Here is a 57,671-nt window from a genome sequence, read left to right on the forward strand (position 1 = left end):
GATCAGGTAGATAGGTTGGAAGTGGAAGGCCAGTGATGGTTGGAGCGGACCAATACTAATCGGTCGAGGACTTAACCAAAGAATTGGAAGAGTAAGAAAATGTTTTTCGGAATGACTGTGTTGAAGAGTTTTAATCTATCCAGTTTTGAGTGAGCAAATCACTCAACTAAATACCAAACAACACCAGTGTGGTGGCGATAGCGAGAAGGATACACCTGTTCCCATGCCGAACACAGAAGTTAAGCTTTTTAGCGCCGATTGTAGTGAAGGGTTTCCCTTTGTGAGAGTAGGACGCCGCCGCGCGATTGTTGTATTATGGAGGTTTAGCTCAGCTGGGAGAGCACCTGCCTTACAAGCAGGGGGTCAGCGGTTCGATCCCGTTAACCTCCATATGAGTCGTTAGCTCAGTTGGTAGAGCATCTGACTTTTAATCAGAGGGTCACAGGTTCGAGCCCTGTACGACTCATAACATGCGGGTGTGGCGGAATTGGCAGACGCACTAGATTTAGGATCTAGCGCCGCGAGGCGTGGGGGTTCAAGTCCCTTCACCCGCATTAAAAAAGCCGGCTTAGCTCAGTTGGTAGAGCATCTGATTTGTAATCAGAGGGTCGAGGGTTCAAGTCCTTTAGCCGGCATCCAGAAACGCGGAAATAGCTCAGTGGTAGAGCACCACCTTGCCAAGGTGGGGGTCGCGGGTTCGAACCCCGTTTTCCGCTTTCAAATACCGCGCCGGGGTGGCGGAACTGGCAGACGCACAGGACTTAAAATCCTGCGGTGAGTGATCACCGTACCGGTTCGATTCCGGTCCTCGGCATTTAGAAATATGTAGCACCCATAGCTCAACTGGATAGAGTGTTTGACTACGAATCAAAAGGTTAGGGGTTCGACTCCCTTTGGGTGCATTGTTATAAACGGGAAGTAGCTCAGCTTGGTAGAGCACTTGGTTTGGGACCAAGGGGTCGCAGGTTCGAATCCTGTCTTCCCGATAATTATGAATTTGGGGCCTTAGCTCAGCTGGGAGAGCGCCTGCTTTGCACGCAGGAGGTCAGCGGTTCGATCCCGCTAGGCTCCATTTTTATATGTATACGCGGTGTAGCTCAGCTGGCTAGAGCGTCCGGTTCATACCCGGGAGGTCGGGGGTTCGATCCCCTTCGCCGCGATTATTTTTTTAAGAGCCTGGACCTTTAGCTCAGTTGGTTAGAGCAGACGGCTCATAACCGTCCGGTCGTAGGTTCGAGTCCTACAAGGTCCATTGTGACATTGTTGCTTAAAAATAATATGGAGGATTACCCAAGTCCGGCTGAAGGGAACGGTCTTGAAAACCGTCAGGTGTGTAAAAGCACGCAAGGGTTCGAATCCCTTATCCTCCTTTACTGAGAAACACTGTGATTATTTTATCAGAGCAGATGTTGAACAGTGCTTGGCAACTATAAGGACGAAATTTCCTTAACGAGAGTTGCAGAAAACCTTTCCGTATACAATAAGTATACTATTATCGCGGGGTGGAGCAGTCAGGTAGCTCGTCGGGCTCATAACCCGAAGGTCGTAGGTTCAAATCCTGCCCCCGCAATTGCTTTTGACAATAGTTAAAAGCCAGTAGTAAAGATTTTTGGTCTGGTAGTTCAGTTGGTTAGAATGCCTGCCTGTCACGCAGGAGGTCGCGGGTTCGAGTCCCGTCCAGACCGTTTTGGCTCGGTAGCTCAGTTGGTAGAGCAATGGATTGAAGCTCCATGTGTCGGCAGTTCGATTCTGTCCCGCGCCATTATACCATTAAATTTGCGGGTGTAGTTTAGTGGTAAAACCACAGCCTTCCAAGCTGTTGTCGCGAGTTCGATTCTCGTCACCCGCTTTAATGGGCCTATAGCTCAGCTGGTTAGAGCGCACGCCTGATAAGCGTGAGGTCGATGGTTCGAGTCCATTTAGGCCCATTGGGGAAGTACTCAAGTGGCTGAAGAGGCGCCCCTGCTAAGGGTGTAGGTCGGGAAACCGGCGCGAGGGTTCAAATCCCTCCTTCTCCGTTCTTTCTGGCCCGTTGGTCAAGTGGTTAAGACACCGCCCTTTCACGGCGGTAACACGGGTTCGAGTCCCGTACGGGTCATTGCAATATTTTGGAGGATTACCCAAGTCCGGCTGAAGGGAACGGTCTTGAAAACCGTCAGGTGTGTAAAAGCACGCAAGGGTTCGAATCCCTTATCCTCCTTTACTGAGAAACACTGTGATTATTCTACCAGAGCAGATGTTGAACAGTACTTGGTGACTAAGAGAAGCAAAGTTTCTTTAATCAAAGTCGCAAGAAAACTTTCCGTATACAAATAGGTATACTATTATCGCGGGGTGGAGCAGTCAGGTAGCTCGTCGGGCTCATAACCCGAAGGTCGTAGGTTCAAATCCTGCCCCCGCAATAGCTTTTAACAATAGTTAAAAGCAAGTAACAAAGAATTTGGTTTGGTAGTTCAGTTGGTTAGAATGCCTGCCTGTCACGCAGGAGGTCGCGGGTTCGAGTCCCGTCCAGACCGTTATAAAGAGTTTTACGCGGGTGTAGTTTAGTGGTAAAACCACAGCCTTCCAAGCTGTTGTCGCGAGTTCGATTCTCGTCACCCGCTTTTTTTATGGGCCTATAGCTCAGCTGGTTAGAGCGCACGCCTGATAAGCGTGAGGTCGATGGTTCGAGTCCATTTAGGCCCATCAAAAATTCCCGGCCCGTTGGTCAAGTGGTTAAGACACCGCCCTTTCACGGCGGTAACACGGGTTCGAATCCCGTACGGGTCATCATTAGCGGTTGAGTACCGCTTTTTGTTTTAAATGCTTTGGAAGCGTTGACAAACGTTTTGTTATCATGTAATCTATGGTTATATGATATATAATTGAATATTATTTGTTGGATAGTGATTGTTTAAGTACAAGCTAAACCTAGTTATTTCAAAGGGGATGAAATTCTTTCACCTTTTTTGAAGTGGTTGGGTTTTTTTGTTTTTTTGAATAAGCGAATAAAATAATGTATTTGTTTTTATTCAGAATGGGGGAAAAAATGTTAATTCATAAGATACTTAACAACAATGTGATCATTACTGTCGATGAACACAATCGTGAATTGATAGTAATGGGCAAAGGATTGGGTTTTAAGAAAAAACCTGGTGATTTTATCTGTAAAGACAGGGTTGACAAAATCTATCAGCTGACAAATGAAAAAATTTCCCTACAATTCCAAGAGTTGCTGGAAGATTTACCCATGGAATATTTGAAAATATCGGATGAGATTATCGAGTATGCAAAGAAGGAAATCAACGAAAATCTAAATGAAATGATTTATATTTCGTTGACAGACCACTTGCATACAGCAATTGAACGGGTGAAAAAGAATGTTGAAGTCAAAAATGTTTTGTTATGGGATATCAAACGGTTTTTCCCAGATGAGTTTAAAGTTGGTATGATGGCCATTCAAAAAGTGAAAGAAAAGTATGATGTGGAGTTATCAGAGGATGAAGCTGGTTTTATAGCATTACACATTGTTAATGCCCAACAGGATGCAGATGGATCCGGTAATACTTATGAGATAACAAAGATTATGCAGGAAATTATGAATATTATTAAATATTATTTTAAAATATCATTCGATGAAAACTCTGTCTATTTTTATCGATTTACTACACATCTCAAGTTTTTTGCCTATCGTTTACTTTCAAAAGGACAATACATGGATGAAACAGATCAGGAATTATTAGAAATTATTAAAAGTAAATATCAAAATGCCTATCACTGCATCGAAAAAATCGAAAAGTATTTAATCGCTGCCTATGACTATAAAATTTCAAATGACGAGAAGCTTTATTTGACTATTCATATTGCACGTTTAGTCATTAAAAATAGTTAAACTATTATTATTATCAACCTAAGGAGGGACGAGGTACACCAAGAGAATACCCCTGCGATACCAAAATGGTATGGCTTTGGATCGTGACATTCAGTTGGCGAAACCTCTAAATAAAAATACACATAAATTTGGAGGAAAAAAACATGGGTAAATATGATGAATTAGCAAAAAATATTGTAAGAGAAGTTGGCGGTAAGGATAATATAAACTCTCTGACGAACTGTATCACACGTCTTCGTTTTAAACTGAAAGATGACAATAAAGCGAATACAGAAGTTTTAAAGAACATGGATGGTGTTGTTACGGTTATGCAGGCTGGGGGGCAGTACCAAGTAGTTATTGGTAATCACGTTCCTGATGTGCGTAAAGCTGTGGATGAAGTTATTGGTGTGCTGCAGCCCGTAGTTGATGATGGGCCTAAAGGTAATTTGTTCGATCGATTTGTAGATATGATTTCTGGTATTTTTCAACCAATTCTGGCTCCATTGTCTGCTGCTGGTATGCTGAAAGGTGTAAATGCCATTTTAGCATTTGCATTGGGCGTTTCCTATTCAGAAGGACCGACATATGCTGTATTTAACGCAATGGGGGATGGATTATTCCTATTCCTGCCAATTTTCATTGGCTACACAGCAATGAAAAAATTTGGCGGTTCACCATTCTTGGGAATGATGATTGCTTCCAGTTTAGTTTATACAGGCTTTATTGATGGCTCCGCAACTGCTGCTTTTGCTGAAAGCGGGGGACTGAACATCTTTGGGATTCCGTTCTCAATTCCAGCTGCTGGTTATGGTTCAACGGTAATGCCAATTATCGCAGCCACAGCGTTTGCAGCTTTGCTTGAAAAACAATTAAGAAAAATTATTCCAGATGTAGTAAAATTATTCTTAGTTCCATTCTTTACAGCACTAATTGCAGTGCCGCTAACCTTCTTAGTAATTGGACCAATTATGAACGTTGTTTCTGATGCGTTAGGAAACGGTTTGATTGCATTACAAGGGTTCAGCCCAATTTTATTTGGAGCTATTCTTGGATTTGCTTGGCAGATTCTTGTTATGTTCGGTATGCACTGGGCAATTATTCCATTTGCAATTATTGCTTTGTCTCAGGGTCAGCCTACACAGCTTTTGATTGCTTCAGGAGGCGTTTCATTTGCTCAAACAGGTGCGGTACTAGCAGTAATGTTAAAAACAAAGAATGCAAAACTGAAAGAGTTATCTATTCCAGCCTTCATTTCAGGAATCTTTGGTGTGACTGAGCCGGCAATCTACGGTATTACTTTACCGAAAAAGAAACCTTTCTGGGCTTCTTGTGTGGTTGGTGGAGTAACAGGTGCAATTTCCATGGGATTAGGTATTCAAGCTTACCAAATGGGGGGACTTGGAGTATTTAGATACACAGGGCAAATTTCTCCAGATGGAGATGTCAAATATGCAATTTGGAGCATGGCACTCGATGCAGCTGCTCTTATTGCCGGCTTTGCACTAGCCTACGCTATTGGATTTAAGGATGATGAAGACCTTTCTGCACCGCTGTCTAAGGAAGAAGCGAAACTTGCGGCAACAGGTCAACAAAATAAGCTTGGCAAAGATGAAGTTGTTGCTCCTGTCAAAGGAACGGTATTGCCTTTAAGTCAATGTAAGGATCAGGCATTTGCGCAAGGAGCATTAGGTAAGGGTGTGTTGATTGAACCTACAGAAGGAATTGTCCGCGCACCATTCGATGGAACTGTAATGACGTTATTCCCTACAAAACATGCGATTGGTTTGATTTCTGATCAGGGGATGGAACTGTTAATTCATATAGGTATGGACACGGTTCAGTTGGATGGACAATACTTTGAAGCGAAAGCGGCACAAGGAGATAAAGTGAAAAAAGGTGATGTTTTAGTCACTTTTGATATTGAAGCGATTAAGAAAGCCGGTTATAGTACGCAAACACCGGTGATTGTTACAAATACAGGAGACTATCTGGATATTGTAGAAACACAGAATGCAGAAGTAACTTCAACCGATACGCTGATTACTGCTTTAGCTTAATGAAGCATTATCAAAATAAATAAAATCTGAGATGGTTCTTGTTGAAAAGAGTATAGGAAAGCTGATAGTTAAAATTATCATTTCTTAGAAACTATTCACGCGAATCATCTCTGTAGTAAGAGAGGACTTTGTAAATGGCATTTAGAAAAGATTTTTTATGGGGCGGAGCAACTGCTGCGAATCAATGTGAAGGCGGCTATAATGAAGGCGGACGCGGTTTAGCTAATGTGGATGTTGTACCTATTGGTGAAGACAGATTTCCTATTTTAGCAGGAAAAATGAAAATGTTTGATTTTGATGATGAGCATTTTTATCCAGCGAAAGAAGCAATTGACATGTATCACCGCTATAAAGAAGATATTGCTTTATTCGGTGAAATGGGCTTCAAAACATACCGTTTATCGATTGCCTGGACAAGAATTTTTCCAAATGGTGATGAGACAGAACCCAACGAAGAAGGTCTGAAGTTCTATGAAGATTTATTCAAAGAGTGCCGCAAGTATGGAATTGAGCCGCTAGTAACAATTACGCATTTTGATTGCCCAATGCATTTGATTAAAAAATATGGTGCATGGCGTAGTCGTGAATTAGTTGGTTTTTATGAAAATCTTTGTAATGTTATTTTCAACAGATATAAAGGGCTAGTGAAGTATTGGCTGACATTTAATGAAATTAATATGATTCTTCATGCACCATTTATGGGCGCAGGTCTTTATTTTGAAGAAGGAGACAATGAAGAACAGGTGAAATTCCAGGCGGCTCACCATGAGCTAGTTGCTAGTGCCGTTGCTACAAGAATTGCCCATGAGGTAGATCCAGAGAATAAGGTTGGTTGTATGCTAGCAGCGGGAAATTACTATCCTTATACACCAAAACCTGAAGATGTCTGGGCTGGAAAGCAGAACGACCGGGAAAACTATTTCTTCATTGATGTTCAGTCCCGTGGTGAATATCCTGCATATGCATTGAAAGAGATGGAGCGTAAAGGGATTGAAATTAAGATGGAGGAAGGCGATGAAGAGTTATTGAAAGCTCATACCGTAGACTTTATCTCATTCTCTTATTATTCTTCCCGTGTCGCTACAACAGACTCTGCTCTGCTGGAAAAAACTGCTGGAAATATCTTTTCTTCAGTAAAAAATCCTTACTTAGAAGCGAGCGAATGGGGCTGGCAGATTGATCCCCTTGGGTTGAGAATAACTATGAATGATTTGTATGACCGTTATCAAAAACCATTGTTTATTGTTGAAAATGGTTTAGGAGCAGTAGATACACCAGATGAAAACGGCTATGTTAATGATGACTATCGGATTGAGTATCTAGCGGCGCATCTTCAGGCAATGAAAGATGCTGTTGAGCAAGACGGAGTAGACCTGCTAGGCTACACAACCTGGGGCTGTATTGATTTAGTTAGTGCTGGAACTGGTGAAATGAAGAAACGTTACGGATTTATCTATGTTGACCGTGATAATGAAGGAAACGGTACCTTAAAACGTACGAAGAAAAAATCATTTGACTGGTATAAGAAAGTGATTGCGTCTAACGGTGAAGATTTAACAAATTAGTAATGCATAGGGGCTGAAGCGAATATTCGTTTTTGTTTCAGTCCTTTTAAATGGATTTATTTGAAAACGAGTTATTTTGTTAGATTCTCGTAGTAATAAATATATTTCTATATGATTTGAATAATTATCTATTTCAGGAGGGAACTACATTATGACATTTCCAAAAAATTTTTTATGGGGCGGAGCAACTGCTGCCAATCAATATGAAGGCGGTTATTTATCTGGTGGTAAAGGATTAAGTACACTGGATGCTATTACCGGCGGTAGTCATACAGAGCCGCGAATGATCACTTATAAAACAAAAGATGGAAAAATTGAATCAGTCACGCGAGAAAAGGAGCTGCCGGAAGGAGCAGTGGGGTATGTAGATCCTGACCGTTATTACCCGAGCCATGTAGCAACTGACTTTTATCATCATTATAAAGAAGACATTGCGCTGTTTGCGGAGATGGGCTACAAATGCTTTAGACTTTCGATTGCTTGGTCAAGAATCTGTCCAAAGGGGACAGAAGAGATTAATGAAGAAGGGCTGCAGTTTTATGACAAGGTTTTTGATGAGTGTTTGAAATACGGCATTGAACCAGTAGTCACAATTAATCATTTTGATATTCCGATGTATCTTGCAGATGAGCTGGATGGCTGGTCCAATAGAAAGGTTATTGATTACTTCCTGTTTTTCTGTGAAACCATATTTAAACGGTATAAGGATAAAGTCAAATACTGGATGACGTTTAACGAAATTAACTTTTTAAGAAGCTGGACACAAATTGGTATTCATAAGAATGACGGACAATCGAAATATCAGGCAGCTCATCACTTATTTGTAGCAAGTGGAAAAGCAGTACAGCTGGGACACGATATTAATCCTGATTTTCAGATTGGTATGATGGTTGCCTATATTCCAAGCTATCCAATGTCTTGTAAGCCAGAGGATGTGATGGAAGCATTACAGTTTAATCGAGAGCAGGAGTTTTATATCGATGTTCAGGTGAAGGGATATTATCCAGCACATAAGCTAAAAGAATTTGAAAGAAATGGGATTGTCATCAAGAAGGAACCTGGAGATGATGAAATTATCAAAGCTGGGACAGTTGATTATATTGGTTTTAGTTATTATATGTCTACAGTATCCTCTGCTGATCCTAAGGATGTGAAATATGTCGGGGGTAATCAAATGCCGGCTGTTAAAAATCCTTACCTGGAAGAATCAGACTGGGGCTGGGCTGTCGATCCTTTGGGTCTGAGAATTTCATTGAGCAAGCTTTATGACCGCTACAATGTACCTTTGTTTGTTGTTGAAAACGGCTTTGGGGCTGTTGACCAGCTCGAAGCAGACGGCTCCGTTCAAGATGACTACCGGATCGATTATTTCCAGAAACACATCCAAGCGATGAAGGATGCTATTGAGCTGGATGGAGTAGACTTACTAGGCTATACACCATGGGGTTGTATTGATTTAGTCAGCGCTGGAACTGGTGAAATGAAGAAACGCTATGGCTTTATTTATGTAGATATGGATGACGAAGGCAATGGGACATTAAAACGGACTAAGAAAAAATCTTTTGATTGGTACAAGCAAGTCATTCAAAGTAACGGGGAAAATCTAGAGAAATAATAGACAAGATTAGGAGTGAAAAAAGTGAAGAAATTTATAAAAGCAATTGGTGTTTTAAGTTTGAGTGTACTGATTATGGCAGGCTGCGGCAGTAAAGCAGCTGAAGAAAAGACAGAAGCAAAGGCTGAGAAGCCGGAAGAACTGACAATCTATGTTGTTCGTCATGGAAAGACAATGCTGAATACAACAGATAGAGTTCAGGGCTGGTCTGATGCTGTTCTGACGCCGGCTGGTGAAGAAGTCGTAACGGCAGCAGGAATCGGTTTAAAAGATGTTGATTTTCAGAGTGCTTACAGCAGCGACAGCGGCCGGGCAATGCAGACAGCAAAGCTGATTCTTGCAGAAAATAAAACAGCGTCTGAGCTTCAGCTTGCTACGGATGAACGCTTCAGAGAGTTTAACTTCGGTACGTACGAAGGCGATTTAAACCACACGATGTGGCAGGATATTGCTGATGACCAAGGTGTTACATTAGAAGAATTCATGAAAAACATGACACCGGAATCCTTTGCTAATAGCGTAGCTAAGCTGGATGAAGGTCGGGATGAAGAAGGTGTGAATTGGCCGGCAGAGGATTATGAGACAATTACCAACCGTTTAACTGCTGGTTTGGATGATTTAGTTGCAGCAGAGATGAAAAAAGAAGGCAGCGGCGATGTTCTTGTGGTTTCTCACGGACTAAGTATTTCAGCTTTACTGGATACATTGTTTGATGACTTCAAGATTCCTGAAGGCGGACTAAAAAACGCGAGTGTCTGCACAATCAAGTATAAAGACGGCAAATACACACTGGATAAAGTCAACGATCTTAGCTATGTAGAAAAAGGACAAGAATAAAATACTTCTAAAATCCTCTGACAGAAAAACAGCTGTCAGAGGATTTTTTAAAGAGAAAATTAATGATTAAAAATTCTGAATTTTCTAAAAAAAGATTGACTTATAATGTTATTAAAGCAATAATAAATACTATCTCACAAAAATGTTAGAAAAGGGGAGAAAGCCATGATAATAAAGCCAACCTTACCACAGGAAATGACTATTTTTTTTGATCAGGAGAATCAGCCAAATAAAAAAGTTCAGATGGGTGTTATTACGTTATTACCGGGTGAAAAACGTCCATTAGAGGGTTTTTCCCGTCATGATCAGGATGAGTATTCATATGTTATTTCAGGAGAAGCACATACTATTTTAGAGGACGGGCAGGATCTTGTGGGCAAACCAGGTGATGCTCAGTTGATTGAAGCTGGTGAAGGGCATATTAACTACAACGATGGGACAGATCCGGCAGTTGTTGTTTGGATGCTTGTGGAACGGGACTAAGCAAAAAAATAAAGAAGGTAAAGGGAGAATGGGATGAAAAAAGTAATTAAACTAATGACAGGCTTGATAACAGCAGGAATTATATTGACTGCTTGTTCCGGCGGAGGGCAGAAAAAAAGTGAAGAGCAGCCGATGCAGTTAATGTCTGCATCTGAGCTGACAACACTAAATACTTCAGTGATGCTGGATTTTCCTGATGCAATTGTACAGACTGCAGCTTTTGAAGGACTGTATGCATTGGATGAAGAGGATGAGATTATTCCAGCAGTCGCAAAAGAGCTGCCGGAAATATCAGAGGATGGCAAAACATATACGATTAAACTAAGAGAAGATGCTGTTTGGAGCAATGATGACCCAGTGACCGCTCATGATTTTGAGTTTGCCTGGAAAAAAATGATTGATCCTGCTAATGGCTTGGTTTACAGCTTCTTAATTGTTGAAACGATTCAAAATGGCGGGGAAATTTCCAACGGCGAGAAAAAACCGGAAGAGCTGGGTGTAAAAGCACTGGATGACTATACCTTGGAAATTAAACTAACGGATGCTAAACCATATTTCACTTCGCTGTTGGCGTTTCCTACCTTCTTCCCGCAAAATCAAAAGGTTGTAGAGGAGCAGGGCGACGACTATGGAACGGCTAGTGATACTGTTGTATACAATGGTCCGTTCCTTGTGGAAAACTGGAAGCAAACAGATTTAAGCTGGGATTTGGTTAAAAATGATAAGTACTGGGATAAGGAAAATGTCAAATCTGATAAGATTCACTATGAAGTGGTGAAGGAAGCATCCACTGCACTTAATTTGTTTGAAGATGGACAACTGGATGTTGCCACAATCACAGGCGAGATTGCGAAACAGAATCAAAATAATGAGGATTTTCATTCATATCCAACAGCTACGATGAATTACATTCGTTTAAATCAAACACGTGACGGTAAAGATACCCCATTAAAAAATGAAAATCTGAGAAAAGCTATCGCCTTGGGAATTGATAAAGAAACGCTTGTTAATAACATCATTGCGGACGGTTCCAAACCATTATACGGTGCAGTAACAGAAGGCTTTGTATCAAATCCGGCAACTGGTCAGGATTTCCGGGAAGAAGCTGGTGATTTAATGACCTATGATAAAGAAGCTGCTGTTGAGTATTGGAAAAAGGCACAGGCTGAGTTAGGTGAGAAGGTTAAAATAGAGCTTATGGTGACTGATGACGGCTCTTACAAGAAGATGGGAGAAAGTATTCAGGGAACGCTACAGGAGCTGTTTCCAGGGCTGACAATCGATGTGAAGGCGCTGCCGACAGAAACGGCCTTGAACTTTGGGAGAGAAAGCGACTATGACATGTTTCTGATTTATTGGACTCCTGATTATAAAGATCCAATTTCTACTCTAAAAATGTTATATAGCGGAAATGACCGCAACTATTCAAATCCAACCTATGATCAGCTTTTAGATGATGCTTCAGAGAAATATGCATTGGAGCCGGAAAAACGCTGGGAGACACTGATTGCTGCTGAAAAATTGGTAATTGAAGAAACAGCCGGGATGATTATTATCAGTCAAAACCAGCAGTCTGTCTTACAAAATCCAAAAATTAAAGGGTTGAATTACCATACGTTTGGTGCACCATTAACATTGAAAAATGTAGCTTTAGAAGATTAAAAACTAGAATAATAGGGCGGCTTAGGGAAGCAGCAATGATTGCTGCATGTCCAATCCATTGTAGCCAATATTAGAGCTGTAAAGAAATTAAGCTGCAGTGAGAAGCTTTGAAGAAATAAGAAGGATTTACAAAAATTGTTCTCTAGATTTTTGTGAATTCTTTCTTATTTTTTAGATATAGGCTGATTTAAACTTTAAAAGACAGTGTCTTTATAATCTGTTACTGTTGCTTGCCTAGCACGAAGCCTTTGCTATAATCAAGAGGACGGATGAATAGAGGAGTGGTATATTGAGAAGAGGCATTTTTGAAACAGAACGGATTTATTTTTCTCATTGGCAGGAAAAAGATAGTGAACTGGCTGTCTCTCTTTGGGGAAATCAAAGAGTGGTTCAGTATATTACGAGGGAAGGAATGTCTGAAGCTCAGATTAAGGAACGGTTAGCAAAGGAAATGGAAAATCAGAAAGCTTACGGCTATCAGTACTGGCCGATATTTCTTAAACGGAATGAAGCATTTATTGGCTGTGCGGGACTTCGTCCGTATGCAAAAGAAGATAACGCTGCAGAAATAGGGGTTCATTTAAAAGAAGAATTTTGGGGACAAGGGTTCGCAGAAGAAGCCTTGCGGGAAGTGATTCAGCAGGCTGCCTCTTTTTTTATGCTGAATCAAGTATTTGCTGGTCATCATCCAGCAAATACTGGTTCGAAAAAACTGTTAAACAAACTAGGTTTTGTATTTGAGAAAACTGAATTTTATGAGCCGACGGGATTATGCCACCCGTTATATTTTTTGAATTTATAAAGATTTAAAGCTGATTTTTCAGGATAACGGTTGATAGATATTTAAAGTGAAAGCAGATTAGTATCTATTAAAAAGGATATTAGTTGACAAAAAAGCAGGATTTAAGTATTATAATAACTACCAACAACAACCTTTTTATTTTTCATTTTACTCTTAATTGAGTAATACTCCTTTTAGGCTATCTCTTCGGAGATAGTCTTTTTTTGTCTAATAAATAGTTAGAGGAAGTCTAGCATGACTAGAAATGAGCAAGAAAATTTACAATTATTCATTATGTCTTTAAACCTAACAGCAATGATACTTGGAAAATAGGAGCACAGCAATTTTTTTTGGGAGGCCTTAAGAGCCCACTTTGATGATAAGCTGGAATGATTTGAGCTGTTGCGTTTTTAGCATATTTTACTGATTTTTTCTATAAACGTTCTGGTGCTGTATAGCAACCAAAACAAAAGGTAGATAGAGGAAAAATAGATTAGCCCGCTGCCACAAGCCTCGATAAGGGATAGGCAGCTGAAGCAGGAAGGGAATTTTAGGTGCAGCAAACAACAGCATAAAAACGGATGAAATAAGAAAAGTGATGAATAGAACTACAACCATAAAGCGATTCATCTCTAGAGAATACAGCCGGATTAGAATAAAGGTACCGATTAGTAAGGCAAGAAAACCTGCGCCAGAAGCGTAGTCATGAATCATCTCTTCAATTTCGCCGCCAATAGTTGTTGCCGCCGACCGGTCGAAAATCCCGGTAAGTATGCAGTCTCCAGTACTGAAAACAGCCAACATAATTCCCAACCACTTTGCAAGGGAACGGTTGGTAACCTTAAACCGTTCATAGAATGCAGGAATAGTCAGTAACAGCAGTAAACCATCTATGATTGCCCAAATCTTAAAGGCCATTTTTGTAGGACTGCCATTTTCGCCGAATGCACTGATTAGCATAGTAAACGAATCATAGTTCGTATAAAAGGCTGCTAAAATAATTGGAAAGATTAGTTCGCTGGCAACAGCTATGAGTAATAAATAAAAACCATATTTTTTTAAATGTTTCATGATTAAGCCTCCTGTATCCGATGATTATTCTCATTGTAATACGTTTGAGGTTATTTCTCATTTATTAACTTCTCAAAGGCAATTCATTTAGATATGCTTAAGCAAAGCTCATCATTTTTTATTTTTTAAATCAATGAAAAAACGAATCTATCATGAATAAAAATAAATATTTAAAATATATTTTTGTTATATATAAGATAATGTTATGATTGTATTTGTAGTTAACTTTTCTTAAGTATAGGGGGGGACAGGATGACATTAACTAAATTGAATGAGTTAGAAGCTGCATATGAAGCAGCTGATCAGAAGTTAAAAGCTTTTCTTCAGAAGAGGATTCAGTCATTAATTTTCTTTGGGCGTACGATCAAACTATATGAAGCTAAAGCGACCTGTTTTAGGGAAGTTGTTGCTGAATGTGAACGTTTGGAAAAACAGGCGAAAAAGCAGTCATCCTCTTCGTGACAGTCAATTAACACAAAATAAAATTTATTCATATTTTTTCGATAAAGAGTGAGTAATAGTACGTAACTCAAGTAACGAGAGTGGGGCAATAGTCAGAAGAAAATCTGATTATTGTCCTACTTTTTTAATTTTAGGGTACACAAAAAGCACACAGCCTTGTATGATTAAAGTGCCTAAACCCAATCAAAAGGAGCGTGCTTTTATGTTTAAAAATTATACCATTAATCAAACGATTTTACCATTAGAGTTGGAACAGTTTATTCCTGAAACTGACGTCGCTTTTGCGGTTAATGCCTTAGTCGAAGCAATGCCGCAAACACTCTTTAATAAACTAGAAGAGCAATTAGGCCGACCGGCCTACCACCCGAAGATGCTATTAAAAATTATTCTGTATGCGTATACTCAGCGTGTCTTTTCTGGTCAGAAAATGGAATTTCTGTTGGATGACAGCTACCTATGCGCTGGTTAGCGAACCACGAACAAGTCAGTAGACGACCATGGAAATATGTTTGAAACAGCAACAGACATTGGCGATTCATCAGTTCTTAGAGGTGAAAACAATCGTGACAGCAAATCTGATGTCGACATGTTTAAGATTCGTCCGGCTTATGATGGTGCATATAAAATAATAGTTACTGGCGGTATTCAGGTTTTTGATGAAAATGGTGTTCAAAAGAAATCACATCCAGCGACATTTGTAAATGGCCCAGCTTATGATTTGGAAGCTGGTAAAGCTTATTTTATAAGGGTTGAAAGTAGTACCATGGTTAATAATTATGTTGCGGATAAAATATATGAAATCAAAATACAGGATCCGTTTGATGCAACGAAGGAATATGGAGTTGAAACATTAAGTCTAAGTCATAGTTCAATACCTTCCACAGGGTACCTTTCCGGATTTGGCGCAACATTTAATGAGCGTCATCCAATTGCTTATTATAAAGCGTATAGAACACCTTCAACCGTTTCAATCAAGGCGTTAAAAGTAAGTCTTTCTTCAAGCGGCTCAGCTACATCAATCGAAATTTACAACGAAGCAAAAGTGCTAATTGGGCAATCTGCATTGGGAGAAGACGGAAAACAAACCGTTTGGGTAAATGTTGGTAAAGACCAAGTTGTTTACACGAAAGTAGTGAATGAAACCCCTGGAGTCTTAGGGTACTTTTTCCATTTAGGTTTTCTAAACTCACTGATTGAGTAGTTTTTCAACAGTATAAGACCACCTTCAAAAGTTAGTCTAAAAGGCTAAATTTTTGGAAGTGGTCTTTTTATTTATGCTGGGAACATCAAGTGTAGTCAAATATATTCTAAGTTTTGGAATGTGTCTGAAAAAAATTATAATTGTTAATGGCTAAAACTTTCGTAAATGAAGAATAAGAATAGGGAAGCTCACTATAAAACGGAATTGCATTTTTTTGCGATAATATAATTACTTTTAAAATGTTTTTGCTTTATATTGCAAAAAAATGCAATCAGTGTTATCGTTAATTAACGAGGAGAGAAAAACATGCTGATTGAAGAACGATTAGAAAGAATTAAAAGTGTATTAGAGGAACATAAAAGTGCCACGATTGAAAAGCTTGTAGAGGAACTTAAAGTATCTAAAGATACTGTCCGGCGGGATTTAATTAAATTAGAGAAGCAAAATGTCGTGAAAAGAACGCACGGTGGTGCGGTTCTAAACAACCGGGAGGCAATGATTTTTAATTATGATCAACGCTCAGAAAAGTTTCACTTAATTAAAGAAAAAATAGCGCAAAAAGCTGCAGAGCTTATTAAGGATAATTCCAGCGTTATCTTTGATTCCTCGACAACTGTGGAAGCGGCTATTCCTCAATTGCAAGACAAAAATATTTATGCAATTACTAACTCACTAACTCACGCCAAGCTTTTGGCGAAAAATAAGAAAGGTGAAGTGACTCTTTTGCCTGGAAAGCTCCATAAGGAACAACTATTCTTATATGGGAGTGAAACAATTCAAAAGCTAGAACAGTATAATGCAGACTATACACTTTTAGGTGTGTTTGCAATATCTGGTAAGGGTCTATTTATTCACACGGAAGAAGAAGGACTTGTAAAACGTCAGATGGCTCTGCAGGCAGCCAAAGTAATTGCTGTAGCTGACCATACAAAAATTGACACGACAGGCTTTTTTAAGGTCTGTGAATTATCTGATATTGATTACTTAATTACAGATATGGAGCCTGATCAAGAGTTTATACAAGCTTTGAATGAAAAAAATGTTGTGCTTGTTTTAACAGAACATTAACGAAGGAGATTTGGAATGGTAAACAAAACAGTTAAATTAAAGGAAATAACAGCACCTAAAAAACATGAGGGTGTAGCTCCAACAATATTATCAAATACAACCATGGCAGAACGTAAAGAGAAAGTAATTAGCAGAATGAACGAAGAGGGCTACGATACTCTAGTTATTTATGCGGATAAAGAACATGGGGGGAATTTTGAATATTTAACGGGATTTATCCCGCGTTTTGAAGAAGGATTACTGGTTCTAGAGAATACAGGGAACGCTACCGTGATTTTAGGCAATGAGAATCTAAAAATGGCAAAATTTTCTCGAATTCCGGTGACCTTAAAACACAGTCCGTTCTTCTCCCTGCCAAATCAGCCTATGGATAATGAACAACCATTAGAAACGCTTTTTGACGAGCTTGGATTTAATAACATGAAGAAAATTGGGTTGATTGGCTGGAAGATGTTTACACCAAAGAATACCAATCCGGCTGTTTATTTTGATATTCCTTATTTTATTGTAGCAGCGATTAAAGAAAGCATCGATTCGACAGCTGTTTTGGAAAATGCGGCTCATCTTTTGATTGGCGGAGAGAACGGTACTCGAACGACAAATAATGCAAACGAGATTGCTCATTATGAATATGGTGCTAACTTAGCATCCAACTGTATTTTAACAGCTATGGATGCTGTAGAACCTGGCATAAAAGAAGCTGAGTTAGGCAATCTATTAGCTGCAGAAGGTCAATACAATACAGTTGTAACCATTGCGGCAACTGGACAGCGGTTCGAGAGTGGGGTAATCTATCCAACCTACAAGCAAGTTAAAAAGGGAGATCCTTTATCCTTAACAACAGCCTTCAAAGGCGGTTTATCTAGTAGAACAGGGTTTGTTATCTCTAGTGAAAGTGAACTGCCAGTGGAACAAAGCGACTATTTAGAACGGGTGGCTAAGCCATACTTTAATGCAGTTGCTACTTGGCTGGAAACTGTAAAATCGGGTATCAAGGGGAAACAGATTTATCAAGCCATTGAAGACGTATTTCCAAAAGAAATGTATCATTGGCACTTAAACCCAGGGCATTTAGTAGCTGATGAAGAATGGATGTCTTCGCCGATTTATAGTGAATCAAATGAGTTATTAAAAAGCGGAATGATTTTACAAATAGACATCATTCCTTCTATTACTGGGTATACCGGGGTGAGTGCCGAAGAGTGTGTGGCATTGGCGGATGATAAACTGCAGTTGGAAATTCAAGAACAGTATCCAGAGCTGTGGCAACGAATCCTCACAAGAAGAAAGTATATTAAAGAAGTCTTGAATATACAGCTGAGCGAGGAAATATTGCCGTTATCAAATACAGTTGCCTATTTAAGACCATTCTATTTGGCTAAGGATCAGGCGTTCTATTGTGAATAAATGAAAAAGCTTAGAGGGAAACCCTTAAGCTTTTTTTCGTATTTCCCCAAGTTCTACGCCTTATTTGTTAAAAATAGAATGAAATCAAGTATTACAAAAGCCAATAATGGAATAACTATAAAATTAATTTATGGCAAAGTGTAATTGGCAATGGTAGACTTAGGGTTTAGAAGTATTTATTTCTAAAAAAAGAGACTGAGACTATTTTCCAGTTAATAACTAGATTAATTAAAAAAGCTAGTCTTTATGATAAGTGCATGGTTAATCAGAAAAAGTATTTTTTATCAGCACCCGCTTGTAGACTAGGCTTTACTGAGTTGATTAAAAGCTAAATGGTTGCCTAGAGAGAAACAGTAAGCTATGCATAAATGGTGATAAGGAGTACATAAAATTTAAGACTAAAGCCGCATGTTTTTTTAGCGGTATCTCATTTATTATAGAGCCTAAGGGCATAATTGGAAGGACGATGATAGATGGCTAATGATGTTTCATACGGTTTGACGACGCAGGAAGTAAATCTGCGAATACAAAATGGGCAAGTAAATAAAGTGAAAAAAAATACATCTCGTTCTTATAAAACGATTTTCTTTTCAAATATATTTACTTTTTTTAATATAGTTAATACAATGCTTTTTTTCCTCGTTTTTCTTACAGGTTCTTATCAAAATGGCCTGTTTGTATTTGTGGTGCTGAGCAATGTTGTTATCAATCTGTTTCAGGAAATTCGGGCAAAACGGACATTGGATAAGCTGGCCCTTATAAAAGTGTCTACTGCCCAAGTCTATCGAGACAATAGATTACAGACAATCTCCATCAATCAACTAGTGATAGATGACTATCTTTTTCTTGAAAACGGAGATCAAATACCAACGGATGCCAGAATTTTTGAGGGAACGCTAGAAGTGAATGAATCGTTGCTGACTGGCGAGGCGGATAGTGTTTACAAAGAGAAAAATGCTGAGCTGTTTTCCGGCAGCTTTGTGACATCTGGTAGTGCTGTATGTCAGGTAATTCGTGTCGGTGAAGATAATTATATTCAAAAAATCACTAAAGAAGCAAAAACAATCAAAAAGAAAACCTATCTCATTCAAGGCGGATTAAACAAAATAATCAAATGGGTCAGCATGCTGCTGATTCCGTTATGTAGCTTGCTTTTTTTGAAACAGTATTTTTTTTCACATGCTACGGTAGACTATGCGATTTTGCATACTGTTGCGGCAGCTGTAGGTATGTTTCCAGAGGGGCTCTTCTTGTTAACGAGTGTCACCTTAACGATTAGTGCTGTTTATCTTGCCAGAAAAAAGGTGCTCGTACAAGAGCTTAACTGTATCGATGCATTGGCACGAGTGGATGTTCTTTGTTTAGATAAGACTGGTACGATTACCGAAGGTAAAATGACAGTGGAAGAAATGGTTTCGTTTGAGTCTGAAGAAGCAGTCCATGAAATTATGGGAAATATGATGACTTATTTACCTGATAAAAATCCAACAGCTGTAGCGTTACGAGAGTTTTTCTCAGCAAAGAACACTTTTGAATCAATGGCCGTCACTCCTTTTTCATCCGAGCGTAAATTTAGTACAGTTACCTTTAAAGAACAAGGAACCTATTATCTGGGGGCGGCTTCGTTTCTATTTTTACATGGTCATGAAGAGCTGCTGAGTCAGGAAAGAAGCTATGCGGAAGAAGGCTATCGTGTAATTGTTTTAGGACACAGCTCTACGGCATTTGAAAATAATCAGCTGCCTGAGGATATGACTGCTGTTGCTCTTTTTCTTCTATCAGATACAATTCGCGAAAATGCGAAAGAAATTCTTAGCTACTTTGATAACCAAGAGGTGCAGTGTAAAATTATCTCAGGTGATGACCCAGTTACCGTTTCTCAAATTGCTAAGAGAGTGGACTTACCTGGAGCGGATGCCTATGTAGATGTTTCGGCTATCTCCTCTAAAGAAGAATTGAAAACAGCTGTAGAGAAATATCAGATTTTCGGGCGAGTGTCCCCGCAGCAGAAAAAGGAAATGATTATCCTGTTAAAAGAATTAGGGCATACAGTAGCAATGACTGGCGACGGTGTGAATGATGTTTTGGCTTTAAAGGAAGCAGATTGTTCTATTGCAATGGCTTCAGGAGTGGATGCAGCAAGGCAGACCTCAAACCTAGTCTTATTGGAAAATCAATTTGAAGCAATGCCTGCAGTGATGGATGAAGGCCGGCGGGTGATTAACAATATCACACGTTCGGGCTCCTTAGTTTTAGTTCAAGTACTCTATTCTATTTTAATTACAATGGGTACCCTATTGATTGGGTCGGTTTATCCTTTTGAGCCGATTCAGTTAACAATCATAAATGCCTGCTTTGTGGGAATTCCAACCTTTTTTCTTAACCTTGAAGCAGATTTCAACAAAGTACGAGTTAAGTTTTTGGAAGAGATATTCACAAAAGCCTTTCCCCCAGCCTGTACGATTGCGTTGGGTACATTGTTAATTATTAATATTGGGCATTTCTTAGGAAGTAGTGGTCAGGCGTTGGCACTGATGTGCATGATTTTTACTGCATGGAACTACAGAGTTGTTCAGAAAAAAATTTATCCGCCGGTTAATAATTATCGAACGGCAATATTCCTGTGCACCCAGTTCGTTTTCTTTGCGGCATTGATTGCAGGCAAAGAGATATTTAATATAGGAGCTGCCACATTTATAAATCTTGTTTTACTGGTTGCTCTTTTAAATTATACAGCCTTTTTCCAGCGTATATTTGAGGGTCTCACTAGTAAAATACACAAGTATCTTTTACTGCGAGGAAAAGATTTGCAGAAATAGAAAAAAGTAGGATAGTCTTGTTAATGAGATGACTATTGTATCTTCAGAAGAAGGATTTGAACATCATTTTTTATTTATAAGTAATGAAAATAATTGCTCTTAATCTATCTAGAGCTGCAGCGATATGAAAAAACGCAGGAATAGAATGAATATTCTCTTGAAAACAAGAGGATATTGCTTCTCTTTCTGCGGTTTTTATTATGGAAGGAGTAGCTATTTTCTACTAATTTTTTTATGAAATCAATTAGTCTTTCAGGCCTGCTGTATAAAGCAGCGTACTATTTTCTAGCACGTAATGCGGATAAAATTGACACAGTATCGACGACCTCTTGAAGTATGGCTCCAATTAGAGCAGGAATTATGCCTGTACTTGCGACCAGCATCAAAATAATACAAATAATCAAGCCAATTAAAACAGACTGGCGGGCAATTTTCATCGTGTTTTGTGATAAGCGGACAGCCTCTGATACTCGGGTTAAGTCATCCTTTAGGATAACTGCATCTGCACTTTCGCTAGCGGCGGTTGAGCCATGGGCCCCCATAGCAATACCAATATCTGCTATTGCTAAAGCAGGCGCATCGTTTACTCCGTCGCCTACCATAATGATTGGGCGCTCAGTTTGGGATACATTCTTGAGCACTTGAATTTTTTCTTCCGGCAAACAGTTGGCATGGATCTCAGAAATGCCTACTTGATCAGCAATTTGCTTGGCAATGGACAACTGATCGCCAGTTAGCATAATTGTTTTTACAACACCTAATTTTGAAAGCTGTGCAACAGTCTGCTTAGATTCCGGACGGACAATATCTTTAAAGGCGATATACCCAACGTACTGCTCATTTAATGAAATATAGACTATGGTCTGTTCTGATGCTATTCCTGTTTCTCGACCGGCAAAATGATTTTTTCCAACTCGGATGGAAATACCAGCAACAACTGCTTGAATTCCCATACCAGTTACTTCTTCTAAATTCTTTACAGGCATTAGTGCTATATTTTTTTCCTTTGCATAGGCAATCAGAGAACGAGCCAAAATATGAGTAGATTCCTGCTCAGTACTGGCAGCATACTGCAGCAGCTCTTTTTGAGAATACTCGGGTTGTTCAACATGAACTTCAGCAACGGATAATCTGCCTTCGGTCAATGTTCCAGTTTTATCAAAAGCGATGCTCTTTGCTGATGCTAATTTTTCGATAGTCGTACCCGTTTTTACCACGATACCATTCTTGCTGGAACGGCTCATACCTGCAACTAGAGCAACTGGTGCTGCTAAAATCAATGGGCAAGGAGAGGCGACGACTAAGACTTCTGCAAAGCGAACGGGGTCTTTAGAGAGGAACCAGGCTACTCCACCGATGACATAAGAAATTAAAGTGAAAGGCACGGCGTAGCGGTCTGCCAGTCTGACAAAGTGAGCCGGCTTAGCTTCAGACTCTTTGACCAGCTTTACTAAGGTCTGATATTGACTATCGGTGGCTTCTCGTACGACTTTGACATGAATTGCGGCATCACCGTTAATCGAGCCGGACATAAGTAAATCGTGAACCTTCTTTTCAATAGGCTTTGATTCACCCGTTAACGAAGATTCATCCACCGTTGTTTCACCGGTAACTATTTTCCCATCAACGGGAACAATCTCACCAGGCTTAACTAAAAGTAAGTCATTGATACGTACGGCCTCAACTGGGACATCTTCGATAGCTTCATTGATTAGTCTATGAGCTGTTTGTGGGGAATTATCCAACAGTGATTTCAGTTCACGCCCTGCCTGTCGGCTAGCATAATCTTCTAGGCTGTCTCCACCTGTCAGCATGATTAAGACCATCAAACTTGCCCAATATTCTCCTACCAGCAGGGTAGCTACAATTGCAGTAATAGCCAAAATATCTATCCCGTATTTGCCGGACTTCAAGGTTTCAATCATGCCAATTAGCATTGAAACAGTAGTAATACCGCCGACAACAACAATCAGCCAGAAAGCAATTGCAGGCTGATGCAGAACGAATTCTGCAAAAAGAGAAATAATACCGACTAAAGCAACGAGAATCAGCTTTTTCAAATTACTCATATTTTCACCCCATCATTTTTATATGTATTAAAAACAGTTCTTCATTATTTGGAAAAGCAGCTAATCGGTTTGAAGTCGTAGATTACTACAAGAAATTAAGAAAAAGCTAAAGCTATCCAGACCAAATATTCCTACAGAAGAGCTATCTTCAAGCTCAGCATACCACTAAGTATCAATGAATAAAAATGGGAGTATTTAAATGATAAAGAGAATCATTAACACCTTTTTCTAATTAAGAATGTAGACTTGAAAACGGCGTTCTTCGATAAAAAAAAGCTTAGTTGTGTACTCTGCTTATAGTAAAAAAGTAATGATGTATATCTGAAATGGAGACGGGCTTGTACATAAAATATAAAAAAGCAATTTAAAATCTTTTTAACGAAAGCGGGATTGTCTATCGCTATTAAATTTATGTTATTATGTTAAAAATCTAAAAAATATTTTTATGATAATTAACTATTTTTAAAAATCTATATGTTAGAATAAAATTATACCATTAGTCTAGAATGTGACAATGATAATAGATGAACAGCTCTTCTTAAAAAGGAATGGATAAAGGAAAATCTGTCGAATTAGTAGATAACATTTACCGAGCGTGGGTTTGGTTGAAAGCAAAATAGAGGTGAAAAAATGAGAATTTATGTTGAAACAAATGGAAAGAGGACTTCTTTTGGATATAGAGAATTAGCTGAAAAAATGTGGTTTAAAGAAAAAAAGGTAAAGAGCTTGAAATATCCCATGCTGGAAATGATGAAAGTTTGCAGAATGAATTTAAATTGGCTGTATCTCTCGATAAATGGCTTAATGATGGAAAGTGGAGTGAAGTCAAAACTAAAATTTATTTTGAATACATTGAAATAAATCCTTTAAAAGATAGCAATATCATTGAATTTGTTTTCACACATATTAAACTTATGACTGTAGATAAGCGGGCGATGTATATTGTTGTCCTAGAGCTGGCTAAAGAATTAGGTGGCAGAATCAGTGAAGATGAGATGAGAACTTGGCGGTCAGTTGCTGAGTTTGAGAAAAAGCATAAATCGATACTTTCTCTAACCTTTGAGGAAGCGAATGAGCGTAGTTTAAAGGAAGCACCCCTTAAATAGAGTAAGGAGTGACGGAAATGGGAATAGCATTTTTTAAACAAGGTGAAGATGGCAAGATGTGATTTCAATCAGATTTTTCAGTTTTAGATGAAAATTTTGTGGAATTAGTCTATCAAAGCACGCATTTGTTTAGCAATGATATTGAGAAATTATTTGAATTAGATCCTTATGGTGATACTGTGTTAAGTGTACCAAAGCAAAAAATTCTCTTGCCAATTTTGATGGAAATCAAAGAAAAACAAGTTTTATTGAATTACAAAGATGAGGATGACCCTGGCTTAGATAAAACAATTCAGTTTTTAAATGACACGATTAAAAATGGCAATATTGTCGTCGCTAATGGAGATTAGGATGTATTTACGTTTATAGCAGAGAGGAGCTATTATTGATGAAACATGTTGTGATATGGGTTGCTGACTGGCAAATGCAATGTTGTGGTAATCCATTTTGCCTGAATGAGATTGTCAACTGGACAGTAGTAAATTGGACAAATGATAATTCTACAATTCTAGATAATTTTAATATTGACTATTATTTGGAGAATCATTTAGATGAGTTGGAGAAATATGAGGAGATAAGAGGAGAAATAGTTTCAATTGATAAGACTTATCTAACTTATCAAATAGATGAAAAAAGAAATGTATATGTACCAATAGATATTTTATTTGAAGGAACTTCAAATAAAGTGACGGGATACGAAAAAAATAAAAAAAATTATGATTTTGCTGGTTATTTGGTAAAACTCCAAGTGGAGTAATTTTGCTTTATGGTTATCCATTGAGATACAAAAGAAAAGAGCTCATAATTGTTTTTTAAATAAACAGAAACGGAAAAAATTAAAACGAGTCTGGACTCAGTATTTACGGTCCAGACTCGTCTTTTACTCTCAAAACAACAATCAAACTAAGAATCAAATGAGATCGTCATTTTTGAAGTGTATAACAATCAAGGGCATATCCGCAACACTGAAACACAAGACGTACCTAGCCTTACGGGAAACAACAAGAGCTGCTGGAAACTTCATTGACATTGGAAGAAAAGCAGTTAATAGCTATATTATTTGCAGAGTAGCTTTCTTCATTTAAAATTCCCAAATAATGAATATAGAATGATTCTGGAAAGTTTAGTTTAGTGTTATTTATCTTGAGTTTGGTAGTGTCTTAAAAATGAGTTTGTTAGGATAAAATAGAGGTGGGACCATAGTCAGAAGAAAATCTGATTATGGTCCCATCTCTTCAAGTCTTAATGCCACAGAAGTTTGGAAATCTGAAAAAGCCTAAATAACTCAAATATCTATATTTAAATTGTGTTTAAGGTATTGACCTAGGCTCATTTAATCATGATATACTAAATAAGTACCATTTATAGACAAATTTTTAGGAGGAATGAGAAATGAAAAAGAATTGTTGGCTAGGTTTATTTTGTGTTGTCATAGGGTTATTTCTGCAGCCAATTGTTGGACAAGCAGGAAGCAATCAGTCGTCAGATATTGTGTACAACGATGGACGGGTGGTCCCTACAGATTATCTGATGGAATATGAAAAGAAAATTCCTTTAGAAACCTTCCCGTCAGAAGGGAATTGGCCTGTTCAAAAGTCTCCACGTCAGATTTTTGGAGAGGATGATCGTGTAGTTGTTGAGGATGTAACACAGTCCTCGTACAGAAAAATTGTTTTTTTGGAAATTAAATTTCCTAAGGCATCTGCTGAAGGAACAGGATTTTTAGTATCCGCTGACACTGTTTTAACTGCGGGGCATTGCTTATATGCACCTGACCTTGGCGGCTGGGCGCAATCAGTTAATGTATATCTGATTGAGGAAGGAACAGAGAACAACCTCTATGATATGGGAAACTACAAAAAAGTGACATCAACTACTTTTATGGTTCCCAGAGGGCGGCTGGAATACTACACACCAAATTATGATATGGGAGCGATTAAGCTGTCAGAGCCAGCCGGAGAGAAAAATGGCTGGTTTGGTTTGACTCAGGAATTACCTGCCCCATATACATTAAGCGGATATCATTCAGATGGAAAAGGTAAAATGCTGACCCAAACGGTAGGTACCCTTGTGAAAGAATCCAAAGATACAATTGACTATATTTTAGATTCAAAACCAGTTTCTAGCGGTGGACCAATTTATAATCCAAATAATCAACAAGCAATGGCGATTAATGTGCAGGAATATACAACTAAAAATACTGGTGCTCGATTTAACACGTATCATTCAAACGGTATAATGAGCTACGCCTTTGCTCATTATAGTGCCTTTGGGACGCCAGTTTCGGTGGAAGAAATCAGCATAACTCCAGAAGTGCTGCAAGTAGGTGTTGGTGAAACCGAGAAAATGGCAGTTTCTATTACACCAACAAATGCAACGAATAAGTATGTTAAGCTAAGTAGCTCAGAACCAAGTGTAGCTAGTGTGAGTGATAACTCGTTAAATGTTGGACAGAATGAATCGAGAAATATACTTGTCTCAGGCCATCAACCGGGAACAACAGTTATTACTGCTGAATCGGAAGATGGACAACGAATCGGTCAAGCAACAGTGACTGTTGTTCCGGCTATTCCAGTTGAACAAATTAGCTTTGTCCCTGAAAAAATTCAGGTTTATGCAGGAGAACCAACTCCGCTGACTCCAGTTGTAACTCCGGAAAACGCTACTGATAAAGTATTTATTTGGTCAGTTTCAGACAGTTCTTACGGCACGATAGACCAGAATGGGGTGTATACTGGACACCGATTAGGAAGAAATATAATTACCGTTAAAGTAGGGCAAGGTGTAAATCAGAAGAGTGCGGTTTGTGAGGTTAATACAGTTGACCCAGCTGTAACAGGAGTGAAAATTACTCCTGAGAAAAAAGAATTATTTGAAGGAGAAAGTCAGCAGTTGACAGCAGTTGTAATCCCTGATTTTGCCAAAAATAAAACGGTAGCTTGGAGCAGCTCTAATCCTAAAATCGTCGAAGTCAGTGCGGATGGAACCGTAAAGGGAATCAAAGCTGGGACAGCAACTATTACAGCGACAACAGAAGATGGCGGGAAACAAGCGACCAGTACGATAACAGTGAATAAAGTAATTCCAGTAAAAAGTGTGAAACTTGAAATCTCAAATAAAACAATGATTGTTGGAACGGAACAGCGTGCATTTTCAACTGTATCACCTAGCAATGCTTCCAATCCTGAAATAACCTATACAAGTTCAGATTCAGCTGTCGCTGAAATTGATAAGTATGGGAGGATAACAGCGAAAAAATCAGGAAAAACGACAATTACTGTGCTTACAATGGATGGAAATAAAAAGGCAGCGGCTGTCATTACCGTAAAAGAAGAACGTCCAGTGACAGGTATTAAGCTGACTATAGCAAATAAGACGATGATTGTTGGGACAGAACAACAGCTTATCCCCACACTCACACCAGTAAATGCCTCGAATCAGCGAGTGAGCTGGATGAGCTCAAATTCAGAAGTTGCTACAATCTCAGAAACTGGTCTTGTACAAGCTAAAAATTCAGGAAAAACAACTATTACTGTTTTGACAGAAGATGGAGCGAAAAAAATATCGAGTGTAATTACTGTTCAAGAGGAAATACCAGTAAAAAGCGTGAAATTGAGCATTCCCTCAAAAACGATTATGGTTGGTGAACAGCAGCAAATCACATCTGTATTTACACCGCAAAATGCTTCTAATAAAAAAGGAACTTGGACAAGCTCTAATTCAGCAGTCGCCACTGTTTCTGAAAATGGAGAAGTAGCAGGAATCAAAGCTGGAAGAGCTACGATTACCTTTATTTCAAAAGATGGCGGAAAGAAAGTAACTGTTGCTTTAACTATTAAATAATGTAATTAGAAGAGCAAAACTACCTCTTACGGGTGGTTTTGCTTTTTGTACAGCAAATAAGATCTGTAAGTTCATTTTAAGCGTTTTTTATTTGACAGAGCTGTACTTCAACATTACAAAAGATAAGTAAGAAGCGGTGCAAAGAGTTCAGGAGAGCATGAAAGTTGAAGATATCTATCAAGCTTAAGGTCTAATTTAGAGACTAATTTTGATTTAGAAAACAATTATATGAATAAGATAATAGGCTTTACAAATGGACATCACACTATAGTCAAAATTAAGGAGTAAGCGTTAAGTGAAAATCGTATTAAAGGTTAGTTCAGTATTATTAATATTAAACGCAGCATTGATAGTAATACCCTGTGCATTAACTGTAGTACTAACAGGTGATTTTTTAGCATGGGGTTGGGTATTACCAATATTTGGTATAATGATATCTCCAGTAATATGTATTTTATTTTTTGTTTCATTGTATCTTTATAGTAGAAGCAAACGAATTGTGAAAAGGAAGAATGAGAGCTTCGGACTCGATTAATTAAATCTATTACGAAATAAATAGAAAAGAACCAGTTATAGGATAAGTGAATCTTCTTATAACTGGTTCTTCAATGTGATTCATACTACGTGTGTCTCATTCATTTTTTTATTAATAAATGTCAGCTGCAGCGAGAAAGTAACCAGCTAAACTACTAAAAAAACGAATAAGAGAAAGGATTTTGGAAATCAGATTCCTCCTTATTTCGAAGAGATGGCTTTCAAAATACTACTTATTTGGTTTTAGAGGATGGAGACATATGGATGCCACATTCTCTTTTTTGATTTTGCTATTAGATTAGAATAGTTTGAAATATAAATAAACTTAAGCTGTTTTTCTTCTAAACTTCACTCCATTTTTTAAAGGGAATAATCTCCACATGATGAATAGCCTCATAAGGAATACTTGTTGTATCTATATATAATCCCAGTTCATCAAAGCCGCTGATTATTCCAGTGATATCTTCAAAATAATTATTTTCTGTATCCCGCATGTCCAGTTGAACCGCAATAGTTTGCTGATATTTGTAAGCAGCAGCCAGAATTTCCTGAATTTCAGTTTCAGTCATAGTCGGCTTTCTTTTGATTATGTGCTGTTCTTTCTGCTGCTCTTTTGCAAGCTCAGCTGTATGTTCTGAAAGATACATTCCCTGCCATTTCAGCATTCCCCGATCTTTGTATTCTTGAAAATAAAAGGCGTTTAAATCAGTATTTTTTGGCATCGTATTCACTCCTTAAACCATCCATCCCACCAGCATGACCGCCAATCAGTGAAGCCCGACTAACAGCGGTTCCTCCTGACAGCAGTGAGTTTGCATGCAGAATAGCGGTAAATCCATATTTTTTTCGGATAGCATCAATCAAATTATCTAATTTGTGGTCATTGACCGGAGCTTGGGGATTATGGAACAGATCCAGTTGAATTGCATTAGTGTAAGTTAACTTTGAGAAAGAAACACCAATACGGCGTACTTCAATTCCAGTCCAATGCTCCCTGAAAATTTCTAAAATATATTCCTTCAAAAGCTTGGAACGGTTGGTTGCGGGAATTTTCATCTGATGGTGAAAGCCTTTGTTTCCTTGTTTTCTGTACCAGCTGGAGTAGCCTATGTAAAGCGCCACACATTGAGTCTGAGCGTCCTGCTGCCGCAGTCTTGCTGCAACCTGATCGGTCAGTTCCTGTAAAACCGTTTCTATTTCACGTTGAAAGCGGTAGTCTCTAGGCAGAATCTGATTATTATTAAGAGATTTTTCTTCAGGGATATAAGAATCGGCTAATCTAGTCCGGTCAATCCCCCAAGCATGAGCATAAAGCTGAAGTCCAATGACACCAAATTCATCCTTTAAGGCATACTCGTTTGTATGAGCCAGCTCATAAACTGAGTGGACATTCAGCTTTTCTAAGCGTTTTGCGGTTCGGCTGTTAATCCCCCACATTTCTGTCAGCGATTTGATTTTCCAAAGCGTTTCAGGGACTTGCTCATAGCGCCATTCAGCGATATAGGAATCATTATGTTTTGCCGCAACATCCATCGCCACTTTGGCCAGCAGCGGATTATCGCCGACACCAATAGTAACGGCTAAGCCAGTTTCTTTTTTTATGTGGGCCATAATTGTTTCAGCCAGTTCATAGGCGTTTTTTCCAAACAGCTTTTTACTGGCTGTAATATCAAGAAAGGATTCGTCGATGGAGTAGGCGTGAATGTCTTCAGTTGCGACATATTGTTTGTATATGTTGTTAATCTTCATATTTTCATCGATATAAAACTGCATTCTAGGAGGCACAATTCGTAGCTCTGGATGATCAGGTAAATCCCATTTTCGCATAACATTTGAGAGCCCCAGCTTTTCCTTTGCCATTGGTGAGGCAGAGAGAATCAAACCGCCGGCATTTTCAGCATTACTCATCACCACCAGCATCGCTTTTAATGGGTCTAAGCCCAGCTGAACGCATTCAACAGAAGCATAGAAGGACTTTACATCAATACATAAAATATCCCTGCGGGGCTCTTTACTATAGTCAAACCTCATGGTAATCCATCCTCTCCGTAAATAGTTCATCTCCATTATACGAACGTACGTTCCTTTTGTCTAGCATAAGATAATTAGCAGAAAGTGTGGATAGATTTTTTTAAAGTGACCGTAAGTCTGTTTATTATTAAATGATATAATGAAAAGAATATAGGATTACTTTTGTTAGTTTTAATAGAGCAGTTAAATTTTTTGTTTTGGAGGGAACAATGGCGACATATAGAACGATGCGTGGAGTATATGATTATAATTCAATTTTTATTAATTCAGATGCTGAGCCAGAAGAAGTCTTATCAATAATCGCACATGAAGTTGTACATGAATATCTGACGATATTCACAAATTTGGGACAGTTGTGCTGGTTGTTTAATAATCTAGCTTATAATTCTCGAAAGTACTTGGATATATATGATTACATCTTTTCAAGAGTAAATAAAAATGAAGAACAGCTTTGTCTTATTTTTGAAATATCTGTACAATTGGCAAGAAGCAAATTTAAGGACAACTGCAAAATGCTGGATTCATTTGATGAAGCGATGCACAACACATTTAAAAAGAATTACACATTTTATAAGGAATTTCTTCAATCTTTAAATGAAGAGAATTATATTGAAGTTATCGTGTTTTTAAGAACTATTGTATTTTCTTCCATGACAACTAAACTACCTGATATCACATTGAAACATGTGGAGGGGAAAAAACAGATAATTCAGTATTTCGAAGGAAATGATATTAACCCAAAAAGAAAATTGAAGAAGATAATAAAATTTTGTAATGATAACATGATGAATTACGGTATTATAGGTTTGACTAAGGCTATAGAGGAAAAATTTAATACTGATAATGCTTTACCCAATAGAATATTTAGTGTAAATCTTAAATCAGATACAATAAAAATTGATTATCAAGCTAGAAATAATCCGGTTACCCGAGAGTTTAAACTGAACCGAGATGAAGGGAAGCTGCGGGAGGATATAGGTTGGTCGATCGCTATTGGGAGATTATTGCTGGCATTGTCAGAGGAACAAAAATTGTTTGAGTCAGAGGATGTATGGAATCGAATGCTGACATTTTCTGATGAAATAGTAAGTAGTTTTAAAGAGGTGAAAAAGAAAGACGAATTAATAGATTTCTATAAAGAAAGCAAACAGTTATCTTTTGTTATTCCTTACAACACAGCAATTATGGAGATAGACAATAGTAGCTATGCAAAATATGTTAATGTACTGGGAATAAAATTTGATTTAAATGGAAAAAGAATTAAAGATATGTCTAAATACTTATTCCAAAAATTATCTTTAGAGGAGTATCAGTTGATTTCTGGAAATAATAACACTGAGTTTATGGCGAACCATACGAATTTGCTTTTCAGACTTACTCCGTTTAATAACAATTTCCTATATATTAAGAAGTTGGTCAACATTATGAAAAGTGAGGAGTCCCAATGGATAAATATATTTATATACAACAATGAAGTTCAAATAGAGTCATTTCTAAAATCTGTAAAAAGACACTTTTCAGATATTACTTATCGATATACGTATGAACAAGTTTCTGTTCTTGAAATAACTTCTTTAAAAGTTATGTTCTTTTTAAATACAAAAAAAATCGATGTCAAAAAGACTGATAATCCTGAACCTCCAAAAAAAGAAATAAATGTTCTTGTATCAATTTTTGAAGAAATTATCCAAAGCAGACATGTTCTATTCAAGTATTTAGATGGTAAAAAGCTTACTTTAGACTAAGGGGCTTTAAGTGTATCTAATAGTAAAAGATAGGATAAAAACTAAATAGTTAAAAATGGAGCTGTGTGTCAAGTATACAGAGAGCAACAGTGGAGCTGTTGACTAGAATGAGTAACTCATTTCATTGATAAACACTCCATTCGTTGAATCAGTCTTTTAGAGAACTTTTTCAAGCTACTTTCCAAAGGAGAACTATGCTATTATCTCTTAGAAAGCGAGTGTGAAAAGGTGATAAATAAATACGAAGAGTTATTGGAGCAGTTGAAAACTGGTGAAATCAGTGAATTAAAAATAGGAAATGCTGAATTTTTTCTTTTCCGGGAAGCCTGGCTGAATAGAGAAGATCGAATGAATTTCGTTGGGGAAGCTCATCATGGCGGTGCTGCTACTTACTGCTATAACACAGAAACTGTAGAGCTGGAACAAGCAGAGTGAATATACAAATATTAAAGAAAAGCCGTAAAAGAGTAGCAATAGTCACTCTTTTACGGCTTTTTCACTGTTGATATTTCTAAAAAGCAGTTCAATTAAGCAATACTTTTCAATGGCTTTGAGACGAATTCACGAATAAAAGAGTTGGGATTTCTGACAATGAATTTTTCAATCACAAGCTGCTGCCGGCTATTGTAATGACCAAATACTGAAAGCTCAAAGTGGTTATTTTCAAGAAATAACATCAGATTAGCTAAATCTCTTTTGGCCACTAAACAATTAATATCTTCTCCTTTAGTATGTAGGGTAAAGCGGACAAGCATATTTGGAAAAGCTGAAATTAGCCGAATCTTGTCTGCTGTTCCTACGTAGCTTCTTTCATTCATGACAGTCTCCTCGCTTTCTATAAATAGAAGTATTTATCTATAATCATTATACGAACGTTTGTTCTGTTTGTCTAGAATAAGATAATTTTCAGAAAGTAAAAAGTAGGTGATTGATATAGTTTAAAGTAGCAATAATAAACAGATAATTGAAATCGTGGCGGAAAGAATTATTAATGGTCTCTTTAGCTGATTAGACTTACATAAAATTAAAACTTACGGTATAATTAATAATGATAATCATTATCATTTGAGGAGAGGAGTGCAAAAAGATGTTTGTTCAAACCGTTGCATTTATCATAAAAAAAGAAGGTAAAGAAACCTTCGAGAATAAAACAAAGAAAGATGTTGCCTCAATGCAGGCATGGGAGAACTGTCTCTCCAGTGAGTGCTGGTATGCGGAAACAAAGGATACCTGTGAGTTCACATTAGTTTCAAAATGGCAGGATAAGAAGGATTTTCAAGCCTGGTTAAAGCGGCCTGAACATTTGGAAAAGCATCGGGCTGCTCATAAGAATAAAGAGAGCAGACCAGAGATTGTTTTAGATAAAATCAGAAAAAGCTACACGGTGTTTGCCTAATCCAGCAAAAGAGTTTCTCTATAGAAATATAATGCAGGAAAAAATCATGCTAAAACGAATAGACGCCTCAAAAGCTGTTTTTAGCAACAGTTTTTGAGACGTCTATTTTTAGTATGAGCAAAATTAGTTTTTACCTGTAAAGAAAGAAACGACAATAACAACAATTGCTGCACCCAGTATGGAAGGTACTAATGCCATTCCTGCTAAACTAGGACCCCAGTCTCCAAATAAGGCTTGACCAACTGAAGAACCAATCAAGCCGGCGATAATATTAAAAATACATCCGCTGGGTCTATCCTTGCTTGTTACTGATCCGGCAATCGAACCGATAATTGCTCCAACGATTAATGTCCATAACCAACTCATAATATCCCTCCTAACAATTAATTCTATTACATGATAACATAATATAATAGAAATCTAATCCGACGGAGGACTGATTTCAGTTCAATCGTTTTAGAAAAAATATAGCGGAGTGAAAAATATGCTGACAAAACAAGAAGAAAAAATTAGTAAGACAATTTCATATGCCTTGAGACACAAGCCGGAAGAGTTTGACCTGATTTTAGATGAAGAAGGTTATGTAGCAGTGAAGAGGTTTATTGAAAAGATGAATTGCAAGGAAAATCTTGGGTTGACAGAGGAGCTGTTACTGTCTCTTTTAGCAAGAAGTGACAAAAAGCGCTGGGAAATCAAGGATGAAAAAATAAGAGCAATTTACGGGCATAGCATTAAGAAGAAAATTGAAAAGACAGCAGCTGTTCCGCCGCAGTTTCTCTATCACGGAACAGCCCACCGTTTTACAGCCTCGATTTTGGAGCAAGGATTGATTCCAAAAGAACGTCAGTATGTCCATCTGTCTTCAGATATAGCAACAGCAGTTACAGTAGGCAAACGAAGAGACCGTTCTCCTGTATTATTCAAAGTGAATGCAGAAGCAGCTTTTCAAGGAGGCATCAGATTTTACCGCGAACCGGAAGATATTTGGCTGAGTGATAGGATTCCAGCTGACTATTTACAAATCATAACAGAACAGAAATAGATAGAAAAACGCAGCAATTGAACAGGATATGTAGTGACCACAATGAGTCTGGGACAGGTACTGCAGCATCCAGTGAACTACTGCGTTTTTCTTTTAATTGTCAATGGAGGTTTCCTGAGGCTGATTTGGTTGAACAGCTAATGAGCTGTTTGTCAGGATAATACTTACAATTCCTAGTGAAATCAGCAAGGCAGCCATCCCATATTTTCCGATTGCCGGAGAAATCATTAAGGAAAGGGAGGCTAGAATTTTACCAGCTTGGAAAATAATCCCATTAAAGGCTACATAGGCTCCCCGTTTGGAATTATCAATAATTTCAGCCAGAATTGTTTGCCGTGTTGGAACATAGAACAGCTCTCCCAAAGAAAAAACAATCGTAGCAATGAATAATACCAGCAGTTGATTGGAAAATGCCGTAACTGCATAACCAAAGCTGAATAGAATAAAGCCAGTATACATAATCGGCTTTTGTGAACGTCCGCTGACCCAACTGGCGACAGGAGCTGTGAACAGGACGATCATAATCGTGTTGACTGCTGTCAACAGACTAAGAATTTTTACGCCGTCTAAAGTGATGCTGCCTAGAGAACCAAAGTGCAGCACCATTTGTTGTAGTTCTTCTGCCAATCGAACAGAAACATAGTTATTGCGTTGAAATTCCACTGTCATAATAGCAATACCGGCTAATGTAAACAACAAGAAGCGACGGTCAATAACGACGGTTTGATAGTTTTTAAAGACAGCAGTTAAGCCGACATTTTTTTCTTGATGAGTGGTTTTAGTCATGGTCTCAGAAAGCATTTTAATGGTTAAGCCAGTTGTAAAAAGAGAAAGCAGAACTAGGGCGGCCAACAAGTAAAATAGATGTGTTTGGAAAAACCAGCCGCCAACCATGACGCCAATCAGCACCGATAAATTATTAGCCCAATAGCTGATAGAGTACATAAATGCCCGGTTTTCCGGTGTACTGACATCAATCAGCATAGCATCAGCAGCAGGATTAATCATTCCCTGAGCAACGCTGACTGTCAGCATCATTAAAAAGGTGAGCCAGACCGAATGAAGGAGAGCGGAGTTTGCCAGCAGCATACCTAGATAAGCAGCAGTTTTTAGCCATTCGCCAAGAACCATTAGCTGTTTTCGTCCGAAAATGTCTGTCAAATGACCGCCGTAAATCCCAGCAGCAAATTGAACGATGACATTAACCGTTACTAAAATGCCTGCAATGCCGCTATTTAGTTCCTTTGTCAGATAAACAGCCATGAACGGAAAAACCATCGAACCGACTACTTTGCTGAGAAATTGAATCATAATGCGCGCTCTAATATTAGGGTGTAGGGATTTTAACATGAAATTACTCCTTTCATTGAAATTATCAAATGGTTTGATATGATTATAAAAGAGGTTTGTAGTATTAAAAAGGGATTAATTTTTAAAAACGTGTCCCCTTTTAGAATGGGAGTTGACGAGATGGATTTCATTTATTATCAGCTGCGTGCATTTTTTTTGAAACGGGAGAAGCAAAATAAAGTGACCTTTAAACTAGTGGAACTGACAGATTTATGGCTGTGTACTGCGAAGCAATGCAAACGGCGGCTAAAGCAGTGTGAAGCGCTGGGAAAGCTGACTTATGTTCCGGGAAGAGGTAGAGGAAATGGCTCAGAGTTGATTTTTAGGGCGCCGTTTCAGCAGGAAGTACAGGAGATTGTGGAACAGGCACTTGAAACAAATTCATTGGATGATGTGATAGAGCTCTTGGGAATGGACATTCCCAAGGCATGGTTTGATGAGGTTTTTCAGGAAATACAAGGACTATTTGGCGTACAGCAGGGCTCAAATGATCAGGACATTCTGCGTTACATACTTAGAAGACCAATCACCTCACTTGATCCTTTGAAAGTTGCTGTTTCAAGAGAATCGTTTCTCATTCATCAGCTGGGAGATACACTTCTTCAATATGAAGACGGAGCCCACAGCTTGCAGCCGGGGCTGGCTCATCATTGGCGGGTTTCCAAGGATTATTGTCAATGGACATTTTTTCTCCGAAAGGGAGTCCGTTTCCATCACGGCAGAATGCTTACAAGTGAGGATGTGAAATACACGCTGCTGCGGGCACGAAATCCTGAATCGGTTGTTTCTTGGCAACTGCAGAATATTAAAGATATATCCTGTGATAATGAGTATGTTGTAACCATTCATCTGAATAAAGGTGAACCTTTTTTTGGTCATTACTTGGCAATGGGAAATTTAGCTATCCTGCCGTATGATATTTCTTTTGATGAAAAGAGATGGGTTTCGACAGGTCCGTTTAAAATTAGAAATTATTCTGATCAGTCGTTAACATTAGAAGTATTTGAAGACTATTATGGTCTGCGTCCCTTAATGGATCGAATTGAATTTTGGGTTATTGAAAATCAGGAGCTGCCGGTAACGGTATTGACTGATGCAGAGTTTTCAAAAAAGGATGAGTATGTAGAGTACAGTAAAGAGAATGTTGGGGTAGAATTTCTGATGTTTAACTTCCAAAGCCAATCTGTGATTCAGCACCCAAAGTTTCGGGAAGCAATCTACCATCTGCTGGATGGAGTAGAAATGAAAAAAGAATTGGCGATTGGTATGTCGGCCTCAAGATTTCATCCAGAAAAATCTAAACCAGTGCCAAAAGAATGCTCAAAAGTTGCTGAGTTGTTGGAAGAAGCAGGTTATCAAGGGGAAGTATTGACCTTAGGTACCTTTAGTTATTTGGAAGCAAGAAAGAAAGCAGAGTGGCTGCAAAAGCGGGCTGCAGCCTACGGAATTCAGCTGGAGCTACGAAAAATGCCGATTTCAGGAACCTTTTACACTAAAGAATATGAAGAAGAAACAGATATGATGATGGCAGCAGACGTACCGATTGCTAATCAAGAATTGGCATTTTTAGATTTTTGTTCTAATCCGAATTTATTTTGTCAGCGTCTTTTTTCAAAAGCTATTCTATCAGTGCTTAATAAGAAAATTGAAAAAATGAAATTTAACGAAGATTATTCTAAACGGCAGTTGGTTTATGAGCAGATTGATCAGTGGCTGACAACAAATTATTTTCTTGTCTACATCTCTCATCCAGTAAAAAGGGAGCTAATTCATTCAACGATCAAACGTCAGGGGAAAGAATTTTTTAGTAATTTAGATTTACGAACAGTTTGGGCTGAAAGAGGAGACACAGTATAGCGATGGAACAGGGATGAAGATAATGATTTAAAAAATAAAAAATCCGGAAAAGCGGTAATATACATTACACACTTTTCCGGATTTTCTTTGAATAATCATTTATCTTACTCGGGTAAATTCCATAGTAGTTGAAATATCTAATATATTTCCTGATCTTAGAACATAATTTTTTAAAGAATCGCCTTCGGCATCCTCCTCATCTGCCGGGAAGAGCCATTCAAATTTGTACTCATCAGCTTCCTGAGCAGTTTTATCTTTAAACAGCTTAAAGGAGTCACTTGTATCGCTGACGGGGATAATATCATACGCACCGGCATCTAAGTCTTCACCAATAATAATTTCTCCGGAAAATTGACCAGTTTCTCCGACAGCCAAAGCAATTACAGTTGTGTCAACGCTGTCGGATTCTATAGGGGTGCTTGTTGTAGAAGTAGTCGTTTCAGATTTTGTAGAATCGGTAGAGCTTTCTCCGGTAATTTTCTTAATGACTTCATCTTTTGATCCATCAAAATCTTCTTCTGAAACACCAATTCGAATAGTCGCTCCCTTTTCAGCATAATAACCAGCTTTTTCTTTTCCAACCTGTTCATCACTAAAATAAGTTAAGTTTTTTTGAGCTAGGAGGGTGTTACACTCGCCTTTTTTGAGAAAATGCTTTTCTTCCTCAGCTTTTTCTTTGAAAGAAGCAGATACAAATTCTACCTTTAGTCCAAGTTCTTTAAAGGCAGCTTCAACTTCTTCGTAAGGCTTGAATAAAGTATCCGGCACTTTGATTTTATTTTCTAAAGATATTTCGGAAGAAACAGTTGTTTCTATGCTGCTGCTTTCCTTAACTGAATTTTCCGAGTTAGTTGAGGTGCATGCTGAAATAAGAATTGCAGAGGCCAATAGCCCCAACACTAATTTTTTATTTTTCATTTTTTTCTCCTTTTGAATAAAGATTATACTAACATTCATTTTCCAAGCTATATGTTTTCAGATAAAGGTTCCACCCCTAAGGGAATAGCCACTCTCAGCCAAAATTATCCAAAGATAAGTCCGATAGATAGATTAAACAAAGCCTGTCACAAGAAAAGTGACAGGAAGAATGCTGTCTTCGGTCAGTTCTTTTCTGGTAAAATGACCTGCTATCTGGAAATAATAAAGAAATAGGCCAGAGAGAGCAGCAGCGGTATGACCATAATGATACTGATGATTAAGGGAATTAATGGTAATGCATACCAGCCGTTGCCGAATTTTTTCTTTCGTTTTACTGTGGCCATTGCGCCAATTGAAAACAAGCTCAGAACAAAGGTGATGAGACCTGTCAAACCAACAATTAAAATTCCCCCAATTAATACTAAGGCAGCTACCATTAGTATTAAAAAAAACAATGCACCTACTGCCATATTTTTCAACTCCTTTGATGATTCTCATTTTTTAACCAACTTCACAACAACTTCACAACGGGCGGTTTGAGGAAACATATCTACAGATTGAAGATATTCAACATGGAAGGCCTTGACCAGCTGAACTAGGTCTCTGGCCAGTGTAGAAACATTGCATGAGACATAGACCATTTTTTTAGGAGGATACTGCAGAATTGCTTGAAGCAGCTTTGAATCCAAACCAGTGCGGGGCGGGTCAACAATAATTCCATCAGGTCTAAAGCCTTCTCCCAGCCATTTTGGCAGCAGCTCTTCTGCGGTGCCAACCTCATAGCGTGTATTTGATGCCCCTAGCTCAGCAGCATTTTTTCTAGCATCGTCAATAGCAGCTGGAATGGTGTCCATTCCCCGTACCCCTTTGGCCTGATGAGCTAAACTTAATCCAATCGTACCAACACCGCAATAAGCATCAACTACTGATTCATCTGGCTTTAAATCCAAAGCTTTCCGGGCTTCATCGTAAAGCTTTTCAGTCTGTTCTGGATTCAGCTGGAAAAAGGCTCTTGGAGACAAATCAAAAGATAACTCACTGATGCGTTCTCTAATGCTTTCTTTCCCCCATAGATGGATGGTCTGGTCGCCCATAATTAAAGAAGTTTTCTTATTCTGAACGTTCTGCATAATGGAAACTACTTCCGGCAGTTTAGCTTGAATATCATTAATTATTTTTTGCTTTTGCGGGAATTTTTGAGATTGGGTGATAAAAACAACTTGAACCTCGCCAGTTTGAACACCTATACGGACCATTAATGTGCGGAAAATACCGCTGTTTTTCCGTTCATCATAAATTGGCAGATGATAGTTATTCAGCAGTTCTACCAGCGTATTCATAACGTTGGTGACAGTCGTATCCTGAACCAAACAATTATCGATTGGAACCAATGTATGTGAGTCCGGCTGATACAACCCGGCCTCAACAGTACCATTATTTTCGCGAAGCTGAAACTGGGCTTTATTTCGATAATTCCATGGATCTTTCATACCGATTGTTTTCCGAAGCTCATAGTTTTGATAATTTGCTGGTTTGAATTTTGTTAGCGCCTGTTTCAGCAAATCTTTTTTGTAAACCAATTGGGCTTGATAATTTAAGTGCTGTAGCTGACAGCCGCCGCATTTTTCATAAACCGGGCAAGGCGGTGTTATTCTGTCAGGAGAAGGCTTACTGATTTTTGTTAGCTCTCCTTCAATAAATTTAGGACTTACTTTTGTAACCTTTATTGAAACCTGTTCCTGAGGCAGTGCGTTGGGAACAAAGACAATGGTACGCTTATAATAGCCGATTCCTTCGCCGTTAATCCCTAGCCGTTTTATTTTTAAAGGAATTGTTTGACCGATTTTTACTTGCTGATTATTCATGATGACTTCCTTTTATATCAGATTTTATTTTTATAGACAGCTTAATTTTAGCATAGATTTTCCGGTTTGGCTTCTTGATAATATATGGTATAGTAGAATGTATGTTCTGATAAGAGAGGTGGAAAGAAATGGAGAAGATTATAAAAATCACTAGAGAGAAATCTCAGTTCTATCTTGTCTGGCTGTCTTCAGGGGAAAAGCTCCGTGTTTCAGAGGACACACTAGTTCGTTATCGTCTACTGAAAGATCAGGAAATCTCGCCTGAGCAGATTGAAGAAATTAAAAATGCTGGTTCATATGATGTAGGCTTACAGCTGTCACTCCATTATCTCAGCTACCAGCTGCGGACAAAAAAAGAAATCAGAGATTATCTAAAGGATAAAGAAATTCCTCAGAGAGATAGAGAAAAAATTATTCACCAGCTGCAGGAGATGCAGCTGCTTGATGATTATGTATACAGTGAAAGCTATGTTCGAACCATAATGAAGACTTCAGATAAAGGACCTAAACAGGTAGAACAGCAGCTGAAGAAAAAAGGCGTAGAGGAAGAGGCAATTCTGCATGGCTTGTCTGTCTATACAGAGGTAGAACAGCGGACAATTGCTTCAAAAGCTGCGGAAAAGAGTATGCGGCGTTATCGGGACAAAAGCTTTAAGGACGCTGTACAGAAGACGAAGCTTCACCTGATTCAAAAAGGTTTTTCAAAGGATATTATCGAACAGGTCATGACCGAGTTAGCTTTTGAAAAGGATGAAGAGCAGGAAGCAGAGCAGCTACAAAAACAAGGAGATAAGCTGTGGGAAAAGCATCGTAATTTAGAGCCGAGGAAGCGCAGCCTGAAGCTAAAGCAGGCGCTCTATCAAAGAGGCTTCGATTTCGATTTGATTGCCCAGTTTGTCAGCGAGAAGGAACTGGAAAATGATGAAGAATAATCAACTGCTGGATACACCTGAGAAAATCCGGAGTTTTCAAATTGAATTTATTGAGTGGTATGAGAAGGAAAAGAGAAATCTGCCTTGGCGTATAAATCTGGATCCCTACCGTATCTGGATTTCAGAAATTATGCTGCAGCAGACGCGGGTAGATACAGTAATCGATTATTATTATCGGTTCATGGAGTGGTTTCCAACCATTAAAGCACTGGCTGAGGCTTCTGACGAAAGGCTTCTCAAAGCATGGGAAGGCTTAGGCTATTATTCCCGAGCTAGAAATCTAAAGGCGGCAGCTCAGCAGATTATAAGCGATTTTGAAGGAGAGATGCCAAAGTCAATTGAAGAAATCCGCGAGCTGAAGGGAATTGGTCCCTATACAGCTGGAGCTATCGGCAGTATTGCTTTTGGACTTCCCGAGCCGGCTATCGACGGGAATGTCATGCGGGTTGTCAGTCGGCTGTTTGAAATTGAGGCAGATATTGCGAAGGCATCCAGCCGCAAGCTATTTGATGAAGCAATGCGGCTGATTATTGATGAGCAGCGTCCAGGCGATTTCAATCAGGCGATGATGGACTTGGGCTCAGCCATTTGCACCCCAACTTCACCTAAATGTGAAGCCTGTCCTATCCAATCTTATTGTGCTGGCTATGCAAATGGGACGATGACCAGCTATCCAGTAAAATCAAAAAAAATGAAGCCTAAAGATGTTTATTATATCGGTACAATTATTGAAAATAAAAAGCAGGAATATTTAGTAGAACAACGCAGTGATAAAGGTCTGCTGGCTAATATGTGGCTTTTTCCGATTAAAGAAGTGACGAAGAAAGAATTTGAAGCCATGCAAAGGGACTGGGCTGAAGTGAATCAGCAGCTTGCACTGGATATTGATCAGGAGTCTTTAGTCGCTGAAGAGAGCAGCAGTCAGCTTTTAAACAGCTATGATCAGGTAGTTTGGCAGAAACGGTCTTTAGGAGAGGTAACTCATATCTTTAGTCATTTGAAATGGCATATTTTGGTCTTTTACGGTAGAGGTACTGAGAATCACCCGCTTGAGCCCCAGCAGGAATGGCTGTCAGCTGAACGCTTTTCAGAGTATGTCTTTCCAAAGCCTCAGCAAAAAATGGTTGAGCTGCTGAAAAAAGAATTTTCTTCAAAAAAATAATTATGTTATTTTTTATTTATAAAAGACATACAAATAATAAAAAAGAATACGAAAGCCTAGAAAAAAACCTTGGATATCCAAGATTTTTTTCTAGGCTTTCTCTTTTTATAATATCATAAAATGAGACAAATTAATAGACTATACATACTCGCCTTTCTATGGTATTAAGTATGTGCCATAAGGGAGGAAGAGCTATGAAGTATGATTTTAGTTTGTTATTTAATGGAGAAATGGAACAAGATTTAAAGCAAATCAATCAAGGCATTAAAAGGAATGAAATGATACTAACCACGCAGCAGCTTAAGGTTATACTGGCAAGCCGGGGAAAAGCGTTGCAGGATAGTCACCTGTTGGAGCTAGCCTTGGAAACACAAAAGTATCTGGCCGCTCATTTATCGGAATCAGCCTTTGTGACGCCTAACAACTATTTTTCTGACTTACTTGATTTGCAGGAACTGTTTTATTTTATACGTAGTGATACGGCTTTTTCATGGTCGGATCAGGATATTTTGGATAAAATGCTGACGGTATTTGAAAAATATGAAGGCTCAATTCCTCATATTCAAGGGTATTTTGAGGAATGGCTTGTAGCAGAAAAATTGACAGGAGGAAGTCTGAATGAACCAGTTGATGAATAATTTTCACTTTTCAGAATCGGACGTCCTGCTTCTGCTGAAACAGCTTTTATTGGAAAAAGTCAGTGGAACTTCTGTTGTACCAGTAGATGAAGCAGAGAATGTTTTGCTTTCACTATTATATACAATGAATCATGCAGAAGCCGGCAATCAGCAGTTGTCAGCAGCTGCTGCTTTTGAACAAGGAAAGCTGCAGTTGAAGAAACACTTAGCTAGAGCAGAAGGGCTTTATCAAGAGGTGCTTCAAACAAGGACGCCGCTTCCGGTAGAATCCTATCAGAATTTGTTACAGGATTTCAGTGAATTTTTTGTTAGCTATGATATGGAATACGGCGCACATCAGACTGGAGCGTTATGGATTGATTATCAGCTGGCCTTTCCTTTAGATGACCAACAGCTAAAGGGTGTGGACTTTGTGGAGGCTTTTCTAGCTGCGCTGTTATGGGAAAATAATTTCTGTAAAGCCTTTTCTGCTAGCTGTTTATTGGAGTTATTTCAAGCCTATGAACGACAGGTGAAGGTTGATTATCAAACGGATATAAATAATATTTATGAACGTGTTTTTTTTCAAGCGTTTGGCAAGCAGTTAATTGGTAGAGACTTCACAAATACGCTATTATTTTCTAATGCCGAAATTGATGAGCTTTTGGAAAAAGCTCATCAAATAAATCATCATCATCAGGAAAAGTTTTTCAAAGAAATGCTTTGTAGACTAGAGCTTTCGGATAGTGTTTATTATCGAAAAAGTCTGGGGAATTTTCTCTATAAGCTGGACAATAACACTGCAAAGGATCAGAAATCCTTGTTTATTTTAAAAAAAGAACCAGCTAGTCTCTTTATAGCAAATGAAGGCCTGTTAATGGAAAGCTTCACTGAGGTTGTCACTCAGGCAGCAGTATTGAAGAGTACAGATAAAGTTGCTTTTTTAATTGAAAGCTTCGTATCCATTTACGATTATCTGGATTTTTTTGAGCTGGAGCTTTTGTCTGAAAAGGAATATGAACTGCTGTTTAAAAGTTTACAACTGGAGATGATTGCTGTTTTAATCAAGTTTAGCGCACAAAGAGATGAGTGGGAGGAGATTGTAAAGCTGGAAGATTTCATGAGGCTGGAGTTTAAGGAGCCTTGGAAAATAGACTTTTACAACTATCTAAATTCTTTAAAGGCAGATACAAGAAAACGTGTGGATGACCACTTGAAGCAGCTTGAACTACCCTCTTTAGATTTTCAATGAGAAGTAAGAACTCTCCTGTATGCAAATGTAAAAATTATGCTATAATTAAGTGGATATCGATGTAATGAGAACCTGAATGAAAATATATTGAAAATTTCATTTAAGGGAAAGTTGGGGTACTATGAAGATTCCTAAAGAGGGAGAGTTTGTAACGATTCAGAGTTATAAACATGACGGTCATTTACATCGAACATGGCGAGATACTATGGTATTAAAAACAAGTGAGTATTCTTTGATTGGCGTGAACGATCACACTCTGGTGACAGAGTCTGACGGACGTCGCTGGGTTACTCGAGAACCAGCAATTGTTTATTTCCACAAAAAATACTGGTTCAACGTAATAGCAATGATCAGAGAAAAGGGGGTTTCTTATTATTGCAATCTTGCTTCACCGTATCTGTTAGATGATGAAGCATTGAAGTATATCGATTATGATTTGGATATCAAGGTCTTCCCTGATGGAGAGAAGCGTCTTCTTGATGTGGATGAGTATGAATTTCACAGTAAAATAATGAACTATCCAAGTGATATCGATTTTATTTTAAAAGAGAATGTTAAAATTCTTGTAGATTGGATTAATAATGAGCGTGGACCGTTTTCTGATGCCTATATTGATATCTGGTATCGGCGTTACCAGCAGCTGGCTAAAAAATAGTCGATGTAAATGGACTGTATGAATATAAAAGCCCCTGTACTTTCGTGTACAGGGGCTTTTATATTTGGCGAAGGGATACTATTTATGGCTGTAAAGTCAGTAACATCAAGGGAGAGACTGAGAGAAGAATTTGGCTAAGGCCTAGCTTCACGAGCAAGTTCTTTTCCACAATTAGCGTGAGAGCTGAACAAAATCGTTCTACTTTTCTCAGCTTGTGACTGACTGGCGATTCCCTTTTTTACTCCAACGGTTGTACTACTTAACTTCATTCGAATGTCTGTTTATAAAACATCATGACATTCCAAGAATAGGGATGCAGAGACTAATCAGGAAGGGCTTGATAGATGTCCCGTAGTTTGGCAGCAGCGGAGGCAACATGTGGTTCAACTGTTGCTTCCAGACTGGCAAACATTAGGGGCTTATCATGTTTTAAAAAGCTGAGGATTTGGTCATAATTCATCCAGCCTGTTCCTACAGGTACAATTTTGACTTGATTGTTTTCAATAATGAAATCTTTAAGATGAAAGCTAGCAATGTCGTCGCGAAGCTGGTTCAGCGCATTGTAGACAACTGCTTCCTGTTGCTGATGATTTTCGACAGAAATCAAGTTGGCACAGTCCATAATAATTTTCAGGTTTGGCGATTGAACTTCCTTTATCAATCTTAGTGCCAGCTCTGAAGTGTGCAGAGGATGATTAATCCCTGCTTCAACACCAACTGTTACACCAAACTTTTCTGCAAAGGCGGTTAACTCAATGACCGAATCACGAGCTAGCTGATAAGCTTCTTCAGTGAAGTTTTTAGTTGTATAGCCATCACCGACAGAGCCGGTTTCTGTTCCGACAACAGCCGCATGATAATCGTTAGCTAAAGTGATGTGGTGCTTAAAAATATCCAGTTCGCGGCGACGAAACTGCGGATCTGGCGAAGCCATATTGATATAGCAGCCTAAAACAGAAATTTTAATTCCCATGCGCTGTAGATAATCACTAATAAAGCTGGCGGTACCGCTGGAAATACTCCGTAAGTCTGGAGCAAATTCTGGAAAAGACTTTTTGACAGCCAGCTGGATATGGGACAGGTCATGTTTTAGTACCTTATCAGCCAGTTCTTCACGGGAATCGGCTGATAAGTCGTGGGCACGAATACCAAGGTTCAAAGGAATCATTGCTTTTCTCCTTTTTCTAATTTTTGTTAATGATGGCTAAGTCTTATCGAAGGCTCAGGTTATAGTTCTATTACTTTTATCAGTATACGAGTCAAGCGGTGCATCTATAAATGTTGAAAGCAGCGTGTGGATAGAAATAGAAAATTTCTGTTAAAAATTAAAATAGTGTTCAGCATTGGTATAGCTAATCGCCTGAACAAGGGTTCCTAAAGTTTTTTCATCAGCAGGAGCTTCGCCTCGTTCCACGATTTCACCAACGAACTCACAAAGGACACGGCGGAAGTATTCGTGGCGGGTATAGGATAAAAAGCTGCGTGAATCTGTCAGCATACCAACAAAATTATGGAGAACACTGCCGTCAGCTAACTGTGTAAGCTGTTCCCGCATCCCAGCACGGGTATCATTAAACCACCAGCCGGAACCTAGCTGTAGCTTGCCGGCAACTTCTTTTTGGAAGCAGCCCAGTAGAGCAACCAAGGCTGGATAATCATTTGGATTCAGCGAGTAGAGAATGGTTTTTGGCAGCTGATTGCTGCTTTCGGCTCGATTTAAAAGCTGCTGCAGCGGAATTGTAATGGATAAATCATTGATGCCGTCGTAACCAGTGTCGGGTCCTAGCTGTGCCAGCATCCTCTGGTTGCAGTTTCGGTAAGCATGAATGTGAAGCTGCATAGTCCATCCGTATTGATGGTAAAAATGAATCAGTCGAATGAGAGTTTCTGTGCGGTAGCTGTGAAGCTCTGTCTCTGTCAGAGGTAAACCGCGCAGCCCTTTTTGAAAAATTGCTTCCAGTGTATCGCTGTCCGCTTCTTCATAGAGAAGAATATCAAGGGCATGGTCAGAGAGACGTCCGCCCAGTTTGTGAAAGAAATCAATACGGCTGCCAAGAGCGGCAATCAGTTCTTCATAGGTAGTTACCGGCATTTCACTGGATTCTGATAAGCGGTGAATCCACTGATTAAAGCCGGTATGATGAATATTCAATGCTTTATCCGGGCGAAACGAGGGCAGGACTTTGAAATGAGACTCTTCATCAGCCAAAAGCTTATGATAAGCTAAATCATCGCTGGGATCATCTGTTGTACAAACCACTTTTACGTTTGAACGACGAATGATTTCTCGGCGTTTAAATGCAGTTGTTTTTAGTTTTTCATTTACAAGAGTCCAGATTGTCTCAGCATTTTCCGGAGTAACAAGAAGGTCAATGTCAAAAAAACGCTTCAGTTCTAAATGAGTCCATGTGTATAAAGGATTTCCGATTAGCTTCGGTACAGTTTCACACCAAACCATAAACTTATCATAATCGGACGCTTCTCCAGTGATATGAGATTCCGGAACTCCACAGGCGCGCATCAGCCGCCATTTATAGTGATCGCCGGAAAGCCAAGCTTCAGTGATATTCGTGAAGTTTTGATTTTCATAGATTTCCTTAGGTTCCAAGTGACAGTGGTAGTCGATAATCGGCATGGCTGCAGCATGCTCATGAAAGAGTTTTTTTGCCCAGTCAGTAGACAGTAAAAAATCATCATTTAAAAACATAGTGGTCAATCCTTCTTTCTAATGAATAATTTCACAATAATGTGTTTGAAGCAGTGAGAAAAACGTTGGATAGAACAGAAAATAAGCATAGGTTCCGCTATTCTTTCTCTGCTAAATGGAGCCGACAGGAGCGGAAAAGCTGCACTCCGCTCTACTGGCAGCTCGTATATAAAAGATTCTATAAGCTACATGGAGTTATAGTGTAACGCCGTTTTTGAAGATTGCGACTTCCCGAACGTCATTTTCTTCGTTACGAGTAGGTTCACCGCTAGCTACAGCAATAATTTTTTGAATAAATTCTTCAAGAACCTCCTCCATAGGCTGTTCCAAAAGCGTTCCCGCATTAAAATCCATCCAATGACCCTTTCGGTCAAAAATGGTGTTGTTCGTAGCCACTTTGACTGTTGGTACATAGGCGCCAAAAGGTGTTCCGCGACCTGTAGTGAACAATACTAGATGACAGTCTGATGAAGCTAAAGCAGAGGCTGCCACTAAATCGTTCCCAGGCGCTTGAAGTAAACTCAAGCCTTTTTTGCTCAGCTTTTCGCCATATTTCAGCACGTCGACGACGGGAGCTGTTCCGGCTTTTTGAGTACATCCCAAAGATTTATCTTCTAAAGTAGTTATTCCGCCGGCTTTGTTTCCAGGCGAAGGGTTCTCATAGACAGGTTCACCGTAAGATAGAAAATACTGTTTGAAATCATTGATTAAATGAACAATCTGGTCAAAAACTTCTTCATTTTCAGCACGGGCCATCAGCATCTGCTCTGCACCAAACATTTCTGGTACTTCTGTGAGAATCGTACTTCCTCCTTGAGCGATGAGAAAGTCTGAAAAAGCTCCTAGTAAAGGATTGGCGGTGATACCTGAGAAGCCATCGGAGCCGCCGCATTTTAGACCAACATTCAATTCTGCAAGAGGAACCTCCTGCCGGTAATCATTTTTAGCTTCCTCATAGAGTTCCTCCAGCAGCTCTACACCTTTTTCCACTTCATCGTAGACTTCTTGAGCGACTAAAAATTTCACCCGTCTTTTGTCGTATTCACCTAGCTTTTCCTCAAACTCAGGAACTGTGTTGTTTTCACAGCCCAATCCAAAAACAAGAACACCACCTGCATTTGGATGCTTCACTGCATCAATCAGGACGTCGCGGGTATTTTGGTGATCGGTTCCCAGCTGAGAACAGCCGTAGGGATGCTTTAAAATAGTGATGTTGTCAAAAGCACCAAGATCAGGATGCTTTGCTTTGAATTCCTTAAGCATCAGCTCAGCCATACCGTTAACACAGCCGACAGTAGGAACGATGAACAAATCATTTCGAATCCCCACCTTACCGTCGGCACGTTTGTAGCCTTTAAATGTTAAATCAGTTTTTGGGTAATGAATCTGTTGAAGATTCGGCTGATAGGAATAATCCAGCTCGCCGGATAAATTGGTCTTTACATTATGAGTGTGTAGCCAATCGCCGATAATAGTGTCGCTTAAAACATGACCAATAGGGTAGCCGTATTTAATCACATGCTGATCTTTAGCCATATTAGTCAGAGCAATTTTGTGACCTTGAGGAATATCATGATTAGCAGTTATTTCCTGTTCATTTAGCTGCAGTATCTCGCCAGCTGTAATAGGGCGTAGGGCAACTGCCACAGTATCATTGGGATTTAGCGTTATTAAGGGGGCTTTTGTTAATGTTTCAGGCATGGACTTTTTCTCCTTTATTTATATTTTGAATAAGCTCTCTAGCTCCTTTTGTATCCAATACTAATAAATCTTGCTTAACCTGTTCTGTTAGTCCGGGAATAGTAGTCAAGTCTTTTCCCCATAGAGCAGTCTCAGCAAGCAATATCTGAACAGCCGTGTCCGGATTTTCCCAGGCTGCTTCAAATATGTTAAGAACAGCTTCATCATCCTGTGGTGTAATAGAATCGCCTTTATATGAACGAAGCAAGGCAGCCAAAGCGGCTGTCATGTATGGCGGCAAGGCGTTTCGCTGCTTTTGATAAGTCAGGAAAACAGGCAGCAGTCTGGCAGTATACTTGGAAACACTGTTTAAAGCAATCGCATTTAACTGATGATGGGCAAAAGGGTTTAAAAAGCGTTCCTTGATTTGTTCAGCATAAGCAGACAGTTCATCTTCCGGCAGAGTCAGCATAGGAATCAGTTCATCTGTAAACAAATGATCAATAAAATATCTGAAATCAGTATCCTTCATCATGTCTTCTACGGTCTCTACTCCTGCCAACAAACCTAGGGGAACCATTGCGGTATGAGGACCATTGAGCAAATGAACCTTTCTTTGACGATAAGGAGTCATATCCTCTGTAACAATCACGTTTAATCCAGCTTTTGCTAAAGGAAGTGCTTTTTTTAAGCTTTGTGGACCTTCAATCACCCATAGCATAAATGGCTCTGCTTTGACCATTAAACGGTCTTCGTAGCCATGCTGCTGATTAAGCTCCGCAGCTGTATCCCTTGGATAACCTGGTACAATCCGGTCAACTAGACTACAGCAGAAAATATTGTCCTGTTCAAGCCATTGCTTAAAAGCAGGTCCTAATTGCCAGTCATCTGCATAACGAAGCACGATTTCTTTTAGCTTCTCACCGTTACGATCAATTAACTCACAAGGAATAATAATCAGCCCCTTTTTTTCAAGCTGAAAACGTCGATAGAGAAAAGCAGTTAGTTTTCCAGGATAGCTCTGCTGAGGACTATCCGCAAGGCTGTCATTAGGAAGATATTGAATACCGGCTTCTGTTGTGTTGGAAACAATAAACTCAAGAGAGTCATTCTCTGCTAAAGATAGATATGCGTCCCAGTCTTTATAAGGATTGATGACTGAATCAATCACCGTGATGACCTCAGAAGAGTTGATTAACTCCTGATTTAACAAGCCTTCTAAAATGACTGTATAGAGGTTATCCTGTTCTTCCAGCATTTCACCTAAGCCTTGATTAATGGGTTGAACCACTGCCACTGAACCGTTGAAGAGGTTTTGTTTATTCATCTGCTGAATCTGCCAGTCTACGAAGGCCCTCATAAAATTCCCTTCACCAAATTGAAGTACTTTCACGGGGAGTGTTTCTCTTTTGATTTTTTCATTTGTTAGTCTGTTCATATTGGAAAACATCCTTTCGTATTAAATGCACACGTTAACAATTTTATTTAAAAAGCTATGGATGACAAGGAAATCCAAAACTTTTATGATTATTTGAAAAAGAATAACTATTCTTAAAAACGTTTTAACAGCTCCGCTTTTTCTAATTCACTGCTTGAGCAGGATTTTTAATTAGTTCTCGACTGGCGCAACAGATTGTCTAACCTGAAGATGGGTTTTCACCCGGTACTGTTTAGGTGAAATATCTTCACCATCAATCATGCGCAGGAGCAGTTCGGTTCCAGTTCGGCTAATTTTCTTCACGGGTTTATGAACAGTTGTCAAAGGGGGATTGAGATAAGCTACCAGCTTGCTGTCATCAAATCCGATAAGAGAAATATCTTTTGGCACCTGATACCCTTGTTCGGCCGCAGCGCGCATGGCACCGATAGCCATATCATCGTTGGCGCAAAAAACCAGTGAGGGTAAGGGTGAGAGCTGTAGAATGTTCTGCATCTCCTCAAAGCCGCTTTCGATACTGTAATCACCTTTGAAAAAATAATCTTCATTAATCGGCAGCTGATTTTTTTTCATACTAATAATCAGCCCTTGTTTTCTCTCATTGGAAGAACGGAAATCATCTTTCCCGCCGATGTAGGCGATTCTCTCGTGACCTAGCTGAATAGCATAATCAATGGCCTCTGTGACGCCTTCAGCATCATTGGCTAATACATTGATGATATCAGAATCCTCTAAAGGGCGATTCAAAACAACAAAAGGAATATTTTGCTGTTTCACAAAGTCAATAAAGGCTTCGTCATGATCACTTTGACTCATGATGATAATTCCATCATAGCGCTGAAAGTTAATTTGTTCCAACGCTCTAATTTCGTCGATTCCTTCCACGGATAAGCTGTAGCTTTCATCCAAAACAGCATGGATTCCCGTAATGACATCTACCAAAAAGCTGGAACTTGTTCCCTGATCAATACTTGAGAAAAATAGACCAACCATATAATTTTTTTGATTTACTAAACTCTTGGCATTGAAATTAGGAACATAGTTCATTTCTTCTGCAATTTTTTTGATTTTTTTTCGTGTTTCCAGCTTAATCAACGGGTTGTTATTCAGTGCTCTGGAAACAGTGGTATGAGAAACACCAGCTGTTTTTGCGATATCTTTTATGGTTACCATAGGCCACCTCATTTCAATAATTGTGAACGTTAACATCATAGTATGAAATAGATAGAATGTCAATGAGGAATGTTGATTTAAAAACAATGCACACGTGAAAATTTTTATTGGTTTTTTTAATGAATTATGATAGGCTATTGATGGACGGTACTAAATGTGAGCTGAGAAATAGATAAAATTACAGCTAAAAGATTGATTATTTAATTGCAAAAAGAAAAGGTCAGGAGGAAATGGAATGAGCGAGAAAAGATACTATATTACTGATTTTGGTGCGGCAGAAGGAACAGAAAGCAACACAATAGCTATTCAGAAAGCGATTGACGCTGCTTATAAAAATGGCGGCGGCGAAGTTGTGGTGCCGGCTGGTGTTTTTGTGACAGGGGCTCTATTTTTAAAAGACAATTTATCTCTTCATTTAGCGCCGGGCGCTGTGTTGAAATTTTCTGATGATCAGAAAGATTACCCAGTAGTTGTTTCCCGCTGGGAAGGTGTGCAGCAAAAAGTGTATGCTTCTTGTATCTATGCTGAAAATGCTGAGAATATTTCAGTAACCGGCTTCGGCATTCTTGACGGCAGCGGCAGCTTATGGTGGGATTTATTTAGAAATAACAGGAAAGATTTAGCGTATCCCAGACCTAAACTAATCAGCTTTCATCAATGTCGGCGGATTACGATTCGAGATATTCAGCTTGTCAATTCACCAAGCTGGACAGTTAATCCAATTCTTTGTGAGGATGTTACCATAGATAATCTCTCAATTTTAAATCCCGCTGATTCTCCTAATACCGATGGAATAGATCCTGATTCCTGTAAAAATGTTCATATCAGCAACTGTCATATCGATGTGGGGGATGATTGTATTGCTATTAAGGCAGGAACGGAGGAAACAGCTGAACGAATATCCTGTGAAAATATAACCATCATTAATTGTACGATGGTTCATGGACATGGCGGAGTGGTTTTAGGAAGTGAAATGAGTGGAGATATCCGCAATGTCACAATTAGCAACTGTGTTTTTCAAGGAACAGATCGAGGCATCCGCTTGAAATCACGGCGGGGCAGAGGCGGAATAGTAGAAGATATACGGATTAGCAATATTGTGATGAAGGATGTTGTCTGCCCGTTTATCATTAACCTTTATTATTATTGGGGACCTAAAGGAGAGCAGAAGCTGGTATGGACTAAGGAACCTCAGCCGGTTACTAAGGCAACGCCGTGTTTTAGGCGTATCCATTTTATGAATATCACTGCGGAAAATGTTCAGGCAGCCGCTGGCTTTATTTATGGATTGGCTGAACAGTATGCGGAGGGAATTACCTTTGATAATGTACGGATTTCAATGGCAGAAGAAGCCGTTGAGGGAGAACCGGCTATGATGATGGGAATGAAGAAAATGAAGAATCAAGGATTTTTGATTCAATTTGCCGAAAATGTGCTATTTGAACGGGTAACGATTGAAAATCATGAAGGTTCAGCTTTTCAAATTCTAGAGAGTAAGGAAATCGAGCTGTGTCACTGCCGTTCTAAGAAGCTGGGAGAAACGATTTTTCAAGCGGTTTAATGGAAATGAGTTGTTTTTGGAGAAGCAACCTGTGATAAAATAAGGATGATGAGATACTGGAAAGAGGGTTGACGGTATGACAGAAAAACAGAAAAAATCACGGTCATTGAACACAGTTTTGAATACGTTCTATATATTATTTGTAGCGGTGGTCATTCTTTTTTCACTTGTTTTTTCCAGTATTACAACAACCAGAGAGGTAACGGATACTGCTTATACAAGTGTAGAAAATACTTTGCAGGATAAATTCAGCGTCCTTAACCGAACCTTTAATCAGCTTTTCGAACAGGTTGTAAATCTCAACAATAATCCAAACCTTATTGAAGTAATAAATAATGATGATGATGCTTTACGTCAGGCTGTTAGTATGAACACCAATATTAAGGAACTTTATTATCGCTTTCAGGATGTTTTGGATTCCATCTACATCAATGTAAATAATGGTGAATTCTTCTTTAATGGGGGAGAGATTTCACAAGGACTAAATGAAATTGACTATCAGAATTTCTTTGACTTAGCGGATGGAGAAACAAAGTATTTTTGGCTGGACTCAAAAGAAAGCCCTTTCTCTACAGCGAAAGAAAAAACAATCTCAATTTGTAAGATTATTGGGGATGATTCTTCCGAAGCGAGTGGCGTGATTGTATTTAATTTGAAGCATGACTACATTGATAATCTTTTGCAGGAAAGCTTTGTTACTGAAAAAGGCCGCTTGTTTTTGGTCAGTGCCGACACAGCAGTTACGGATTCTGATCAGCAATTTCCAGCAGATGTGTTTCAGGAGCTGGATGGAACTCGGCAGATAAAGCGGGTGGCTGGGGAAAATTACCATATCCAGAGTAAGCAGTTCGGTTTGAATCAATGGTATTTAGCCGCCGTTTTTCCAGAACAGGATCTCCAGAAAAGTCAGTCCGCTTATCTGACCCTGGCCGCAGCGTTGTTTCTATTTCTACTTTTAGCTGGAACTTTAATGGTTATTGTTGTAGGTCGTTATATTTCTAAGCCTATTCGTAATTTAGCTAAAGAAATTGAAGCGACCAGTATTACTGATCACAAAGGTCCTTTGCCGGTTAATCAAAAGCATTTTAATGAATTGTCGGTTTTATATCGAAGCTTTAATTTGATGATTGAGAAAAATGAGCGGCTGCTGAATGAAAACGAGCAAAATCATGAGGAACGGAGCCGTTTAGAAATTGAACTACTGCAGTCACAGATTAACCCTCATTTTTTGTACAATACACTATACTCAATACAAAGCCTCAGTGATATGGAAATGAATCGGGATGCATCTTTAATGACCCGCTCCCTTGCAGAGTTTTACCGTACCGGTATCAGTAAAGGCAACCTGTTGATTTCCCTAGAGGAGGAATTGGAGCATGTTCAAAATTATTTAACAATCATGAGTTATCGGTACCATGATCGCTTTGACTATGCGGTAAAAATAGAGAATCCAGAGCTTTTGAAGTCCTTTATTCCTAAAATTTCTCTACAGCCGATTGTTGAAAATTCGATTTATCACGGGCTTAAAGAGCAGAGCTCAAAAGGTTTTCTATCAATCGAAATAAAAGAGAGCAACGGAGCTGTACTGGTAATTATTAAAGACAATGGTAAAGGGTTTTCTGATGAGCGCTTGGAGCTGATTAACGAAGAAATCAATTTATCCGCTTTAAGCAGCCGTAAAGTCATCGGAATTGGGCTGCGCAGCGTCAATTTGAGAATCAAAAAATGCTTTGGTTCAGCATATGGACTTTGGGTTGAAAAAAGCGTGGATGGCGCCCTGATTAAACTTGTCATACCGAAGGAGGCAGAAGAATGAGAAAACTGTTGATTGTTGAAGATGAGTGGATTATTCGTAAAGCATTAACTTCACTTCCGTGGGAACAAATCGGTATCACTGAAATTATTGAAGCGGACAACGGACAAGAGGGACTGGAAAAATATTTGAAATATCTGCCTCAGGTTGTACTTACAGACATCAATATGCCTTTTATGGATGGGATAACGATGGGAAAGGAAATCGTTAAAAATAATTGTAGTCCCAGCCGCATCATTTTTTTAACAGGCTATAGTGAGTTTAGTTACGCTCAGGCCGCCATAAGTATGAAAGCCTTTGACTATATTTTGAAGCCAGTCGATGCTTCGGTTCTGCTGCCTCAAGTTGATCGAGCTTTTCAGGCCGTGGCAGAAGAAATACTGACGGAACAGACATCAGGAGAATACCAGCGCCGGGAGCTGATTAAAAAAGTTATTCATTCTCAGAAAGCTGATTTTTCTAGACAAATCGATCAGCTTTTTCAGGTAGCGGGACCATATCAATGTCTATGCTATTTTCTAAATAAAGGAGTGCTGAGTATCCCCAGCCAGTTCCGTCATGAAACCATTCGTTTAGAAGACAATACTTATTTTTCTCTGGTTTATTTGGAGAAGCTGGGAATTGAATTTCAAGACTGGCTGAATGCTTCTGAGCTGCAGAAGTTTATTAAGAGGAACGAAGGCTGGATTGGGTTAAGCACTATTGGTAAAGGCTCTGAAGATGTGACTGAAAAAATTATTGAGGCTCGTATTTGTTTTGAAAAAAATAAATTGGCCCAGCCGGGTGTATATACGTATAATCCACAACAGGCCCGATTTGATTTCTCACCGATTTTACAAGAGCTGGAAATCCAGCTTAGTCAGGCAATAAAGGCAGAAAAACCTATGGAGGTTTATCAAAAACTGAATTCTCTAGAGGAGAATGGTGCATTGCTGACACTGCCGTTAGCTCAGGTTAGACCATTCCTAATCAAGCAGGTTTTCTTCTTGCTTCAGACGGCAGGAAGCATGCTTCAAAGAGATGAATTCCTAATTTATCAAAAAATAACCTCTGGTACCGTATTGAAAGAGTTACTTCAGCCGGTGAAGGATTTGGCTAAAGCTTGGGCGGAAGTTCAAGAGCAAAATACTCAGTCGGATTCAATTATTGAGCAAGCAAAACGTTTTATTGATCTGCATTATGCAGATGAAAATATTTCTTTACAGCTGGTGGCAGAAAATACCCATGTATCTCCGCCCTACTTAAGCAATCTTTTTAAAAGTGAAACAGGGAAGAATTACACGGATTACTTGTTCGAACGTCGGATGACAGAAGCCTATCGACTGTTAAAAACGACTAATCATTCAATTACTGAGATTTCGCTGGAAACGGGTTTTACCAATCCTAATTATTTTTCAAGCTGCTTTAAAAAAGAGAATGGCTTGTCCCCAAAACAATTTAGAGTAAGCTACAAGAAAGAAATTGAAGGCAAGTAAAGGATTGTATCGGCAAGAAAAAACAAATGAAATTATAGAACTTGGAACAAAAACAGTAATTTCCTGTTTTTTGTTCCAAGTTCTTCTATTTAAGGAAAGCAATAAAATAGCTAGACTTGGGATTACTTGCCGCAGTTAGTTACCGGCAAGTGGTTATGTGGACATTTGTTGTAATCCAGTAAGGATAATGAGATTTTGACAAAAATCTGGGAATTTGTTTATGTCCCAGACGACTTTATCAATTATTCAGCGGCTAACAAATCAGAGAGTGGGATTCTTTGACCCTTCTTTTTTTATTTAAGTGGGCTGATTTTATCGAAACAACTGAAATCTTAAAATATTATAAGTTTGTCTTAAAATAATGAATGTTAGGTGGAAGCGTTTTCTAGTATTTTAGAACTATAGAAAATGTTAGGAGGAGAAAAATGGAAACAGAAGCTACACTGCCAAAAGTAAAGAAAAATAGAAAAAAATTTCAGAAAGCGCCGTATCTATTATTACTGCCATCATTAGTTATGATTACTGCGTTGCTGTTTTTCCCAATGGCGAGAATCTTTTATTACAGCTTC

At 38.8% G+C, this 57,671-nt stretch carries 46 protein-coding genes, 25 tRNA genes, 1 rRNA gene and 1 pseudogene (1 of these 73 running past the window's edge); 58 read left to right on the forward strand and 15 right to left on the reverse strand.

Annotated features, from left to right (window positions below; translation table 11 throughout):
- The first annotated feature begins 187 nt into the window (after positions 1-187).
- From rrf to ACYSNQ_RS11000, 34 genes are all read left to right on the forward strand, one after another.
- Positions 188-303: ribosomal RNA gene (rrf, locus tag ACYSNQ_RS10835) — 5S ribosomal RNA — on the forward strand.
- 14 nt (positions 304-317) lie between these two features.
- Positions 318-390, forward strand: a tRNA-Val gene (locus ACYSNQ_RS10840).
- Positions 391-393: 3 nt separating this feature from the next.
- A tRNA-Lys gene (locus ACYSNQ_RS10845) sits at positions 394-466 on the forward strand.
- Positions 467-472: 6 nt separating this feature from the next.
- Positions 473-554, forward strand: a tRNA-Leu gene (locus ACYSNQ_RS10850).
- A gap of 8 nt (positions 555-562) precedes the next feature.
- A tRNA-Thr gene (locus tag ACYSNQ_RS10855) sits at positions 563-635 on the forward strand.
- A gap of 9 nt (positions 636-644) precedes the next feature.
- Positions 645-716 (forward strand) — tRNA-Gly (locus tag ACYSNQ_RS10860).
- 12 nt (positions 717-728) lie between these two features.
- Positions 729-814 (forward strand) — tRNA-Leu (locus tag ACYSNQ_RS10865).
- Positions 815-828: 14 nt separating this feature from the next.
- Positions 829-902: transfer RNA gene (locus ACYSNQ_RS10870), tRNA-Arg, on the forward strand.
- Positions 903-912: 10 nt separating this feature from the next.
- Positions 913-986 (forward strand) — tRNA-Pro (locus ACYSNQ_RS10875).
- 13 nt (positions 987-999) lie between these two features.
- A tRNA-Ala gene (locus ACYSNQ_RS10880) sits at positions 1,000-1,072 on the forward strand.
- A gap of 14 nt (positions 1,073-1,086) precedes the next feature.
- Positions 1,087-1,160, forward strand: a tRNA-Met gene (locus ACYSNQ_RS10885).
- 18 nt (positions 1,161-1,178) lie between these two features.
- A tRNA-Ile gene (locus ACYSNQ_RS10890) sits at positions 1,179-1,252 on the forward strand.
- 28 nt (positions 1,253-1,280) lie between these two features.
- Positions 1,281-1,370 (forward strand) — tRNA-Ser (locus tag ACYSNQ_RS10895).
- A gap of 126 nt (positions 1,371-1,496) precedes the next feature.
- Positions 1,497-1,570, forward strand: a tRNA-Met gene (locus ACYSNQ_RS10900).
- Between the two features lie 41 nt (positions 1,571-1,611).
- Positions 1,612-1,685 (forward strand) — tRNA-Asp (locus ACYSNQ_RS10905).
- 4 nt (positions 1,686-1,689) lie between these two features.
- Positions 1,690-1,762 (forward strand) — tRNA-Phe (locus tag ACYSNQ_RS10910).
- 16 nt (positions 1,763-1,778) lie between these two features.
- Positions 1,779-1,849 (forward strand) — tRNA-Gly (locus tag ACYSNQ_RS10915).
- 5 nt (positions 1,850-1,854) lie between these two features.
- Positions 1,855-1,928, forward strand: a tRNA-Ile gene (locus ACYSNQ_RS10920).
- Positions 1,929-1,930: 2 nt separating this feature from the next.
- Positions 1,931-2,018 (forward strand) — tRNA-Ser (locus ACYSNQ_RS10925).
- Positions 2,019-2,026: 8 nt separating this feature from the next.
- Positions 2,027-2,098 (forward strand) — tRNA-Glu (locus ACYSNQ_RS10930).
- Between the two features lie 12 nt (positions 2,099-2,110).
- Positions 2,111-2,200 (forward strand) — tRNA-Ser (locus tag ACYSNQ_RS10935).
- A gap of 128 nt (positions 2,201-2,328) precedes the next feature.
- Positions 2,329-2,402: transfer RNA gene (locus ACYSNQ_RS10940), tRNA-Met, on the forward strand.
- 40 nt (positions 2,403-2,442) lie between these two features.
- Positions 2,443-2,516, forward strand: a tRNA-Asp gene (locus ACYSNQ_RS10945).
- 16 nt (positions 2,517-2,532) lie between these two features.
- Positions 2,533-2,603: transfer RNA gene (locus tag ACYSNQ_RS10950), tRNA-Gly, on the forward strand.
- 8 nt (positions 2,604-2,611) lie between these two features.
- Positions 2,612-2,685 (forward strand) — tRNA-Ile (locus tag ACYSNQ_RS10955).
- 12 nt (positions 2,686-2,697) lie between these two features.
- A tRNA-Glu gene (locus ACYSNQ_RS10960) sits at positions 2,698-2,769 on the forward strand.
- 259 nt (positions 2,770-3,028) lie between these two features.
- Positions 3,029-3,871: a BglG family transcription antiterminator LicT gene (licT, locus tag ACYSNQ_RS10965; protein ID WP_426083262.1), complete on the forward strand. Its 843-nt coding sequence runs from the start codon at positions 3,029-3,031 to the stop codon at positions 3,869-3,871.
- Positions 3,872-4,014: 143 nt separating this feature from the next.
- Complete coding sequence (locus tag ACYSNQ_RS10970; RefSeq protein WP_426083264.1) at positions 4,015-5,910, forward strand: beta-glucoside-specific PTS transporter subunit IIABC; 1,896 nt, start codon at positions 4,015-4,017, stop codon at positions 5,908-5,910.
- Between the two features lie 134 nt (positions 5,911-6,044).
- Complete coding sequence (locus ACYSNQ_RS10975) at positions 6,045-7,475, forward strand: 6-phospho-beta-glucosidase (protein ID WP_426083266.1); 1,431 nt, start codon at positions 6,045-6,047, stop codon at positions 7,473-7,475.
- Positions 7,476-7,626: 151 nt separating this feature from the next.
- Positions 7,627-9,090 (forward strand): family 1 glycosylhydrolase, encoded by a 1,464-nt coding sequence (locus ACYSNQ_RS10980; RefSeq protein ID WP_426083268.1) that lies wholly within the window; start codon positions 7,627-7,629, stop codon positions 9,088-9,090.
- Between the two features lie 75 nt (positions 9,091-9,165).
- Positions 9,166-9,927, forward strand: coding sequence for a histidine phosphatase family protein (locus tag ACYSNQ_RS10985; RefSeq protein ID WP_426083487.1), 762 nt, complete (start codon positions 9,166-9,168; stop codon positions 9,925-9,927).
- Positions 9,928-10,092: 165 nt separating this feature from the next.
- The gene (locus ACYSNQ_RS10990) at positions 10,093-10,410 is read left to right on the forward strand and encodes a cupin domain-containing protein (protein WP_426083270.1); all 318 of its coding nucleotides are present in this window, start codon (positions 10,093-10,095) and stop codon (positions 10,408-10,410) included.
- Between the two features lie 33 nt (positions 10,411-10,443).
- Entirely contained in the window at positions 10,444-12,072 is a 1,629-nt protein-coding gene (locus tag ACYSNQ_RS10995) for a peptide ABC transporter substrate-binding protein (protein ID WP_426083272.1), read from the forward strand.
- Between the two features lie 289 nt (positions 12,073-12,361).
- Positions 12,362-12,874: a GNAT family N-acetyltransferase gene (locus tag ACYSNQ_RS11000; protein ID WP_426083274.1), complete on the forward strand. Its 513-nt coding sequence runs from the start codon at positions 12,362-12,364 to the stop codon at positions 12,872-12,874.
- Positions 12,875-13,273: 399 nt separating this feature from the next.
- Here ACYSNQ_RS11000 and ACYSNQ_RS11005 read toward each other — a convergent pair whose 3' ends face one another.
- Positions 13,274-13,924: a DUF998 domain-containing protein gene (locus tag ACYSNQ_RS11005; protein WP_426083276.1), complete on the reverse strand. Its 651-nt coding sequence runs from the start codon at positions 13,922-13,924 to the stop codon at positions 13,274-13,276.
- A 252-nt stretch (positions 13,925-14,176) separates the two neighbouring features.
- Here ACYSNQ_RS11005 and ACYSNQ_RS11010 point away from each other — a divergent pair, with 252 nt between their 5' ends.
- The 6 genes and pseudogenes from ACYSNQ_RS11010 (at position 14,177) to ACYSNQ_RS11035 (ending at position 20,881) form a co-directional block, all read left to right on the forward strand.
- Positions 14,177-14,386 carry a hypothetical protein gene (locus tag ACYSNQ_RS11010; RefSeq protein WP_426083278.1) on the forward strand — a complete coding sequence of 70 codons (210 nt, stop codon included), beginning with the start codon at positions 14,177-14,179 and terminating at the stop codon, positions 14,384-14,386.
- 202 nt (positions 14,387-14,588) lie between these two features.
- Positions 14,589-14,881 (forward strand): annotated as a pseudogene (locus ACYSNQ_RS11015) (transposase); the annotation flags it as partial.
- 10 nt (positions 14,882-14,891) lie between these two features.
- Positions 14,892-15,587 carry a hypothetical protein gene (locus ACYSNQ_RS11020; protein WP_426083280.1) on the forward strand — a complete coding sequence of 232 codons (696 nt, stop codon included), beginning with the start codon at positions 14,892-14,894 and terminating at the stop codon, positions 15,585-15,587.
- A 306-nt stretch (positions 15,588-15,893) separates the two neighbouring features.
- Positions 15,894-16,655, forward strand: coding sequence for a DeoR/GlpR family DNA-binding transcription regulator (locus ACYSNQ_RS11025; protein ID WP_426083281.1), 762 nt, complete (start codon positions 15,894-15,896; stop codon positions 16,653-16,655).
- Between the two features lie 15 nt (positions 16,656-16,670).
- Positions 16,671-18,062, forward strand: coding sequence for a M24 family metallopeptidase (locus tag ACYSNQ_RS11030; RefSeq protein WP_426083282.1), 1,392 nt, complete (start codon positions 16,671-16,673; stop codon positions 18,060-18,062).
- Positions 18,063-18,535: 473 nt separating this feature from the next.
- Positions 18,536-20,881 (forward strand): HAD-IC family P-type ATPase, encoded by a 2,346-nt coding sequence (locus ACYSNQ_RS11035; RefSeq protein WP_426083284.1) that lies wholly within the window; start codon positions 18,536-18,538, stop codon positions 20,879-20,881.
- A gap of 278 nt (positions 20,882-21,159) precedes the next feature.
- On the opposite strand, the gene ACYSNQ_RS11040 is transcribed toward ACYSNQ_RS11035, so the two are convergent.
- Entirely contained in the window at positions 21,160-22,950 is a 1,791-nt protein-coding gene (locus ACYSNQ_RS11040; RefSeq protein WP_426083286.1) for a heavy metal translocating P-type ATPase, read from the reverse strand.
- Positions 22,951-23,708: 758 nt separating this feature from the next.
- On the opposite strand from ACYSNQ_RS11040, the gene ACYSNQ_RS11045 reads away from it, so the two are divergent.
- The 4 genes from ACYSNQ_RS11045 (at position 23,709) to ACYSNQ_RS11060 (ending at position 27,899) form a co-directional block, all read left to right on the forward strand.
- The gene (locus tag ACYSNQ_RS11045) at positions 23,709-24,056 is read left to right on the forward strand and encodes a hypothetical protein (protein WP_426083288.1); all 348 of its coding nucleotides are present in this window, start codon (positions 23,709-23,711) and stop codon (positions 24,054-24,056) included.
- Between the two features lie 98 nt (positions 24,057-24,154).
- Positions 24,155-24,406, forward strand: coding sequence for a hypothetical protein (locus ACYSNQ_RS11050; RefSeq protein WP_426083290.1), 252 nt, complete (start codon positions 24,155-24,157; stop codon positions 24,404-24,406).
- A 38-nt stretch (positions 24,407-24,444) separates the two neighbouring features.
- Positions 24,445-24,813 carry a DUF6578 domain-containing protein gene (locus tag ACYSNQ_RS11055; RefSeq protein ID WP_426083292.1) on the forward strand — a complete coding sequence of 123 codons (369 nt, stop codon included), beginning with the start codon at positions 24,445-24,447 and terminating at the stop codon, positions 24,811-24,813.
- Between the two features lie 635 nt (positions 24,814-25,448).
- A complete protein-coding gene (locus ACYSNQ_RS11060; RefSeq protein WP_426083294.1) occupies positions 25,449-27,899 on the forward strand; it encodes an Ig-like domain-containing protein in 2,451 nt (816 codons plus the stop codon).
- An 875-nt stretch (positions 27,900-28,774) separates the two neighbouring features.
- On the opposite strand, the gene ACYSNQ_RS11065 is transcribed toward ACYSNQ_RS11060, so the two are convergent.
- Positions 28,775-29,155, reverse strand: coding sequence for a YolD-like family protein (locus tag ACYSNQ_RS11065; RefSeq protein WP_426083295.1), 381 nt, complete (start codon positions 29,153-29,155; stop codon positions 28,775-28,777).
- Positions 29,139-30,464, reverse strand: coding sequence for a Y-family DNA polymerase (locus tag ACYSNQ_RS11070; RefSeq protein WP_426083297.1), 1,326 nt, complete (start codon positions 30,462-30,464; stop codon positions 29,139-29,141). The genes ACYSNQ_RS11065 and ACYSNQ_RS11070 overlap by 17 nt, the downstream gene beginning before the upstream one ends.
- A gap of 209 nt (positions 30,465-30,673) precedes the next feature.
- Between ACYSNQ_RS11070 and ACYSNQ_RS11075 the strand changes: the two genes are divergently transcribed.
- Positions 30,674-32,209, forward strand: coding sequence for a hypothetical protein (locus ACYSNQ_RS11075; RefSeq protein ID WP_426083299.1), 1,536 nt, complete (start codon positions 30,674-30,676; stop codon positions 32,207-32,209).
- A 228-nt stretch (positions 32,210-32,437) separates the two neighbouring features.
- Positions 32,438-32,644, forward strand: a complete 207-nt coding sequence (locus ACYSNQ_RS11080) for a hypothetical protein (protein ID WP_426083301.1) — start codon at positions 32,438-32,440, stop codon at positions 32,642-32,644.
- Positions 32,645-32,736: 92 nt separating this feature from the next.
- Here ACYSNQ_RS11080 and ACYSNQ_RS11085 read toward each other — a convergent pair whose 3' ends face one another.
- A complete protein-coding gene (locus tag ACYSNQ_RS11085) occupies positions 32,737-33,027 on the reverse strand; it encodes a hypothetical protein (RefSeq protein ID WP_426083303.1) in 291 nt (96 codons plus the stop codon).
- Between the two features lie 269 nt (positions 33,028-33,296).
- Here ACYSNQ_RS11085 and ACYSNQ_RS11090 point away from each other — a divergent pair, with 269 nt between their 5' ends.
- On the forward strand, positions 33,297-33,605 hold the full coding sequence (locus tag ACYSNQ_RS11090) for an antibiotic biosynthesis monooxygenase family protein (RefSeq protein ID WP_426083305.1): 309 nt from the start codon (positions 33,297-33,299) through the stop codon (positions 33,603-33,605).
- Positions 33,606-33,728: 123 nt separating this feature from the next.
- Here ACYSNQ_RS11090 and ACYSNQ_RS11095 read toward each other — a convergent pair whose 3' ends face one another.
- Complete coding sequence (locus ACYSNQ_RS11095; RefSeq protein ID WP_426083307.1) at positions 33,729-33,971, reverse strand: GlsB/YeaQ/YmgE family stress response membrane protein; 243 nt, start codon at positions 33,969-33,971, stop codon at positions 33,729-33,731.
- Between the two features lie 118 nt (positions 33,972-34,089).
- Between ACYSNQ_RS11095 and ACYSNQ_RS11100 the strand changes: the two genes are divergently transcribed.
- On the forward strand, positions 34,090-34,647 hold the full coding sequence (locus ACYSNQ_RS11100) for an RNA 2'-phosphotransferase (protein ID WP_426083309.1): 558 nt from the start codon (positions 34,090-34,092) through the stop codon (positions 34,645-34,647).
- Between the two features lie 93 nt (positions 34,648-34,740).
- Here the strand turns inward: ACYSNQ_RS11100 and ACYSNQ_RS11105 are convergent, their stop codons facing one another.
- Positions 34,741-35,958, reverse strand: a complete 1,218-nt coding sequence (locus ACYSNQ_RS11105) for an MDR family MFS transporter (RefSeq protein ID WP_426083311.1) — start codon at positions 35,956-35,958, stop codon at positions 34,741-34,743.
- A gap of 159 nt (positions 35,959-36,117) precedes the next feature.
- On the opposite strand from ACYSNQ_RS11105, the gene ACYSNQ_RS11110 reads away from it, so the two are divergent.
- On the forward strand, positions 36,118-37,854 hold the full coding sequence (locus ACYSNQ_RS11110; RefSeq protein ID WP_426083313.1) for an ABC transporter substrate-binding protein: 1,737 nt from the start codon (positions 36,118-36,120) through the stop codon (positions 37,852-37,854).
- A 99-nt stretch (positions 37,855-37,953) separates the two neighbouring features.
- Here the strand turns inward: ACYSNQ_RS11110 and ACYSNQ_RS11115 are convergent, their stop codons facing one another.
- The 3 genes from ACYSNQ_RS11115 to rlmD form a co-directional block, all read right to left on the reverse strand.
- Positions 37,954-38,772 (reverse strand): hypothetical protein, encoded by an 819-nt coding sequence (locus tag ACYSNQ_RS11115; RefSeq protein ID WP_426083315.1) that lies wholly within the window; start codon positions 38,770-38,772, stop codon positions 37,954-37,956.
- 209 nt (positions 38,773-38,981) lie between these two features.
- Complete coding sequence (locus tag ACYSNQ_RS11120; RefSeq protein WP_426083317.1) at positions 38,982-39,242, reverse strand: hypothetical protein; 261 nt, start codon at positions 39,240-39,242, stop codon at positions 38,982-38,984.
- Positions 39,243-39,266: 24 nt separating this feature from the next.
- Positions 39,267-40,637 (reverse strand): 23S rRNA (uracil(1939)-C(5))-methyltransferase RlmD, encoded by a 1,371-nt coding sequence (gene rlmD / locus ACYSNQ_RS11125; protein ID WP_426083319.1) that lies wholly within the window; start codon positions 40,635-40,637, stop codon positions 39,267-39,269.
- A gap of 128 nt (positions 40,638-40,765) precedes the next feature.
- On the opposite strand from rlmD, the gene recX reads away from it, so the two are divergent.
- From recX to ntdP, 5 genes are all read left to right on the forward strand, one after another.
- A complete protein-coding gene (gene recX / locus ACYSNQ_RS11130) occupies positions 40,766-41,569 on the forward strand; it encodes a recombination regulator RecX (RefSeq protein WP_426083321.1) in 804 nt (267 codons plus the stop codon).
- Positions 41,559-42,731, forward strand: a complete 1,173-nt coding sequence (gene mutY, locus ACYSNQ_RS11135) for an A/G-specific adenine glycosylase (protein WP_426083489.1) — start codon at positions 41,559-41,561, stop codon at positions 42,729-42,731. Before recX ends, mutY begins: the two co-directional genes overlap by 11 nt.
- 194 nt (positions 42,732-42,925) lie before the next feature.
- Complete coding sequence (locus ACYSNQ_RS11140; RefSeq protein WP_426083323.1) at positions 42,926-43,369, forward strand: DUF6323 family protein; 444 nt, start codon at positions 42,926-42,928, stop codon at positions 43,367-43,369.
- Complete coding sequence (locus tag ACYSNQ_RS11145; RefSeq protein WP_426083325.1) at positions 43,350-44,600, forward strand: DUF6179 domain-containing protein; 1,251 nt, start codon at positions 43,350-43,352, stop codon at positions 44,598-44,600. Before ACYSNQ_RS11140 ends, ACYSNQ_RS11145 begins: the two co-directional genes overlap by 20 nt.
- 121 nt (positions 44,601-44,721) lie before the next feature.
- Complete coding sequence (gene ntdP / locus ACYSNQ_RS11150) at positions 44,722-45,255, forward strand: nucleoside tri-diphosphate phosphatase (RefSeq protein ID WP_426083327.1); 534 nt, start codon at positions 44,722-44,724, stop codon at positions 45,253-45,255.
- 322 nt (positions 45,256-45,577) lie between these two features.
- On the opposite strand, the gene ACYSNQ_RS11155 is transcribed toward ntdP, so the two are convergent.
- From ACYSNQ_RS11155 to ACYSNQ_RS11175, 5 genes are all read right to left on the reverse strand, one after another.
- On the reverse strand, positions 45,578-46,423 hold the full coding sequence (locus ACYSNQ_RS11155) for a sugar phosphate isomerase/epimerase family protein (RefSeq protein ID WP_426083329.1): 846 nt from the start codon (positions 46,421-46,423) through the stop codon (positions 45,578-45,580).
- Between the two features lie 150 nt (positions 46,424-46,573).
- The gene (gene uxaC / locus ACYSNQ_RS11160) at positions 46,574-47,962 is read right to left on the reverse strand and encodes a glucuronate isomerase (RefSeq protein WP_426083331.1); all 1,389 of its coding nucleotides are present in this window, start codon (positions 47,960-47,962) and stop codon (positions 46,574-46,576) included.
- 195 nt (positions 47,963-48,157) lie between these two features.
- A complete protein-coding gene (locus tag ACYSNQ_RS11165) occupies positions 48,158-49,663 on the reverse strand; it encodes a UxaA family hydrolase (protein ID WP_426083333.1) in 1,506 nt (501 codons plus the stop codon).
- Complete coding sequence (locus tag ACYSNQ_RS11170; protein WP_426083335.1) at positions 49,656-51,080, reverse strand: tagaturonate reductase; 1,425 nt, start codon at positions 51,078-51,080, stop codon at positions 49,656-49,658. Before ACYSNQ_RS11170 ends, ACYSNQ_RS11165 begins: the two co-directional genes overlap by 8 nt.
- Positions 51,081-51,251: 171 nt before the next feature.
- Entirely contained in the window at positions 51,252-52,253 is a 1,002-nt protein-coding gene (locus ACYSNQ_RS11175) for a LacI family DNA-binding transcriptional regulator (protein WP_426083337.1), read from the reverse strand.
- Between the two features lie 235 nt (positions 52,254-52,488).
- On the opposite strand from ACYSNQ_RS11175, the gene ACYSNQ_RS11180 reads away from it, so the two are divergent.
- From ACYSNQ_RS11180 to ACYSNQ_RS11195, 4 genes are all read left to right on the forward strand, one after another.
- Positions 52,489-53,814 (forward strand): glycoside hydrolase family 28 protein, encoded by a 1,326-nt coding sequence (locus tag ACYSNQ_RS11180; RefSeq protein WP_426083339.1) that lies wholly within the window; start codon positions 52,489-52,491, stop codon positions 53,812-53,814.
- Positions 53,815-53,890: 76 nt separating this feature from the next.
- Entirely contained in the window at positions 53,891-55,630 is a 1,740-nt protein-coding gene (locus ACYSNQ_RS11185) for a sensor histidine kinase (protein WP_426083341.1), read from the forward strand.
- Positions 55,627-57,102 (forward strand): response regulator transcription factor, encoded by a 1,476-nt coding sequence (locus tag ACYSNQ_RS11190; protein ID WP_426083343.1) that lies wholly within the window; start codon positions 55,627-55,629, stop codon positions 57,100-57,102. Before ACYSNQ_RS11185 ends, ACYSNQ_RS11190 begins: the two co-directional genes overlap by 4 nt.
- Positions 57,103-57,527: 425 nt before the next feature.
- Positions 57,528-57,671 carry the 5' end (the start) of a carbohydrate ABC transporter permease gene (locus ACYSNQ_RS11195; protein ID WP_426083345.1) on the forward strand. Its footprint extends 771 nt past the window's final position, so the window shows 144 of its 915 coding nt (coding positions 1-144); its start codon is at positions 57,528-57,530; its stop codon lies beyond the right edge, outside the window.

Source organism: Enterococcus sp. LJL51, from assembly GCF_054871795.1.

Coding starts and splice junctions, on each gene's coding strand:
- licT (WP_426083262.1), top strand. CDS start 3,029: ATGTTAATTCATAAGATACTTAACAACAATGTGATCATTACTGTCGAT.
- ACYSNQ_RS10970 (WP_426083264.1), top strand. CDS start 4,015: ATGGGTAAATATGATGAATTAGCAAAAAATATTGTAAGAGAAGTTGGC.
- ACYSNQ_RS10975 (WP_426083266.1), top strand. CDS start 6,045: ATGGCATTTAGAAAAGATTTTTTATGGGGCGGAGCAACTGCTGCGAAT.
- ACYSNQ_RS10980 (WP_426083268.1), top strand. CDS start 7,627: ATGACATTTCCAAAAAATTTTTTATGGGGCGGAGCAACTGCTGCCAAT.
- ACYSNQ_RS10985 (WP_426083487.1), top strand. CDS start 9,166: ATGGCAGGCTGCGGCAGTAAAGCAGCTGAAGAAAAGACAGAAGCAAAG.
- ACYSNQ_RS10990 (WP_426083270.1), top strand. CDS start 10,093: ATGATAATAAAGCCAACCTTACCACAGGAAATGACTATTTTTTTTGAT.
- ACYSNQ_RS10995 (WP_426083272.1), top strand. CDS start 10,444: ATGAAAAAAGTAATTAAACTAATGACAGGCTTGATAACAGCAGGAATT.
- ACYSNQ_RS11005 (WP_426083276.1), bottom strand. CDS start 13,924: ATGAAACATTTAAAAAAATATGGTTTTTATTTATTACTCATAGCTGTT.
- ACYSNQ_RS11010 (WP_426083278.1), top strand. CDS start 14,177: ATGACATTAACTAAATTGAATGAGTTAGAAGCTGCATATGAAGCAGCT.
- ACYSNQ_RS11020 (WP_426083280.1), top strand. CDS start 14,892: ATGTTTGAAACAGCAACAGACATTGGCGATTCATCAGTTCTTAGAGGT.
- ACYSNQ_RS11025 (WP_426083281.1), top strand. CDS start 15,894: ATGCTGATTGAAGAACGATTAGAAAGAATTAAAAGTGTATTAGAGGAA.
- ACYSNQ_RS11030 (WP_426083282.1), top strand. CDS start 16,671: ATGGTAAACAAAACAGTTAAATTAAAGGAAATAACAGCACCTAAAAAA.
- ACYSNQ_RS11035 (WP_426083284.1), top strand. CDS start 18,536: ATGGCTAATGATGTTTCATACGGTTTGACGACGCAGGAAGTAAATCTG.
- ACYSNQ_RS11040 (WP_426083286.1), bottom strand. CDS start 22,950: ATGAGTAATTTGAAAAAGCTGATTCTCGTTGCTTTAGTCGGTATTATT.
- ACYSNQ_RS11055 (WP_426083292.1), top strand. CDS start 24,445: ATGAAACATGTTGTGATATGGGTTGCTGACTGGCAAATGCAATGTTGT.
- ACYSNQ_RS11060 (WP_426083294.1), top strand. CDS start 25,449: ATGAAAAAGAATTGTTGGCTAGGTTTATTTTGTGTTGTCATAGGGTTA.
- ACYSNQ_RS11065 (WP_426083295.1), bottom strand. CDS start 29,155: ATGCCAAAAAATACTGATTTAAACGCCTTTTATTTTCAAGAATACAAA.
- ACYSNQ_RS11070 (WP_426083297.1), bottom strand. CDS start 30,464: ATGAGGTTTGACTATAGTAAAGAGCCCCGCAGGGATATTTTATGTATT.
- ACYSNQ_RS11075 (WP_426083299.1), top strand. CDS start 30,674: ATGGCGACATATAGAACGATGCGTGGAGTATATGATTATAATTCAATT.
- ACYSNQ_RS11085 (WP_426083303.1), bottom strand. CDS start 33,027: ATGAATGAAAGAAGCTACGTAGGAACAGCAGACAAGATTCGGCTAATT.
- ACYSNQ_RS11090 (WP_426083305.1), top strand. CDS start 33,297: ATGTTTGTTCAAACCGTTGCATTTATCATAAAAAAAGAAGGTAAAGAA.
- ACYSNQ_RS11095 (WP_426083307.1), bottom strand. CDS start 33,971: ATGAGTTGGTTATGGACATTAATCGTTGGAGCAATTATCGGTTCGATT.
- ACYSNQ_RS11100 (WP_426083309.1), top strand. CDS start 34,090: ATGCTGACAAAACAAGAAGAAAAAATTAGTAAGACAATTTCATATGCC.
- ACYSNQ_RS11105 (WP_426083311.1), bottom strand. CDS start 35,958: ATGATTCAATTTCTCAGCAAAGTAGTCGGTTCGATGGTTTTTCCGTTC.
- ACYSNQ_RS11110 (WP_426083313.1), top strand. CDS start 36,118: ATGGATTTCATTTATTATCAGCTGCGTGCATTTTTTTTGAAACGGGAG.
- ACYSNQ_RS11115 (WP_426083315.1), bottom strand. CDS start 38,772: ATGAAAAATAAAAAATTAGTGTTGGGGCTATTGGCCTCTGCAATTCTT.
- ACYSNQ_RS11120 (WP_426083317.1), bottom strand. CDS start 39,242: ATGGCAGTAGGTGCATTGTTTTTTTTAATACTAATGGTAGCTGCCTTA.
- rlmD (WP_426083319.1), bottom strand. CDS start 40,637: ATGAATAATCAGCAAGTAAAAATCGGTCAAACAATTCCTTTAAAAATA.
- recX (WP_426083321.1), top strand. CDS start 40,766: ATGGAGAAGATTATAAAAATCACTAGAGAGAAATCTCAGTTCTATCTT.
- mutY (WP_426083489.1), top strand. CDS start 41,559: ATGAAGAATAATCAACTGCTGGATACACCTGAGAAAATCCGGAGTTTT.
- ACYSNQ_RS11140 (WP_426083323.1), top strand. CDS start 42,926: ATGAAGTATGATTTTAGTTTGTTATTTAATGGAGAAATGGAACAAGAT.
- ACYSNQ_RS11145 (WP_426083325.1), top strand. CDS start 43,350: ATGAACCAGTTGATGAATAATTTTCACTTTTCAGAATCGGACGTCCTG.
- ntdP (WP_426083327.1), top strand. CDS start 44,722: ATGAAGATTCCTAAAGAGGGAGAGTTTGTAACGATTCAGAGTTATAAA.
- ACYSNQ_RS11155 (WP_426083329.1), bottom strand. CDS start 46,423: ATGATTCCTTTGAACCTTGGTATTCGTGCCCACGACTTATCAGCCGAT.
- uxaC (WP_426083331.1), bottom strand. CDS start 47,962: ATGTTTTTAAATGATGATTTTTTACTGTCTACTGACTGGGCAAAAAAA.
- ACYSNQ_RS11165 (WP_426083333.1), bottom strand. CDS start 49,663: ATGCCTGAAACATTAACAAAAGCCCCCTTAATAACGCTAAATCCCAAT.
- ACYSNQ_RS11170 (WP_426083335.1), bottom strand. CDS start 51,080: ATGAACAGACTAACAAATGAAAAAATCAAAAGAGAAACACTCCCCGTG.
- ACYSNQ_RS11175 (WP_426083337.1), bottom strand. CDS start 52,253: ATGGTAACCATAAAAGATATCGCAAAAACAGCTGGTGTTTCTCATACC.
- ACYSNQ_RS11180 (WP_426083339.1), top strand. CDS start 52,489: ATGAGCGAGAAAAGATACTATATTACTGATTTTGGTGCGGCAGAAGGA.
- ACYSNQ_RS11185 (WP_426083341.1), top strand. CDS start 53,891: ATGACAGAAAAACAGAAAAAATCACGGTCATTGAACACAGTTTTGAAT.
- ACYSNQ_RS11190 (WP_426083343.1), top strand. CDS start 55,627: ATGAGAAAACTGTTGATTGTTGAAGATGAGTGGATTATTCGTAAAGCA.